43 protein-coding genes (1 of these 43 running past the window's edge) are annotated in these 57,671 nt (G+C 45.5%); 24 read left to right on the top strand and 19 right to left on the bottom strand.

From position 1 onward, the window contains the following. The 7 genes in view from R2S67_RS10250 to R2S67_RS10220 are tightly spaced (at most 20 nt apart) and all read left to right on the top strand, a layout consistent with a single transcriptional unit that may run on beyond the window. Nucleotides 1-325 carry the 3' portion of a TadE/TadG family type IV pilus assembly protein gene (locus tag R2S67_RS10250; RefSeq protein WP_012841464.1) on the top strand. 140 nt of this gene lie to the left of the window's left edge, so 325 of the gene's 465 nt are visible here — the last part of the coding sequence; its start codon lies beyond the left edge, outside the window; the stop codon is at nucleotides 323-325. After that, the gene (locus tag R2S67_RS10245; protein ID WP_041852895.1) at nucleotides 322-840 is read left to right on the top strand and encodes a TadE/TadG family type IV pilus assembly protein; all 519 of its coding nucleotides are present in this window, start codon (nucleotides 322-324) and stop codon (nucleotides 838-840) included. The genes R2S67_RS10250 and R2S67_RS10245 overlap by 4 nt, the downstream gene beginning before the upstream one ends. Before the next feature lie 12 nt (nucleotides 841-852). Then, the gene (locus tag R2S67_RS10240; protein WP_006742392.1) at nucleotides 853-2,061 is read left to right on the top strand and encodes an AAA family ATPase; all 1,209 of its coding nucleotides are present in this window, start codon (nucleotides 853-855) and stop codon (nucleotides 2,059-2,061) included. A gap of 12 nt (nucleotides 2,062-2,073) precedes the next feature. Next, complete coding sequence (locus R2S67_RS10235; protein ID WP_006742393.1) at nucleotides 2,074-3,519, top strand: CpaF family protein; 1,446 nt, start codon at nucleotides 2,074-2,076, stop codon at nucleotides 3,517-3,519. A 9-nt stretch (nucleotides 3,520-3,528) separates the two neighbouring features. Next, nucleotides 3,529-4,497: a type II secretion system F family protein gene (locus R2S67_RS10230; RefSeq protein ID WP_006742394.1), complete on the top strand. Its 969-nt coding sequence runs from the start codon at nucleotides 3,529-3,531 to the stop codon at nucleotides 4,495-4,497. A 2-nt stretch (nucleotides 4,498-4,499) separates the two neighbouring features. Next, nucleotides 4,500-5,441 (top strand): type II secretion system F family protein, encoded by a 942-nt coding sequence (locus tag R2S67_RS10225; protein WP_047008928.1) that lies wholly within the window; start codon nucleotides 4,500-4,502, stop codon nucleotides 5,439-5,441. 20 nt (nucleotides 5,442-5,461) lie between these two features. Further along, nucleotides 5,462-6,475 (top strand): tetratricopeptide repeat protein, encoded by a 1,014-nt coding sequence (locus R2S67_RS10220; protein ID WP_006742396.1) that lies wholly within the window; start codon nucleotides 5,462-5,464, stop codon nucleotides 6,473-6,475. Nucleotides 6,476-6,594: 119 nt separating this feature from the next. Here the strand turns inward: R2S67_RS10220 and R2S67_RS10215 are convergent, their stop codons facing one another. Both R2S67_RS10215 and chrA read right to left on the bottom strand, forming a co-directional pair. Further along, the gene (locus R2S67_RS10215) at nucleotides 6,595-7,710 is read right to left on the bottom strand and encodes a phosphatase PAP2 family protein (protein WP_317343670.1); all 1,116 of its coding nucleotides are present in this window, start codon (nucleotides 7,708-7,710) and stop codon (nucleotides 6,595-6,597) included. Nucleotides 7,711-7,810: 100 nt separating this feature from the next. Then, on the bottom strand, nucleotides 7,811-8,950 hold the full coding sequence (chrA, locus tag R2S67_RS10210; protein WP_317343668.1) for a chromate efflux transporter: 1,140 nt from the start codon (nucleotides 8,948-8,950) through the stop codon (nucleotides 7,811-7,813). 112 nt (nucleotides 8,951-9,062) lie between these two features. Here chrA and R2S67_RS10205 point away from each other — a divergent pair, with 112 nt between their 5' ends. Next, nucleotides 9,063-9,983, top strand: a complete 921-nt coding sequence (locus R2S67_RS10205) for a LysR family transcriptional regulator (protein WP_411057400.1) — start codon at nucleotides 9,063-9,065, stop codon at nucleotides 9,981-9,983. Between the two features lie 48 nt (nucleotides 9,984-10,031). Here the strand turns inward: R2S67_RS10205 and R2S67_RS10200 are convergent, their stop codons facing one another. From R2S67_RS10200 to ebgR, 4 genes are all read right to left on the bottom strand, one after another. Beyond that, on the bottom strand, nucleotides 10,032-11,465 hold the full coding sequence (locus R2S67_RS10200) for an amino acid permease (RefSeq protein ID WP_006742400.1): 1,434 nt from the start codon (nucleotides 11,463-11,465) through the stop codon (nucleotides 10,032-10,034). 78 nt (nucleotides 11,466-11,543) lie between these two features. Beyond that, nucleotides 11,544-11,996, bottom strand: coding sequence for a beta-galactosidase subunit beta (locus R2S67_RS10195; protein ID WP_317343661.1), 453 nt, complete (start codon nucleotides 11,994-11,996; stop codon nucleotides 11,544-11,546). A 3-nt stretch (nucleotides 11,997-11,999) separates the two neighbouring features. Next, nucleotides 12,000-15,098, bottom strand: a complete 3,099-nt coding sequence (gene ebgA, locus R2S67_RS10190; protein WP_317343659.1) for a beta-galactosidase subunit alpha — start codon at nucleotides 15,096-15,098, stop codon at nucleotides 12,000-12,002. 347 nt (nucleotides 15,099-15,445) lie between these two features. Beyond that, nucleotides 15,446-16,432 (bottom strand): transcriptional regulator EbgR, encoded by a 987-nt coding sequence (gene ebgR / locus R2S67_RS10185; protein WP_020835436.1) that lies wholly within the window; start codon nucleotides 16,430-16,432, stop codon nucleotides 15,446-15,448. Between the two features lie 379 nt (nucleotides 16,433-16,811). On the opposite strand from ebgR, the gene galE reads away from it, so the two are divergent. The 7 genes from galE (at nucleotide 16,812) to R2S67_RS10150 (ending at nucleotide 25,954) form a co-directional block, all read left to right on the top strand. Next, nucleotides 16,812-17,831, top strand: a complete 1,020-nt coding sequence (gene galE / locus R2S67_RS10180) for a UDP-glucose 4-epimerase GalE (RefSeq protein ID WP_317343655.1) — start codon at nucleotides 16,812-16,814, stop codon at nucleotides 17,829-17,831. A gap of 84 nt (nucleotides 17,832-17,915) precedes the next feature. Beyond that, nucleotides 17,916-18,968: a UDP-glucose--hexose-1-phosphate uridylyltransferase gene (locus R2S67_RS10175; protein ID WP_317343653.1), complete on the top strand. Its 1,053-nt coding sequence runs from the start codon at nucleotides 17,916-17,918 to the stop codon at nucleotides 18,966-18,968. Nucleotides 18,969-19,077: 109 nt separating this feature from the next. Next, the gene (gene galK, locus R2S67_RS10170; RefSeq protein ID WP_317343650.1) at nucleotides 19,078-20,238 is read left to right on the top strand and encodes a galactokinase; all 1,161 of its coding nucleotides are present in this window, start codon (nucleotides 19,078-19,080) and stop codon (nucleotides 20,236-20,238) included. Between the two features lie 9 nt (nucleotides 20,239-20,247). Beyond that, nucleotides 20,248-21,312 (top strand): galactose-1-epimerase, encoded by a 1,065-nt coding sequence (galM, locus tag R2S67_RS10165; RefSeq protein ID WP_317343648.1) that lies wholly within the window; start codon nucleotides 20,248-20,250, stop codon nucleotides 21,310-21,312. A 399-nt stretch (nucleotides 21,313-21,711) separates the two neighbouring features. Next, entirely contained in the window at nucleotides 21,712-23,343 is a 1,632-nt protein-coding gene (locus tag R2S67_RS10160; protein ID WP_074191734.1) for a sodium/sugar symporter, read from the top strand. Nucleotides 23,344-23,406: 63 nt separating this feature from the next. Further along, complete coding sequence (locus R2S67_RS10155; protein WP_225491528.1) at nucleotides 23,407-25,248, top strand: DUF294 nucleotidyltransferase-like domain-containing protein; 1,842 nt, start codon at nucleotides 23,407-23,409, stop codon at nucleotides 25,246-25,248. Nucleotide 25,249: 1 nt separating this feature from the next. Continuing rightward, on the top strand, nucleotides 25,250-25,954 hold the full coding sequence (locus R2S67_RS10150; protein WP_104969734.1) for a 3'-5' exonuclease: 705 nt from the start codon (nucleotides 25,250-25,252) through the stop codon (nucleotides 25,952-25,954). Between the two features lie 15 nt (nucleotides 25,955-25,969). Here R2S67_RS10150 and R2S67_RS10145 read toward each other — a convergent pair whose 3' ends face one another. Continuing rightward, the gene (locus R2S67_RS10145; protein ID WP_104969733.1) at nucleotides 25,970-26,968 is read right to left on the bottom strand and encodes a substrate-binding domain-containing protein; all 999 of its coding nucleotides are present in this window, start codon (nucleotides 26,966-26,968) and stop codon (nucleotides 25,970-25,972) included. A 176-nt stretch (nucleotides 26,969-27,144) separates the two neighbouring features. Between R2S67_RS10145 and R2S67_RS10140 the strand changes: the two genes are divergently transcribed. Next, nucleotides 27,145-27,477 carry a tRNA-binding protein gene (locus R2S67_RS10140; RefSeq protein ID WP_005494151.1) on the top strand — a complete coding sequence of 111 codons (333 nt, stop codon included), beginning with the start codon at nucleotides 27,145-27,147 and terminating at the stop codon, nucleotides 27,475-27,477. 146 nt (nucleotides 27,478-27,623) lie between these two features. Then, nucleotides 27,624-28,220, top strand: a complete 597-nt coding sequence (locus R2S67_RS10135) for an outer membrane beta-barrel protein (RefSeq protein ID WP_012841470.1) — start codon at nucleotides 27,624-27,626, stop codon at nucleotides 28,218-28,220. 38 nt (nucleotides 28,221-28,258) lie between these two features. Here the strand turns inward: R2S67_RS10135 and R2S67_RS10130 are convergent, their stop codons facing one another. Next, nucleotides 28,259-28,810 carry a gamma-glutamylcyclotransferase family protein gene (locus tag R2S67_RS10130; RefSeq protein ID WP_317343622.1) on the bottom strand — a complete coding sequence of 184 codons (552 nt, stop codon included), beginning with the start codon at nucleotides 28,808-28,810 and terminating at the stop codon, nucleotides 28,259-28,261. A 184-nt stretch (nucleotides 28,811-28,994) separates the two neighbouring features. Between R2S67_RS10130 and R2S67_RS10125 the strand changes: the two genes are divergently transcribed. Then, on the top strand, nucleotides 28,995-30,179 hold the full coding sequence (locus R2S67_RS10125; RefSeq protein ID WP_170903242.1) for an NnrS family protein: 1,185 nt from the start codon (nucleotides 28,995-28,997) through the stop codon (nucleotides 30,177-30,179). Nucleotides 30,180-30,251: 72 nt separating this feature from the next. Here R2S67_RS10125 and R2S67_RS10120 read toward each other — a convergent pair whose 3' ends face one another. From R2S67_RS10120 to R2S67_RS10100, 5 genes are all read right to left on the bottom strand, one after another. Then, nucleotides 30,252-31,205 (bottom strand): CorA family divalent cation transporter, encoded by a 954-nt coding sequence (locus R2S67_RS10120; RefSeq protein WP_012841472.1) that lies wholly within the window; start codon nucleotides 31,203-31,205, stop codon nucleotides 30,252-30,254. 284 nt (nucleotides 31,206-31,489) lie between these two features. Next, on the bottom strand, nucleotides 31,490-33,049 hold the full coding sequence (glpD, locus tag R2S67_RS10115) for a glycerol-3-phosphate dehydrogenase (protein ID WP_317343619.1): 1,560 nt from the start codon (nucleotides 33,047-33,049) through the stop codon (nucleotides 31,490-31,492). Nucleotides 33,050-33,225: 176 nt separating this feature from the next. Beyond that, nucleotides 33,226-34,017 carry a DeoR/GlpR family transcriptional regulator gene (locus R2S67_RS10110; RefSeq protein WP_006742414.1) on the bottom strand — a complete coding sequence of 264 codons (792 nt, stop codon included), beginning with the start codon at nucleotides 34,015-34,017 and terminating at the stop codon, nucleotides 33,226-33,228. A 159-nt stretch (nucleotides 34,018-34,176) separates the two neighbouring features. After that, nucleotides 34,177-35,694 (bottom strand): glycerol kinase GlpK, encoded by a 1,518-nt coding sequence (glpK, locus tag R2S67_RS10105; RefSeq protein WP_317343616.1) that lies wholly within the window; start codon nucleotides 35,692-35,694, stop codon nucleotides 34,177-34,179. Nucleotides 35,695-35,753: 59 nt separating this feature from the next. Beyond that, a complete protein-coding gene (locus R2S67_RS10100; RefSeq protein ID WP_046875005.1) occupies nucleotides 35,754-36,608 on the bottom strand; it encodes an MIP/aquaporin family protein in 855 nt (284 codons plus the stop codon). Between the two features lie 897 nt (nucleotides 36,609-37,505). Here R2S67_RS10100 and glpT point away from each other — a divergent pair. Beyond that, nucleotides 37,506-38,870, top strand: a complete 1,365-nt coding sequence (glpT, locus tag R2S67_RS10095) for a glycerol-3-phosphate transporter (RefSeq protein ID WP_006742417.1) — start codon at nucleotides 37,506-37,508, stop codon at nucleotides 38,868-38,870. 56 nt (nucleotides 38,871-38,926) lie between these two features. Beyond that, the gene (gene glpQ / locus R2S67_RS10090; protein WP_317343613.1) at nucleotides 38,927-39,982 is read left to right on the top strand and encodes a glycerophosphodiester phosphodiesterase; all 1,056 of its coding nucleotides are present in this window, start codon (nucleotides 38,927-38,929) and stop codon (nucleotides 39,980-39,982) included. A 70-nt stretch (nucleotides 39,983-40,052) separates the two neighbouring features. Here glpQ and dapD read toward each other — a convergent pair whose 3' ends face one another. The 3 genes from dapD to R2S67_RS10075 form a co-directional block, all read right to left on the bottom strand. Further along, complete coding sequence (gene dapD / locus R2S67_RS10085; RefSeq protein ID WP_023584102.1) at nucleotides 40,053-41,084, bottom strand: 2,3,4,5-tetrahydropyridine-2,6-dicarboxylate N-succinyltransferase; 1,032 nt, start codon at nucleotides 41,082-41,084, stop codon at nucleotides 40,053-40,055. Between the two features lie 329 nt (nucleotides 41,085-41,413). Next, nucleotides 41,414-41,710, bottom strand: a complete 297-nt coding sequence (locus R2S67_RS10080) for a YebG family protein (protein WP_041852896.1) — start codon at nucleotides 41,708-41,710, stop codon at nucleotides 41,414-41,416. A 128-nt stretch (nucleotides 41,711-41,838) separates the two neighbouring features. Further along, a complete protein-coding gene (locus R2S67_RS10075; protein ID WP_134647125.1) occupies nucleotides 41,839-42,765 on the bottom strand; it encodes a LysR substrate-binding domain-containing protein in 927 nt (308 codons plus the stop codon). A gap of 109 nt (nucleotides 42,766-42,874) precedes the next feature. Here R2S67_RS10075 and R2S67_RS10070 point away from each other — a divergent pair, with 109 nt between their 5' ends. Beyond that, on the top strand, nucleotides 42,875-43,849 hold the full coding sequence (locus R2S67_RS10070) for a TDT family transporter (protein WP_317343609.1): 975 nt from the start codon (nucleotides 42,875-42,877) through the stop codon (nucleotides 43,847-43,849). Between the two features lie 75 nt (nucleotides 43,850-43,924). Here the strand turns inward: R2S67_RS10070 and R2S67_RS10065 are convergent, their stop codons facing one another. Then, a complete protein-coding gene (locus R2S67_RS10065; RefSeq protein WP_029796374.1) occupies nucleotides 43,925-45,748 on the bottom strand; it encodes a DUF3413 domain-containing protein in 1,824 nt (607 codons plus the stop codon). Between the two features lie 253 nt (nucleotides 45,749-46,001). Between R2S67_RS10065 and recC the strand changes: the two genes are divergently transcribed. From recC to recD, 3 genes are all read left to right on the top strand, one after another. Next, on the top strand, nucleotides 46,002-49,493 hold the full coding sequence (gene recC / locus R2S67_RS10060) for an exodeoxyribonuclease V subunit gamma (RefSeq protein ID WP_317343605.1): 3,492 nt from the start codon (nucleotides 46,002-46,004) through the stop codon (nucleotides 49,491-49,493). Nucleotides 49,494-49,820: 327 nt separating this feature from the next. After that, nucleotides 49,821-53,495: an exodeoxyribonuclease V subunit beta gene (gene recB, locus R2S67_RS10055; protein WP_317344166.1), complete on the top strand. Its 3,675-nt coding sequence runs from the start codon at nucleotides 49,821-49,823 to the stop codon at nucleotides 53,493-53,495. Next, the gene (recD, locus tag R2S67_RS10050) at nucleotides 53,495-55,642 is read left to right on the top strand and encodes an exodeoxyribonuclease V subunit alpha (RefSeq protein ID WP_317343604.1); all 2,148 of its coding nucleotides are present in this window, start codon (nucleotides 53,495-53,497) and stop codon (nucleotides 55,640-55,642) included. Before recB ends, recD begins: the two co-directional genes overlap by 1 nt. 34 nt (nucleotides 55,643-55,676) lie before the next feature. Here the strand turns inward: recD and R2S67_RS10045 are convergent, their stop codons facing one another. Further along, nucleotides 55,677-55,865 carry a hypothetical protein gene (locus R2S67_RS10045; RefSeq protein ID WP_005380230.1) on the bottom strand — a complete coding sequence of 63 codons (189 nt, stop codon included), beginning with the start codon at nucleotides 55,863-55,865 and terminating at the stop codon, nucleotides 55,677-55,679. A 400-nt stretch (nucleotides 55,866-56,265) separates the two neighbouring features. Then, nucleotides 56,266-57,603 carry an amino-acid N-acetyltransferase gene (gene argA, locus R2S67_RS10040; RefSeq protein ID WP_012841478.1) on the bottom strand — a complete coding sequence of 446 codons (1,338 nt, stop codon included), beginning with the start codon at nucleotides 57,601-57,603 and terminating at the stop codon, nucleotides 56,266-56,268. Between the last annotated feature and the right edge of the window lie 68 nt (nucleotides 57,604-57,671).

Here is a 57,671-nt window from a genome sequence, read left to right as displayed (position 1 = left end):
GTATACCGAGGTCAATAAAGCGCTGCAGAATGGGGCAAGGTATGCCGTCGTTGATACGTACGGCACGTTGAACTTTGAGTCAATTGCTGACGAAACCAGTATCAAGAATGTCGTTGTGTATGGAAGCCCAATTGCCTCTACTACACCTGTGATAGACCATATCAGTGTGGATGATATTGTCATTACCCAACCAACGAGTACCAATAAGGTGGTCACTCTATCGGCGACTTACAATTACGTGCCGATATTCTCGACTTTACCTTTTTCGAGCACTTCTTTGCAATTTAGCATTGGGGCGACCACGTCTATGAGGACAGGCCCATGAAACGATTGATAACGAAACAAAAAGGAGTGACTCAGCTTGAGTTCTCGGTAATCGCTTTGGCCGTTATATTAGTCCTGTTTTTGATCATCGAGTTTGCGATCTATTTCTTTTCGGTGCAAATGGTCAATGAAGTAACACGAAGAGCTGCGAGGCTTGCCACCGTGTGCTATATCGCTGATAGGGATGACATTCCTAACTTACCAGCTGTATCAGATCTCTACCCATCAGGCTTTTCTGCGAGTAATTTACAGATAGATTATCTTGATGAAGCTGGTGCAAGTGTTGATGTATCAGGCTTTCTTTCTACCCCTCCTGCGTCTAATGACGTATTAAATGCGCAGTTTTCTCAAATTAAATATGTTCGAGCAAGAGCGGTGAATTATACTTTTCAGTTTTTTGTTTTAGCTGCTTTAATTAATGCAGTAGGGAGTACTCCAGCTTTTGAAACTATATTGCCTGCAGAGAGTTTAGGAATACTTAGACCCGAAGGGACCAATGTCATTACGGATTGCTAATGGAGTAGCTTTATGTTGAAACCAGTTAAAATAAATGAAGAAACATATAAAAGTTTAAAAACTAACTTGATTGTTTGGATAGTTTATTCTACGTCAAACTTTAAAATTCATATTGCTGATGAATTATCCGAATGTGTCAATCTAAATATTGATTGGATAGAGCTAGAGTCTTTTAATTTAGACTTTGTTAAAAATAAGCAAATTCCCGATCTTATTTATATTGAAACCGGTGAAAGTTGGGCGCAGAAAGTGGCTCATGTGTACTCTAGTGACAGTAGCTTACAGCATAATCACACCGCTTTGATTGTCTTTGGTGATGAAAACGATACTGCATCTCTCAAAATGGCATTGAGGCTTGGCGCAACAGACTATTTGTCGCGTTCTGTTGATCTTGGTGAGCTTTATCCGCTATTAAAATCGACCGCGGATGAAAAGATTGCCAATAAACAAATGGGCGATTTAACTTTATTTATCAATACAAAAGGTGGTTCGGGTGCAACAACACTGGCGATCAACACCGCGATAGAACTGTCAAGTTACGCGAAGAGTAAAGTATTGCTCATTGACTTAGATATGCAGTTTAGTGATGCGGCCGATTATTTAAACTGTAAGCCAAAATACAATATTAATGATGTGATTGATTCTGTTAATGATTTGGATGAGTTATCACTAGAAGGTCTCGTATATCAACATCCTTCAGGTTTGAATTATTTATGTTTTAACCAAAATGATACCAAGGATAATCATAAACACGCAGTTCAAGTCAGTAAGTTATTACCTATTCTGAGACAGTTTTACTCACATATTATTGTGGATTTGTCTCATGGTGTTGAGCATGTTTATCAACAAATTGTTTCTCCGGCTACGCATATCTTTTTAATTATGCAGCAGAATGTTACTTCGGTTAAGCATGCTGTCAGCTACATACGTTCTTTAGAATTAGACTATGGTTTAAGTAGTCATCAGGTTGAACTGATTGTTAATCGTTTTGAAAAGAAATCAACAATATCTTTGAAAGACATTGAAAATGCAGTTAGTGGACATGCGATACATTTAGTACCTAATAATTTTGCTATTGCTATCGAGAGCGCTAATTTGGGTAACCCAATTGTTCAATCTAAGAAAAATAGTGCGCTGAAAGCTTCTTTGGCTGAAATATCGCACTTATTAGAAAGTCCGACCAAAGAGAATCAAAGTTGGATCAAAAAACTATTTTCTTAGTAAGGGGGAGTTATGTTTTTCAAACGGAAAGGCGTCGGGAGTTCTTTCAATTCCGTAGATGAAACAAAAGAATCCAAAGTTGTGAATGTCGAGTTGGCAAAATCTGACGAAGATACGTCAGATGAGCAAAGGGCTTTATCGCCTGTTGAAGCCAAGATGAAAGCGATCGAGGAGCAGAAAAAACAGCTAGAACAAGATCTCTCGATCAAACACTACTATCACAAAAAGCTACTGGATACCTTGGATCTCGGGCTTCTATCGCACTTGCAAGAAGATCGCGCGAAAGAGGAGTTACGCGAAGCGGTCGTTCAGCTCATTGCTGAAGATCAAACACACCCGTTGAGCTCTGAAGCTCGCAATCGCGTAATCCATCAAATTGAAGATGAAGTGTTTGGCCTAGGGCCGCTGGAACCGCTGCTTGAAGACCCAACGATCTCAGATATCTTGGTCAATGGTCCGAAAAATATCTTTGTCGAACGTTTTGGTAAGCTCGAGAAAACGCCACATACCTTCTTAGATGAGCGCCATCTGCGCAACATCATTGACCGCATTGTTAGCCAGGTTGGACGAAGAATCGATGAAGCATCACCAATGGTGGATGCTCGACTCAAAGACGGTTCGCGTTTCAATGCGATTATTCCTCCTCTTGCCATTGATGGCCCTTCCGTTTCTATTCGACGTTTTGCAGTTGAACGTTTGAATATGGATAACCTATTAGAGCTTGGTTCGTTATCTCCAGAGATGGCGAAGTTTCTCAATGCTGCGGTTGTGGGGGAAATGAATATCCTGATATCTGGTGGTACAGGCTCTGGTAAAACAACCACGCTGAATATTTTGTCGGGCTTCATTCCAAGTGATCAACGTATTGTGACCATTGAGGATTCGGCAGAGTTACAACTCCAACAACCACATATTATCCGCTTAGAAACACGTCCTTCTAATATCGAGGGTAAAGGTGAAATATCTCAGCGCGATTTAGTGAAAAACTCGCTACGTATGCGTCCTGACCGGATAGTTGTTGGTGAGGTTCGTGGCTCAGAAGCGGTGGATATGTTATCGGCAATGAACACGGGTCATGATGGGTCGCTGGCCACCATTCACGCTAACACACCAAGGGATGCGTTGAGCCGTATTGAGAATATGTTCTCGATGGCGGGTTGGAATGTGTCGACCAAAAACTTGAGAGCGCAGATTGCCTCCGCCATCAATATTGTCGTGCAAATGGATCGCCAAGAAGACGGTAAACGCCGCATGGTCAGCGTACAAGAAATCAATGGCATGGAAGGCGACGTTATCACCATGTCGGAGATCTTCACCTTCCAAAGAAGAGGGGTCGATCAAGAAGGTAATGTGTTAGGTGATTACATGGCAACAGGGATTGTACCAAGCTGTCATGACCAATTAGTAAAACGAGGCTTAGACGTACCATTTGAAATATTCAATGAAAAAGCCCGTTAGGAGATTGCTATGGATAGTCAATTCCCCCTTTTTCTTGTGCTGCTTTTTTTGTCCGTATTCTTTATTAGCCAGGCGTTAATTCTGCCTTCTGCGGGTAAAAAGGTTAAGCATAAGCAGTTAATTAAGCGGATACACGAAAGTCATAAACACATCGATCAAGAGAGTATTTCCCTACTAAGGGAAAACTCGCTCAAAAACCTTTCTCCATTAGAGCGATGGCTTGTGAGGTTCAGCCTATTCGATAACTTTAAGAAGAAGTTGGAATTGGCTGGGATACACATGGGGTTCAGTCGGTTTATTTTTCTCACCTTCCTCGGTGGGGTTGCGGTTGGGCTATTTCTGTTCTTATTCGGGCAAGTTTGGTACCTCTGTGCCGGTGTTGCTGTCGCTTGTTGGGTGTCGGTTTACTTCTACCTACAGAAAAGAATTGCAGATCGTTTAATGAAGTTCGAAGAGCAACTGCCAGAGGCGCTCGATATCATTAAGCGTGTACTACAGGCCGGTCAGCCAATTACACAGGCGTTTGGGGAAGTAGGCAGAGAGGTCAGTGCGCCGCTTGGCCCTGAGTTCATGAATACCTTTAACTTACTCAACTATGGTTATGACCTCCGCTTGGCGATTATGCAAATGTCGGAAAGAACCCCTACGGTATCCATGCTTGCTTTCTCGAGTGCGGTGTTACTGCAAAAAGAAACGGGTGGTAATTTAGTCGAAAACATTGAAAAGCTCTCTCATATCCTACGTGCTCGTTTCAAACTCGCTCGAAAAATCAAAACCATTTCTGCGGAATCTCGAATGTCGGCATGGGTATTAGTATTAGCGCCTTTTGGGTTGTACGTCATCATTTCACTCGTTCGGCCTGAGTATATTGAGCTGCTTCATACGCACCCAATGGGGATCAAAATGGTGATTGGTGGGATGGTGGCCTTATTTATCGGGACGCTGTGGATTCGTAAAATCGTCAATATTGAGGTGTAGCTATGGAAAGCATTCAAGGATGGTTAAACGGTTTTGCTGTCGGCCAAGAGACGTTACTCATGGGGTTGATCCTCATCACCACCGTGTTGGTGGTGATGACGCTAGGCTCGATAATTATTGGGGTTAATTCGCCAATTAAAAGAAAGTTAGCCGAACTGTCTGGCGACAAAAAAGAAGTCTCTCACCACAACAAAAAAATGGCTGACACATTGGAGTCGTTAGCGCCTTTAACTTCGCCAACCAGTGAAAAAGAGCGCCAAACGACACGCAATAAACTGATGCATGCTGGGTTTCATGAAAGCAATGCATTGTCGATGTTTTATGCCATTAAATCGGTCACAACAATACTAGGTGTGATGGTGGCGGCACTGGTGTATTTCTCTATTCCGGAATCTAAATATCTGTACACCTACATGGCGTTATCCGTATTTATTGGGCTTCTGATTCCTGATTTTATTTTGCGCCGAATGGTCAACAAGCGTCAGCAAGCGATTCGTGCAGGTGTGCCCGACATGCTCGATTTGCTGGTGGTTTGTACCGAGTCAGGGCTTGGCTTTAATGCAGCTTTGCGTCGCGTTGCAGACGAGCTGGTTATATCTCACCCAGAGCTTGCCGATGAAATCGACACGGTGTGCAACAAAATTAAAGCGGGTAAACCAATGCCTGAAGCCTTAAGAGAGCTAGTATTAAGGACAGGGTTAGAAGAATTGATGGGGCTGGTGAGCATGCTTAGCCACGCCTCTCGAATAGGTGGGAGCTTAGTCAACTCCTTGCGTGAGTATACCGAAGACTATAGGGATAAGCGTCAACAAGCTGCAGAAGAAATTGCTGCAAAAATCCCAGTCAAAATGATGTTTCCAATGGTGCTGTTTATTTGGCCATGTTTTTTCATCGTGGCTATTGGACCTGCGTTAATTTCATTGGCTGAGGCATTTTCTAATTAAAAAGCAAAATAGGGATCGTTATGTGGATTAAGAAATACGTCATCATCTCGTTGTTGGTGCTTACCGCATGTTCAACAACTGAACAGTCATCAGACTTCGATTCAACGCTGTACTCAGGTAAGCCCGTTGAGTCACTCACCAATGATGAACCTCCAAAAACAGAGGAGGAGGCAATCTCTCGAGGGGATATTGCATTAAGCAATAAAAATGTCGACTTAGCGTTGTATGAATACATTCGCTCGCTCTCTTTTCCTAACGCGGTCCATAAAGACAAAACGTTATACACCGTGGGGCGTATCCATTTGGCAAGAGAGAATTCAGAACTTGCGGATAAATCATTTCGAGCATCTTTAGCAGAGAACCCTGATCACATTGGTTCCCTCACAGAACTTGGCACTCTATATACGAAACGTGGCGAAAAGGACGTCGGGAAGAGTTACTACATCCGCGCTTTGAACGCTGACCAAATTCGTATGGATGGCGATCCTATTATCACCAAAGACAACATTACAGCTGAGAGCGTTGCAACGTATCGCTATGATGATAAATCACCGGTTTCTGCTTACTCTGGTCTAGGTGTACTTTACGACATTCGTGGCGACCACGATATTGCGCAGGCATTAATTAGAAAAGCGTTGGATATTGATTCAAGAAACGTCAATGCTTTAGTCAGCCTAGGCTATTCCTACTACATGGAAAAAGCTTATTCAAAAGCGGCGCACTTTACTCAAGCTGCGCTGAGCATTAAGCCGGGGGATGAAAAGGGAATCAATAACCTGGGTCTCATTGCACTCGCAAAAGATCAACCACGACAAGCGCTGAGTATTTTTAGTCGACACATGACAGAGCCGGAAGCACTCAACAATGTTGGTTACTTCTTGATCCTTCAAGGCAAACCAGGTGAGGCGATTCCTTATCTACAACAGGCTATTGATAAGAACCCTGCCTACTATGAACTGGCAAATAAAAACTTAGAGCGAGCATTAGCAATGGTCAGAGAGCGAGGGGATACCTCTACCGCGCTTCTCCAATAACTTCACAGCCTCTTTAAAAAGAAAGCCACTCAGCAAGATGGAGTGGCTTTTTCATTTTTGGGGACTTTTTCATTTCGGGGGAGTAGTGCCGTTGTAAAATTGTTTGTTCAATTAGCCGTTCATTCGCTTCTTTCAGGGTAAGAAGCATAGCGCCGCAAAGCCCAACCAACTATCTTCCATAACATCACCGTCAAGAGTGTTGCGAGGTAGCCATCAATCGCATAATGCCACGCTAAATGTACCGAACCGATTTGAATGATGACGGCGAAAGCGTAAGCAAAGTAGCCGATGGTTTTGTTGAGTCTATAAATTGATAGCGCCATCAAAACAGCAATGGAGACGTGCAAACTCGGCATTGCCGAAATACCAGAACCAATACCATTGGCATTCGCGATGTACTCATCCCAAAGATATTGCTGTGTAGGCAATGCCCACAATTGCCCAGCGTCCACATTGGTAAGATAGTGGTTTTGGGTTTCGAGCGTTTTCATCAGAGGAACAAACTGTTCATCTCCAGTGATAAGCTCCACGTAGCAAGGACCTGCTGAAGAGAGTAACGTGGCGAAGAAGACACCAAGAATCATCCAAGACAATGCGAACGTGAGTAAAAATTGTTGCCTTACCAACGGGTATTTTTTGTAGATAAGGAAAAAGATGAGTATACCCCACATACAAAAAAACCATGCGTTGTAGGCAACGTTTAGCACCAGTGAGGCCCAAGCATTGGAGAATAATGCATGGGTCAATTCCCAAGGTGCAACGCCGAAGTGCAACAGCGTATCAATATTCGCAAAGGTTAGATCCCATTTAAAAGGATTGATGATTGGAATAAGCGATTTCAAAAACGTGTGGTTAGAGAAAATCAGGTTAAGTGCCATCATCGAAACAAATACTGATACAGGGCGGTGCAGTGGAAAAATAAGATGCTTCAGTTTTCGTATGAAGCGCTTTGCTGGCTGTTTTTCTTTGCGCAGTATGAGATAGAAATAATAATAGATACACCAGCTTAAACCTGTGACATACAAAGCTTGCATGAGCGTTTCAAGGTAAGTGGTAAAAGAGTAATCAATAGGGAAATCGAGATATAAAGAACAAAGATAAATGACAGTAGTCGAGATAAAGCAATAGGTGTAGAAAATCTTATCGATCAATAACTCGTTCTTCATAGACTGGAGCCAAGTCGCTGCTTTTTGCTGCCAACTTACGTTGATCTGGTAATTGTTGTCTTGTTCCATCGACGATCCATCATCTCTATCCTTCCAATGTCATTAAGCTTAGTTGAGAAAACGGGCACTTGTATTTAAGTGCCCGCTAAGAGTTTGTCGCTTAAGATTTTTACATCATGCCCGTGACAAGGCCTGCTGCCACAAAAAACACGATCATCCATAGCACCGATAGGTTGACCTTTTTGTGTAGATAGAAACCCGCAATCACTAACGCCATGTCGATGGGAGCAACAACTGCGCTGCTAAATACTGGCTGGTAAAGTGCCGCGAGTAGCAACCCTACAACTGAGGCATTTACACCGTTGATGGCGCCGGAGACCAGCGGTTTGCCTGCCAGTGCTTGCCAGTTTTTAAGAACGCCAAGCAGTAAAAGAAACCCTGGGAGGAATACGCCAAGCGTTGCGATCAGCGCACCTAAAATTGGCGTATCCGAAAGCTCATAACCGATAAAAGTCGCAAAGGTGAACATTGGCCCCGGTACAGCTTGTGCAGCGGCGTAGCCTGTTAAAAATGCATCTTGGCTGAGCTGGTCGCCAACAATGTTTTGCAGAAGCGGCAGCACCACATGACCGCCACCAAACACTAAGCTACCAGCTTGGAAAAAATCACTAAACAGCCCAAGCAAAGGCAACGTATGAGCTACTAACGGTAAGCCGAGTAAAAGCACAGCAAATAGAGTCAATGGCGCGATAGACGGTTTAAACTGCTCGGCTGATGGCGCGGAGTCTTTCTTCAGATATCGCATGCCGACAAAACCTGCTGCGAGCAACACGAACATTTGCGTCATGATGCTTGGTGCCACCAGCAACGCAATCGCAGTCGCGACGCACAAACCCGCGGTTAGTTTGCTTTGGCAGAAGTTTTTGTACATGCCCCAAGTCGCATCCGCCACGACCACGACTGCGAGCAGTTTTAGGCCGTGGACTATGTTTTGAAACACAGCGGTGTCGGTGATTTGGCTGCTCACCATCGCCAGTGCCAACATGATGATTACCGAAGGAAGCGTGAATCCGACAAATGCTGCGCATGCGCCACTTAAACCGCCGCGTTTATAGCCTAAAGCAAAGCCGACTTGGCTTGAGCCGGGTCCCGGCAAAAACTGACTGAGCGCGACGATTTGTGCGTACTCGCTGTCATCAAGCCATTTCAGTTTCTCAACAAAGGTTTGGCGAAAATAACCAATATGAGCCGCAGGGCCGCCGAAGCTGAACCAACCCAGCCAGAAAAAAGTTTTGAAGATGGTGAACATGTCGAGCCTGTTTATCTAAAAAGCATTGTTGCTAATTTATCGGATGCTCTAAAATGACTCAAATTGATAAATTTAATTTCATTTATGAATGAAATGGGATAAGGGGGCTGAGGTGAAAGAGGACATTCAGTGGCGCAACATTGACTTGAACTTATTGGTGACGTTTTCTTACTTGTATCGCCATCGAAGCGTTAGCATCGCGGCAGAGAAAAGTTACGTTAGCCAGTCGGCGATGAGCCATAGTTTGTCTCGTTTAAGGTTGTTGTTTGATGACCCGCTTTTTGAGCGAAAAGGGCACAAGATGGAGCCCACCGAGCACGCTCACCACATCGCGCCAACCGTGCATCATTTGCTGGACTCTATCGCCAAAGACTTGCTCACTAAGTCTGCCTTCCAGCCTGAAAATTACGCGGGTGTATGTCGCATTGGGTTAACGGATTATGCCGAGTTTATTTTTGCTCCTCTGCTTTATGACGAAATACGCCAGCGCGCACCAGAGGCCCAGATCAGTTTTATTAACGTCAATCGTAGCAACTACGTGGCATTAACTGAGCACGAAAAGCTCGATGTCATTATTGGCAGCATGCCGGTGTTGGATGACAACTTTGAGAGCTTGTACTTGTACACGGAAAAACACGTGTGTATGTGTGATAAACAGGTATTGAAAGGGGAAACACAGCTGTCTCTGGAAGCGTTCGCGAACATAGAGCAAGCTCTGGTAAGTCCCGATGGGAGCTTAAAGACACAAGTAGACCAAAAGCTCGCAGAACATGGCTTGAGCCGTAAAGTCACCGTGGCGTCGCGCAACTTTCTCACGATTCGGCATCTATTGAAAAAGCGCGATCTCATTGCCATCGTGCCAGAAAAAATGGCGTTGGCGGAGGGCTTTTCGGACGATCTCATTACTGTTAAGCCGCCGATCGCCGTTGCGGATTTTGATATTGCCATGCTGTGGCATTCCAGCCGAAACAATGAAGACAAAGGCATTTGGCTACGCGAGCTGGTTTCTTCGACCATCACCTCTCACATATAAAAAAGGGCACCAAAGGGTGCCCAGAATGTTTGTCATTGAGAGTCTGTATTATACCGCTTGCGAAGCTGGCGCAGCTTCTTTTATACGCTCTTCTTGATTCAATGATTTTTCGTATTGGCTGTACTTCCACCAAGCAAAGCCAAGGAAAATCACGATACCGCCAACGTTGTAGAAAATGATGGTCATGATGTCGGCCCCAGTAGGGAAGGTCGATGCTAAGAAACCAACCGTAAAGATAGCGATCAGTACCGATACGGTAGCGATGCCCATTTTGCGTGAGCCCATTTTGAAATCACGCTCGACGTGATCCAGTTTCAAGCGCAGATTCAGGTACGCCAGCATGATGAACAGTGGTGGCAGCATCGAGGCGGCAGCGGTCATGTTGATCACGGTATTCATCAAATCTTGAGCGGTGTTAGAACCTAATGTTGGGATGATCATCAATGGAATGACGATAAGGAACTGATACCAAGCTGCGCGAGCTGGTACGCCGTTTTCGTTCAGCTCTACGGTTTTCTTACCAAAAATGCCTTCTGGAATCTCAGAGAAGAAGATTTTCACTGGCGTTGCTGTCCACATCAGTAGAGAGCCAAACATAGCGGTAAAGGATACCAAGCCTACGAAGCGGTTCATCAATACTTCTGGCAAACCAAAGTACGCAGCCAAACCTTCAAATACTTGTACCGAGCCACCCGTGTATTTTAGGGTTTCGCTAGGAACAAACACGTTAATCAAAACAGACGCGACTGAGTAAAGCACACCGATAAAGATACCTGCGATGATGATGACTTTAACAAACGATTTCGAGCCGCCTTTCACATCGTTTACGTAAACCGCGACCGATTCCGCACCGCCTGCCGCCATAAAGATCCATGTAGTAATGCCTAAAAATGCCCAGCTGAAATCAGGGATCATCGCTTCTACAGTAATTGGGTCAGCCGGTTCTACGCCGCCGATCAACGCTGCGCCAGCCAGTAAAATGTACGACATTGTCAGTAGCAGCATGAGGGAGGAGGTCACCGACGTAATTGGCCCCAACATTTTCGCGCCGTTTGTCGATACGTAGGTCGCAAACGCAAACAAAATCATACTGAGCACGGTAGTGGTGAATGGCGTCAGAATGTATTCATAGCCTAAGAACGCGTAAGACGCATAAGCGATAACGCGCGGTAGCAAAGACGTGAAGAAGAATAGGTTAACGAACCAATAAGTGTAGGCAGAGATAAACGCCCAGCGACCGCCGAGTGAGCTTTTTACCCATGCGTAGACACCCGCTTCAGAATCTTTATTCAGAGATACGAATTCTGCGATGATCAAACAGAAAGGGATGAAATAAAAAATGGTCGCCAGAAAGAACATTGGCGCAGACGCTAGACCGATCTCGATGTTGTTATTGATTACGTTATTAAAGCTAAATACTGCAGCAAAGGTGAGGGACAACAACCCGAATTTGCCTATCGTATTACGTTTGGATTCAGACATGTTCTATCTCCGGTGAATCACGTTGGAATTGTAGGGAGGAAGGGCTTGTAATGCTGTGACCACAGCCCTTCTCTTGTTTTATTTATTTAGGAAGTAGCCATCTTCGATGGTCATTTTGAGCACCACTTTTCTTACGCGGTTGTCTCCATGGAAGCGGTACGCTTCACTGTTTTCAAAAATCGCCACTTGGCCTTCGCAAAGCTCACGTGTTTCACCCTGACCAGAAAAAAATTCGCGGTCAGTTTCATCACGATAAGCTTGTTCTAGGGTTAACGCGGTTTTATCCGCGAACTCAATGGTTTCTCGGCCTTCGAGGTAGTAATGCACATCGAAGTAACGACGGTTACCGATGAACGTTTCGGTTTGTTTCGCGATGCCATCTTCAACCATGTAAACCAGTGAATCGCCAATCGAGTGCATCACGCCATCTTTGATGTTGCCGATGTTGCCAATGGCTTCCACACAACGGTTCCATTTACGACCGTTGCGATATACCTGTTTGAATTGCTCTAAGCTGTCTAACACGATCATGGGTTACGCCTCGTTGACTGGTTGAGTATTGGTTTGAGTGAAAAACGCGTTGTCGAAATCATGGTTTGCCATCACGTGTGCGTTGCAATCGCCTGCTTGCAGTGGCATCAGCGTCAAACCGTAACGGAACTCGTCCATGTACACGCGGTAAGAGTCGAGCACTTCGCTGCCCCATGAGTTCGAGCCTAACCCCATCACTTGATGGTCAAGGTTGAGGGTGATGTAGCCACTCTTTTCTAGCTCGATCGTATGTTGCGCTTGATGCAGGTTTTGGTTGGTGTAGAACCACGCGCTGAAGTTGATTTCTTGCTGAGGTTTCACCAATAACCCTGTGCCATGACGGTTGGTGAGCGATGCCCAGCGCACGTGTTGGCGGTTGCCGTTGTTTTGCGGGAACGGGTAGTTCTCGAACATGTCCTCGACGGTGCTGTGGTAAACATCAATGAGGTTAGCTTGGCGGCTGTCTTGATAGTTTTCTTCAGGGCCGCGACCGTAGTAACTCACTTGGTCAAAGCTGCCGTTGATGCCCAAATCCAAGCCGATGACCGGAATCACGTGAGGGTAGTCGCCGTAGCGCTCGCCACTCAGTTCCACGTTCAAATGGCCTTGAGCATTGATTTGATAGCGATAGGTACAAAGCATGCCAAAATCAAAGACCGGCGGCGCAATGATGCTGGTGGTTGTAATCAAGACGGAATCATCAGTTGCTTCCACAGCAAGTGTGCGGAAGTGCTCCTGCATGATTTGCAGATGCGCTGGGTGCCACAAACCTTCATACTCTTGTTTGTGGTTATCAATCATCGGTTTGAAGAAGTTCAGTCTCGGCTCAGATTGAATGATCTCTTCGCCATTTACGCGCCAAGAAGTCAGCTTGCCGTTTACTTTCGAGAAAGTAAGCGTGAAGTTATGGCCTTCAATTACGTGTTCCAAACGGCTTTCGTTAATCACCAAAGGTTGTGCGTTGCGATTGATGAACGCAGGTGCAGACGCGGTCTTTTCTTTCAGTTGGAACTGATACACCGCAATTTCATGGTTGGCTTCGCTGTAAAGTGTGCGACTGTCTTTGCGTACGGTGAAGTTAACAAAGGCTTCGCGCTCATCCAATTCTGGCAAGTCGATGGTCACTTCACGTTCGCTGTTGGCGACCAAAGCTTCGACTTTGAATTGCACGCTGCGCAGGGTTTCACCTTCGGCACGCACGTCAGCAGTAATGGTGTAATCATCGAGGTTGGAGAACCACAATTTGTTTTCAACGATGAAGCGATCATGGCAACCTTCGACGGCGCGGATTTTCACCGGTGCAATGACTTGTTTGTACTCTTTGAGACCTGGGCCCGGGGTTTGATCTGGGTAAATCAGACCATCCATGCAGAAGTTGTAGTTGTTTGGATAGTCGCCGTAATCGCCGCCGTATTTGTAGAACTCTTGACCGTGTTCATCACGCGCTAGAATGCCGTGATCACACCATTCCCAAACGTAGTGACCTTGAATGTGGTCGTGCGCATAGAACACGTTTTGGTATTCCGTCAGACCACCCGGTCCGTTACCCATCGCGTGTGCGTATTCGCAGATAATGCGTGGCTTCTCGTGTGGGTGTTCGCCAAAGTAATTCATCAGTTGAGCACGTGAGTACATCGTCGAAATCACATCGACCACTTCAGCATCGCGGTCTTCTTCGTAGTGAACCAAACGGGTGTCATCAATTGCTTTGGTCGCGGTATACATCGCACGGATGTTACAGCCATAACCTGATTCGTTACCGAGTGACCACATGATGATAGAAGGGTGGTTCTTTTGCGCATGAACATGGCGCACTGCGCGATCAACAAACACCGCTTCCCAAGCAGGATCATTGGTGATACGGCTCAGGTCGCCAACGTTGGCAAAGCCGTGGGTTTCCACATCGGTTTCTGCCATCACAAACAGGCCGTAAATATCACACAGATCGTAGAAGCGTGGGTCGTTCGGGTAGTGCGCGGTGCGAACTGAGTTGATGTTGTGTTGCTTCATCAAAATCAGATCTTTTTCCACGCGGTCCATGCCCACTGCGCGACCTTTTAGGTGGTCGTTGTCATGACGGTTTACACCATGCAGCATCACGTATTGATTGTTGATGTAAAACAGGCCATCGCGCACTTTGATGTCACGGAAACCCACGCGTTGTGGGATCACTTCCACTACGTTGCCTTGGTGATCTTTTAAGGTGATGAACAAGTGGTAAAGGTAAGGATTTTCAGCTGTCCAATGCGTTGGATTCACCATATCAATCGCAAGGCTTGTTGAGTGGTGTTTTTGGATAGTCAGTGAATCGCATTGACCTCTGGCTACGACAGTGCCTTTGTCATGCAGCGCGTATTCCAGCGTGTAGCCAGACGTGATAGCGGTGGAAAGGTTTTCCAATTCGATTTGAGCACTGAGCGTCGCACTTTGGTAATCGTCGGCGAAATCGGTGCGAATTGTTAGGTCTTGGACGTGAATGTTCTCTTTTCCGATTAGGTAAACATCACGGAAGATCCCCGCCGTCCACCACATGTCTTGGTCTTCAATGTAAGTGGAATCGGCCCACTGCATTACGCGTACAGAGAGTAAGTTTTCGCCTTGTTGGACGAACTTGGAAATGTCGAATTCCGCTGTGAGTCGGCTGCCTTTACTAAAGCCGACGTACTCGCCGTTTACGTACACTTCAAAGTAGGTTTCCACGCCATCGAACTTGATGATGGTTTGTTGGTTATCCCACTGTGGACCAAGTGTAAATGTGCGTTGATAAGCGCCCGTTGGGTTGTCGGTTGGTACAAACGGGACGTCGATCGGGAATGGGAAGCCTTCATCGGTGTATTGCAGATCGCCGTGGCCTTCCATTTGCCACATGTTTGGGACGGTAATGTGTCCCCAGTCGTTCATTGTTTGTGAATAAAACTCATCAGGTACCAACATTGGGTTGGTGAAATAACGGAATGTCCATTGGCCGCTGAGCAACATAAAGCGGCGACTCAGTTCACGTTGAAAGGTTTGTGCGCTCTGAACAGAGTCGTAGGAGAAAAAGTACGCACGCGGTGCCATACGATTCTCGTGTAAGTGTTGGAAGTTTTCCCAATTGTTCACGTTTTGATCTCCCCTCGGCTTGGTGCGCTTATGTTGGAGTGCGGATTGGTTTCATCGCGGCTCAACATCAGTGCAAAAATAACGGCCGATGTATTGTGAAAAATGCTTATGAATAATCTGAGAAAGATATTAGTAAAAGTTTTACTAAAATAAATCAATGAAAACGTTTTACTTTAACTTGGTCACGTTTTAAATGACCAATGTTGAGCAAGATGTGATCAGCGTAAAGGAATGAGATCTAGATTGTTTTGGAAAGTAAAAACAGTAAAAATTCGGTAGAAAATAAAAGAAGAAATAAAAAAGCACTGAAAATTCAGTGCTTTATTTGAACAGTTTTGAGGGTGTTTTTATCGAGTTGTGCCGCGTAGCTTGAGCTTGCTTGGAACGTACACTTGAAGGGGCAGTGCGCGTCCGTCACGGTATTTTTCTACTAACAAGTTCACGCCTTGAATCCCCATCATTTCAGAATGAATACGAACGGTAGATAGAGGTGGGAAGGTAAAGCGCGCGGTAGGGATGTCGTTCACGCTGATCAGCGCAATATCATCAGGAATGTTTAAACCAAACTCATGAACTGCACGTAACACACCAATCGCAATGGAGTCCGAAGCAATGAACATCGCTTTTGGGAAATCGCCTTTGGCCAGCATCTCTTTCGCTAAGTCATAACCGGACAAGCTAGAGAAATCGCCACGATAAATGTCGTCTTCAGAAACCACACCTTTTAGACTGCCGTAGTCCACAAACGCATTTTCACGAATGTCTGCGGTGTTGGGCTCGTCTTGTCCACCAATAAAACCGATGCGCTCGTAGCCTTGTTGCACAAAGAAATCAACCACTTGCTTGCTGATTCTTACAAGGTCGATATCAACGCAATCGTAAGGACTAGTTGGATCTGAAAAGTCAATGTAACAGATGCTATCGGCCAGGCGTTTAGGTAACTTATTGACCACCTTTTGGTCGACTTTCCCGACTAAAAGGACACCCGTAATCTTTTGCGTTTCAACATCAATTTCGCTGTTGTAGCAATTGGTTAGCGTAATGCCGAGTTTGTCGCACTGAGTTTCAATCCCATGACGAATCGACAAGTAGTACGGGTCATTCACTTCTGCTTCTTGTTTGTAATTGTACAAGGCCAAAAAGTGATGTTTTTGCTTGGCTTCTTTGGTGGTTTTCTTCGAGCTGCTGGTGCGGTACTCCAGCTTTTCTGCGATTTCTAAAATGCGGCGTTTGGTTTCTTCTTTAACGCTCAACGTCGGATCGTCATTCAAAACTCGCGATACGGTTGCAAGTGAGACGCCCGCTTCAGTGGCGATATCTTTTAGTGTTGCCATGTACATTTCCCGTTGGCATTGCTCACAGTCCAAGTGAGAACTCAATAATCTGGCTATTGTAAACAGCTACTTAGGGATGCACAAACTTTTAGTAAAATCGTGCGATCCACGAAAGAGAGCGGTATCTGCTCGACTCATCTTCACTGCTCATCATCCTCCTGGTTTAATTTAACTAAAGTCAGCATCTAAAATAAGGATTTTTTGTAATTTTGTGGAAACGTTTACACAATTTGAATTCGATCACGGATCTGGATCGAGATTGGTTGCTAGACTTTTAGCCAGTTAAGAAATGGGCGTACCGATTTGATGCAATGGTGATTGGCTTTTAGCGCATCAGAGTGAGGTATGAACAGAAAGCAGCAAACGTGGAGAAGCAAAAGTGAAAGTTCTTGTCACAGGCGGTATGGGATACATCGGTAGTCACACTTGCGTTCAGATGATTGAAGCGGGAATGGAACCTATCATCGTTGATAACTTGTGTAACGCCAAACTGGAAGTGTTAAACCGTATTGAAGCGCTGACAGGCAAACAGCCTGCGTTCCACCAAGGTGACATCCGTGACGAAGCATTTTTGGATACGGTGTTCGCGCAGCACGACATCCAAGCCGTGATCCACTTTGCTGGCCTCAAAGCGGTTGGCGAATCGGTGGCAAAACCACTTGAGTACTACGACAACAACGTCAATGGCTCATTGGTGTTGGCGCGCAGCATGCGTAAAGCGGGCGTGAAAAGCATCGTATTCAGCTCATCGGCAACGGTTTACGGTGACCCAGAAATAGTGCCGATTACGGAAGATTCGCCAACAGGCGCAACGACCAACCCATACGGACGCAGCAAATATATGGTGGAGCAATGCTTAAGCGATCTGTTCCATGCTGAAAACGATTGGAGCATCACCTTACTGCGTTACTTCAACCCAGTTGGCGCGCACCCATCGGGCAGCATGGGGGAAGACCCACAAGGAATTCCCAATAACCTGATGCCATTTATCGCCCAAGTCGCTGTTGGCCGCCGAGAAAAACTCGCGGTATTCGGTAGCGACTATCCAACCCCTGACGGCACTGGCGTACGTGATTACATCCATGTGATGGATCTGGCCGACGGCCATATTGCGGCTTTGAAATCGGTGGGTGAGAAATCGGGTTTGCACATTTACAACTTAGGTACAGGTAAAGGCTCGAGCGTACTTGAGATGGTGGATGCGTTCGCGACCGCTTGCGGTAAACCAGTGCCTTACGAGTTATGCCCGCGTCGTCCTGGGGATATTGCTGAATGTTGGGCAAGCACGGAAAAAGCCGAGCGTGAACTAGGCTGGAAAGCAATACGCACGGTAGCTGAAATGACCGCCGATACGTGGCACTGGCAGTCAAATAACCCTAGTGGCTATTCCCCTGCGTAGTTTACGTCACCGCATTGTTGTCTGCACTTTCCAATTCCATTGAGAAATGCAGATGAAAGAGTTCTTAAAAGTTGAGTAAGTAACATGTCGAATATCGAATTTAACCCAGTGGATCATCCACACCGCCGTTACAACCCTCTGACTGGGCAATGGATTTTGGTTTCACCTCACCGTGCAAAACGCCCTTGGAGCGGCGCAGATGAAAAGCCCGCATTGGATGAGCTACCAGGCTATGACGGTAAATGTTTCCTTTGTCCAACCAACGAACGTATCTCTGGCGATGTTAATCCAGATTACCAAGGCACCTATGTGTTCAATAACGATTTTGCTGCGCTGATGGTGGATTCACCAGATGCACCGGAGTCAAACAACCCGCTATTCAAAACGCAAGGCGTGCGTGGTTTGAGCCGAGTGATTTGCTTCTCGCCAGATCACAGCGAAACCTTACCGGAGCTGCCAGTGGATAAAATTCGTGGCGTGATAGATACATGGAATGAGCAAATTGAAGAGCTCGGCAAAGAGTACGTTTGGGTTCAGGCGTTCGAAAACAAAGGCGAAACCATGGGCTGTTCTCAGCCTCATCCGCACGGTCAAATCTGGGCGAACAGCTTCTTACCAAATGAAATCGAGCGTAAAGAGCACAACCTAAAAGCCTACTACCAAGAACACGGCAGCAACTTGCTGGTGGATTACGTGCAAGCGGAACTCAAAGACGGCTCACGCATCGTGGTGGAAACCGAACACTGGTTGGCGGTGGTGCCTTACTGGGCTGCTTGGCCGTTCGAAACCATGTTGCTGCCGAAAACGCACATTCGTCGCATGAGCGAACTCAGCGATGAGCAACGAGACGATTTAGCGCGAGCGATCAAGAAGCTGACCAGCCGTTACGACAATTTATTCCAATGCTCATTCCCATATTCAATGGGCTGGCACTACGCGCCGTTTTTTGACCAAGGCACAGACATCGACCATTGGCAGCTTCATGCACTTTTTTATCCGCCACTGCTGCGCAGTGCCACGGTTCGTAAGTTCATGGTGGGCTACGAAATGCTGGCAGAAAGCCAACGTGACCTTACCGCAGAGCAAGCGGCGCAGCGTCTGCGTGATGTGAGTGATGTCCATTACAAAGAATGCTAAGTCTTTAAATTGGACTGATTACGAATAACGGGATAGCGCGACTTTACAGATAGAAAGTTAGGCTCAACGCGCTATCCCACACAAATTACTATTTTAAGAGAACGTCCCTATGTCTGAACTTATCCAAAATGTGAAAGCGTCATTTGAGCAAGTGTTGGGCTACGCACCTAGCCATATTATCCAAGCACCTGGTCGTGTGAACTTGATTGGTGAGCACACTGATTACAACGACGGTTTTGTACTGCCATGTGCGATCAACTACCAAACCGTTGTGGCGGCAGCGAAGCGTGAAGACAACCTAGTGCGCGTAGTTTCTGTGGATTACGGCAACGCCGTTGATGAGTTCGATATCACGCAAGAAATCACATTCCAGCAAGACAAAATGTGGGCGAACTACATTCGCGGTGTAGTGAAGTGTCTTCTTGTTCGTGGTTACCAATTCACTGGTGCGGATATTTCTGTTAGCGGTAACGTGCCTCAAGGTGCGGGTTTAAGCTCGTCGGCAGCGTTGGAAGTGGTGATTGGTCAAACGTTCAAAGTGCTGTTCAATCTAGAAATCAGCCAAGCGGAAATTGCGCTAAACGGCCAGCAAGCTGAGAACGAATTCGTCGGTTGTAACTGCGGCATCATGGACCAAATGATTTCAGCGGAAGGGCGTGAAAATCACGCGATGCTATTGGACTGCCGTAGCCTAGAAACGGAATCGGTTTCCATGCCAGAAGAGATGGCAGTCGTGATCATCAACTCGAATAAAAAACGTGGTTTGGTCGACAGTGAATACAACACTCGTCGTCAGCAATGTGAAGAAGCGGCGCGCATTTTCGGTGTGAAAGCTTTGCGTGATGTGACGATTGAGCAGTTCAACGAGAAAGTCGCTGAGCTGGATGAAATGGTGGCCAAGCGTGCTCGTCACGTCATCACAGAAAATGATCGTACTGTGGAAGCGGCGCAAGCGCTACGAGCACACGACATGAAGCGCATGGGTGAGTTGATGGCCGAGTCTCATGCATCGATGCGCGATGATTTCGAAATCACGGTAAAAGAAATCGATACGCTGGTGGAGATAGTCAAAGAGGTGATCGGCGATCAAGGCGGCGTGCGCATGACTGGCGGTGGCTTTGGTGGTTGCATCGTGGCACTTGTACCGCCAGCACTGGTTGATGACGTGAAAGCGGCAGTTGAAGCGAAGTACCAAGCGGCTACGTGCTTAAAAGAGTCGATTTATGTTTGCCAAGCCAAAAATGGTGCGGGTTTGGTTGAAGTGCTGTAAGGAATGATGATGAAAGCCTATTTTCAACAACTAGAACAAGCGATGGCGCAAACGCCGTCGTTTGATGGCCAAACTGCGAATCTGATTCATTTGACCAACGCGAATGGTATGACAGCGTCGTTTATGGATATCGGTGCGACGTGGTTGAGTTGCACATTACCGGTAAATGGTGAAAACCGTGAAGTGTTGTTGCGCTCACCAAATATGGCTGAACACATGAAGCAAGACGCTTACTTCGGTTCCATTGTTGGCCGCTTTGCTAACCGAATTGCGAAGGGGAAGTTTGAGATAGACGGAGAGAAGTATCAACTTGGTATCAATAACGGTGAAAACTCACTGCACGGTGGCCTAGAAGGGTTTGATAAACGCCGCTGGAAGGTTGAAGAGCAAAATGATCAACAGGTCACTTTTTCACTTCGCTCCCCGGACGGTGACCAAGGCTATCCGGGAAACCTCGAAGTGAAGGTGATGTACACGCTCACTGACGAGAATGAACTAGCTATCGCCTATGATGCTAAGACCGACAAAACATCTCCAGTGAATTTAACCAATCACGCTTACTTTAACTTGGCTGGTGAGGCGAGCCGCGCGAAAAGTTTGGATCATACGTTACAGCTCAATGCTGGGCATTACTTGCCAACGGATGCGGGGTTAATTCCTACCGGTGAACAAAAGCCAGTTTCGGGCACCAGTTTCGACTTCACCGAGCCAAAATTGATTGGCCAAGAATTTCTTGCAGAGCAAGATCAGAAAACTGCTGGTGGCTACGATCACGCCTTTGTATTCATGCCTGAAGTGACTGATGGCGTTTCTGTCGCTGCGGTTTTAATTGCACCAAAAGAAGATGTGGTGATGAAGGTGAAAACCACCAAACCTGCCATCCAGTTCTATTCAGGGAATTTCTTAGCCGGTACGCCAGGTGCAAGTAAAACTTACGAACGCTATGACGGCCTAGCATTGGAAACGCAATACTTTCCAGACGGGCCAAACAAACCAGAATGGGGACTCAACAATGGGGTGTTGAGCTCTGGGGATTGCTATCAGCATCAAACTACTTATCAGTTTGAATTTTAGATAGCACTTCTGCCCTTTGAACTTGCAGCGGCAGCGATGCTGCAACTCCAACGACTTTGGGTGTTATGGTGGGCTACATGCCCACCTTTTTTGTTTTTGATATGTATTTTTACTAGGAAGTTTAAATCACTTACCTCACTTTCGACACAATACTGTACGGTGGATGATCCCCGTAATTTCCTACTTATTACTCTTCGTTTTACCTTCATTGTTATCGTTTACATTTTTGTTAATTTTAGAGAGTTTTAATTAAATGACATTTCTCTTAATATTTGTGATCTTTAGCTCGTTATAAGGTTTTTAGCGTAATATGTATCAATATGTGTGATTTGAGTTGCATTTCATTTGAGTGGTAACGTTTACACTTTGCGGCGTAAACAAAACTACAGGATGAAACTGATGTCGAATATAGAACATGGTCTAAGCTTTATCGACATAATGGTCTTCGCCATTTATGTCGCAATTATCATTGGGGTCGGACTTTGGGTATCTCGTGATAAAAAAGGCACTCAGAAAAGTACGGAAGATTATTTCTTGGCGGGAAAATCTTTGCCTTGGTGGGCTGTCGGTGCTTCGCTAATTGCTGCAAATATTTCTGCGGAACAATTTATAGGAATGTCTGGTTCAGGCTATTCAATCGGCTTGGCTATCGCATCTTATGAATGGATGTCGGCAATAACATTGATTATTGTTGGTAAGTACTTTCTACCTATTTTCATTGAAAAAGGAATCTATACCATTCCTGAATTTGTTGAAAAACGCTTCAATAAAAAACTAAAAACAATTTTGGCCGTTTTTTGGATTTCCTTGTACATTTTTGTAAACCTAACTTCAGTACTGTATTTAGGTGGTTTGGCTCTCGAAACCATTTTGGGTATTCCGTTGATGTACTCAATTCTAGGTCTTGCTCTGTTTGCGTTGGTGTACTCAATTTACGGTGGTTTATCGGCAGTAGTATGGACCGATGTCATCCAAGTGTTCTTCTTAGTTTTGGGTGGTTTTATGACTACCTACATGGCAGTGAGTTTTATTGGTGGTACGGACGGTTGGTTCGCTGGGTTGTCTAAAATGGTCGATGCCGCTCCAGGCCACTTTGAGATGATCTTGGATCAAAGTAATCCACAATACATGAACCTTCCTGGTATTGCCGTATTAATTGGTGGTCTTTGGGTAGCAAACTTATATTACTGGGGCTTTAACCAGTACATTATTCAAAGAACGCTTGCTGCAAAATCAGTATCGGAAGCTCAGAAAGGTATTGTTTTTGCAGCATTTTTGAAACTTATCGTTCCGTTTCTCGTGGTATTGCCAGGTATTGCCGCTTACGTTATTACTTCGGACCCACAACTAATGGCAAGCCTTGGTGATATTGCAGCAACAAACCTTCCAAGTGCTGCTCATGCGGATAAAGCATACCCTTGGCTAACTCAGTTCTTGCCTGTTGGTGTTAAAGGTGTTGTTTTTGCGGCTCTTGCTGCTGCAATTGTTTCTTCACTAGCATCAATGCTTAACTCAACAGCCACTATCTTCACTATGGATATTTACAAAGAGTATATCTCTCCTGACTCAGGTGACCACAAGTTGGTGAATGTTGGGCGTACTGCTGCTGTGGTGGCACTAATTATTGCCTGCCTAATTGCTCCAATGTTAGGTGGTATTGGCCAAGCATTCCAATACATCCAAGAATATACAGGTTTAGTTAGCCCTGGAATTTTGGCTGTATTCTTACTTGGCTTATTCTGGAAGAAAACAACCAGTAAAGGGGCTATTATTGGTGTAGTAGCATCAATACCATTTGCCTTGTTCTTGAAATTTATGCCACTTTCCATGCCATTTATGGATCAAATGCTATACACATTATTGTTTACAATGGTTGTTATCGCATTTACAAGTTTGAGCACATCAATTAATGATGATGATCCTAAAGGTATTAGTGTTACATCATCGATGTTTGTAACAGATCGAAGCTTTAATATCGCTTCTTACGGCATAATGATTGTTTTGGCAGTGTTATATACATTGTTCTGGTAAAACCATTCTTTATTATACTCCGCTCTTTTTTGAGCGGAGTTTTTCTAATTAAAAGAGTGTCATATGGATTCAACCTTGCTGCCAAATGTCGTTTCTTTTTTTAAAACGATAGAGCCATTTCATTTACTTCCTGACCATGTTCTTGATGCTATCGCTACGAACACAGATATTGTTTATTGGGGAAAGGGAGAGAGCGTCTCCTTAGTTATGCCTGAAGGAAAAAATTTATATATTATTCGATCTGGCGTTATCGAACAGAGATTTCCTAATGGTGAATTAAGAGCTAGATTAGGCGAAAATGATGTATTTGGATTTAATTTAGAACAGGATAAATATAAAGTAAAAACCATTGAAAATTGTTTAATATATAAAATTAATTATGCGTTCTTACTAAAAGAAGTTTCGAATTTTAAAAATGTTGTTAACCAGCTTGCAATCCGTGCAAGTCAACGTCTCACTTCAAGTATTAATGCACAGTATTCACAAGCAGAAAAAAGCCTGTTTTTTAAAAGGGCTAGAGATTTAGCCAATCATAATGTTGTGGTGGTGCATACAAACCAAAGTATCCAGCAAGTGGCACAAATCATGAGTAAAAAAGGCTGCACTTGTGCCTTGGTTACCAATGACAATGCCTTGGTTGGAGTGGTTACCGAGACTGACATGACAAGTAGAGTGGTTGCTGAGGCGTTTAATATCTATAGACCTGTTGAGGATATTATGAACGCTCATCCTCAGAGTGTTGACCAAAATGAGCCCGTGATTTCTGTGCTCAATCTGATGATGAAACACAATATTCGTAATATCCCTGTTCTTGACAAAAATAAACAGGTTTTAGGTTTGATTAGCCCTCAAGAGTTAGTTCAGAGGCATGGCATCCAGGCTGTTTTTTTGATTGAAAAAATCAGTAAGTGTAATAGCCTAGAGTCGCTTTCATTGTTAGTAAACGAACGTCAGGCAGTGTTTGAGGCTATGATAGAATCGCATTTGCCAGCCAATGTAATTGGGCAAGTTTTAATGATGATTTATGATGCCTTTACCTGTCGATTGATTAAATTAGCAGAAAGAAACGTGGGTTTACCTCCTTGTAATTATGCTTGGTTAGCGGCGGGTTCGCATGCGAGAGGAGAGGTTCACTTAGGTTCTGATCAAGATAACGCTTTAGTACTTGATGACTCAGCAACAGAAAGTGACCGAATTTATTTTCGACATTTTGCTATGTATATATGTAAAGGATTAGCGGAATGCGGGTATCCTTTGTGTAATGGGCGTTTTATGGCGGCTACACCAAAGTGGAATCAGCCATTATTCATCTGGAAGCAGCTCTACAGAAAATGGGCAAACAATCCAGAATACAATATGTTACTAAATCTTAATGTCTTTCTTGAAGTGCGCTTTGTTTCCGGGGATAGGTCACTATTTGATGAACTAAATAGTGAACGCGAGCGGTGTACCAAAAATAACCCTCATTTAATCGCAGCCTTAGTTAGAAATTTAATATCACACCGTCCACCACTAGGGATATTCAATAACTTAGTGTTAGAAAACAATGGTCACAACGAAAAATCGCTGAATATTAAAAAGTCTGCGATTGGTCTGGTGGTCGATATCGCTAGAATTTATGCTCTTCATAAAGGCGGAGGTATGTTGTCTACGGAAGAAAGATTCGATTTTGCGTATGATACAGGATTGATTAATAGCACTTCACATCAAGACTTGATAGGGACTTATCGTTATGTAACGCAATTACGTTACTCACATCAGCTGCAATGCTTACAAGGTGGAAAGCCAGTAACGAATGCTATATTTCCTGAGCATTTTGGCAGCTTTGAAAGACAACACCTCAAAGATGCTTTTCGCATAATACGCGGTTATCAAGACACGTTAAAAATGAAATTTGGCTCTTAGTATGTTTGGCTACTCATTCCAGTCAATTGAACATCTAGAACACGTGCGCAGAGAGCTAGAAAAATCTAGCTTGCCAGATGTATTTAACTCTATAGGAAATACGCCTCTACCTGGAGCTTTATCGGACGCTAGAGAGTTAGACACGTTAGTCTTGGACTTTGAAACGACAGGATTTAATCCTGAAGTAGATAGAGTAATCAGTATTGGATGGGTCGAAATTCGAAACAGCAATATTCGTCTAAATAGTGCACGTCATATCTTCATTAATCATGCAATTGATATTTGTCATGAGTCAGTCAAAGTTCACCATATCAGGCCTGAAACGTTGCATGTATCGGGGATTTCAGAACAAGTTGCTTTCACTCAGTTGCTGGATGTAATTGCTGGTAAAATTCTTGTTGCACATGGCTGCATTATGGAGCAGAGGTTTTTAGAGCAATACATCAAGATGAAGTACCAGAATTTAAAGTTGCCATTAATATGGTTAGATACATTAAAAATCGAGCAATATCGCACCCAACTGAGACCTACTCGGTCTGACTGGCGGTTAAGTTCAATTCGAAAGGAACTCAACCTACCAACATATCAAGCCCATAACGCACTAAATGATGCGATAGCGACTGCCGAACTATATCTAGCACAGATTAATTGCTTGTTTGGCCTTTCATCTGCGCCATTACATGTTTTAGTTAATGCTTCGCGCTAACATTTAACGCATATATCAACAACGCTCAACAGAATTTCTTCGTACCAAAGTTGGGCTAAAAATAATGGTTTCGTCTTCAATTTTTTCGTCACGAGATAGCGCCAAAGCCAAACGGGCGGCGCGTTCTGCCATCATCTCGATTGGGTAGCGAATAGTGGTCAGGCTAGGGTGAACAAAGCGGGCGATCAAGCCATCATCGAACCCGACCATAGATACCTTATTTGGTACGTCAATGCCATTTTGATCTAACGCTGCCAGTGCGCCAGCGGCCATGTAGTCGTTGTAGGCCACCACTCCAGTAATCTCCAAAGATTTGGTTAACAGGTTGGTCATCGCAACTTCGCCACCATCACTGTTGGGCTCACCGTATTCGATGTAGCTTTTGGAGAGTTCAATACCATGTTCTTTCAATGCGGCTTGGTAACCTTGCAAGCGTTCATCGGTATCTTCGATATCGTGGGATGAGGCAATGCAAGCGATTTTGCGATGCCCGTGACGAATCAAATATTCTGTCGCGAGGAATGCCCCCTTGCGGTTATCAAGGGAAATACAACGTTCGGCCAGTTCTGGGATATGACGATTGATAAGCACCATACCTTTCACTTCTTGGGCATAGCCAATTAGCTCCTCATCAGATAAGCCTTTCGAGTGGATGACTATTGCATCGCAACGGCTGTTGATCAGCAATTCTAGGGCTTGACGTTCATCTTCTGGATTATGGTAACCGTTGCCAATCAAGATATGTTTGCCATTTTCGCGCGCGATATTATCGACGGATTTGACCAGCGTGCCGAAGAAAGGATCGGACACATCACTCACCAACACACCCATGGTATTTGTGCTTTGGCTCACCAGTGCACGAGCTGCGGCATTGGGTCTGTAACCCAATTTGCTCATTGCTTTGGTGACCGACTCTACCGATGATTGACTGGCTTTTGGGGACTTGTTGATCACGCGAGAAACCGTTGCGACCGAAACACCGGCTTCTTTCGCGACATCCTTGATCGTTGCCATATAGAACCTTTAGTGGCTAAAAATTTTGACTGGAAGTATTAAACACCCATTGTGTAATAAGTGCAATTTAATAGGGGATTTGCTTTCGGAAATGAGAACTTTACCACTTGTATTTATTAAGCTTACTGATAGTGTAAACGTTATCTTTTTAGTAAAACTTTACTGAGGTTTTAATTATGGAAACTATCGCTTACTCAGATTTTGCCAAACTGGAAATTCGTACCGGAAAAATCATTGAAGTGGCTCGTCATCAAAATGCAGACAAGCTGTACATTGTGCAAATTGATATTGGTGAAAAAACACTGCAAACCGTAACCAGCTTAGTACCTTATTACACCGAGGAAGAGTTGATGGGCAAACAAGTGGTCGTGTTGTGTAATCTTGCCAAAGCCAAAATGCGCGGCGAAACCTCAGAATGTATGTTGTTGTGCGCAGAAACGGATGATGAATCCGAAAGTGTGTTGCTAACGCCAGAAAGAGCGATGCCGACTGGGGTGAGAATTGTTTAGAGTTTAATCAAGCAAACGTTTTATTGTTCGTGTTTATGTTTTGTGTCTCATTTTATAAATAAATCAATAGGAATATATTCAACTCTATTTATAATCTCCGCGCTTTTAAAAACTGTTTAACAGTATGAAAAACATAGGAAATTATAATGAAAAAAGTATTGCCATTATTGGCTTTAGGTGCAGTGGTTGCTTCAGCGTCAGTTCAAGCAAAAGGTAACTGGTATGTTGGCGCAGATATTCTTAACTCTGATCTTGAAGTTGAAGGTCACTCTTACAGCTCTTCAGCTACAGGTTTGGGCATTGCGGTAGGTAAAGAGCTGCAATATTCAGAAAACTTCAAATTGGCTTTAGAAGGTGAGTACATTTACTACGGTAGCTTCGAAGAAAAAGCATCGGGCGCGGGTAATTGGTTAGAAGCTACTGTTGAAGGTTATTCATTCAACCTTAATGCTAAACCTAAGTACCAATTCTCTGGCACTGGTTTTTATGTTGGTGCTGTTGTTGGTCTAGGTGTAACTGGGGTTGATTTAGAGGCAAAATCAAACCTTTCTGGTTTCACTGGTAAGACTGATGGTAGCGATGCTGGCTTTAACTATGGTGCTGAAGTGGGTTATGAATTTGCTTCAGGTTTGGTTGTTTCTGGTGGCTACCGTGCTTCTACAGTAACCATCGATGTTGAAGGTGGTGGCGATCTTGAATTTGATTTTGACAGCCTGTACGTTGGCGTTGATTACAAGTTTTAAGCTCGCATAAGCAAAACATAGATACTAAAAAGGAGCCGTTAGGCTCCTTTTTTGATTAGATTGTCAATCAACTCGTAATGATGCTTTTGCACGCCTGCAAGGTTGCCATATTTAGGTTGGTGGCGGTCATTTTCTCTTGCGTGTTGCCAGCCAATGGTGTGACGCACAAAATGCTCTGCAAACGCATGAGATACTTCTAAGCAACCTGCTAGCACGGTATCGACATAGCTTTGCATGATTGGGCTTTTTACGCACGGTGATAATGGCTCGTCTTTTACGTAAACCCAGATGCTATGTTCTTGGTTAAAGTTCGCTTCCGTTTCGATTTGATCTGGCTGAATTTGAATACGATGATAACCACGCTCACGGCGATCGAATTCTGCGAGAGCTTCTTCATTCACTTCGAGTAAAACGCCGTTGACCTGCCCATCGCCTTGGTTCACAACCAGAGGAGACAGAGTATAGCTGTCATCAATCTTTCCCCAGTAGCGCACCAGTCCATGAGCAATGACGGGAATGGCTTCTCCCGTTTGTCCGGTTAACTTACGTGACGCAGAATTAATCAAACTGCCATAGCCAAATATGTACATTGTCTTTGCATCCCTTAACTGATGGTTGTGTCTCTCACCGTTTATACCTAACCCGCCTCTGAAGCACAACTTTACCTCTTAAGTATAATCTTAACTATTAACATGTATTTTTTATGCATGTTTATGGTAGCATCAATATTGTAGTTGAGTTAACCAGCATCGAGAGACGCTTGAGGGCAAGATAATGCTGAATATCACCGATAAAAAAGTGGAAGAAAAAATCCCCGCATGGCTGCGATTAGGCTTTCGGCCGTTTTTTCTGTTTGGGTCGATTTACGCCATTGTTGCGATCGCGTTGTGGGTGTGGATGTTCCAGAGCGGACAGCCAAACGCATTAACTGTACCGGCATTATGGTGGCACGTTCATGAAATGTTGTTCGGCTTTTCGATGGCGATTGTGGTTGGTTTTGTACTGACCGCGGTACAAAACTGGACTGGCATTAATGGCACCAAGCATTACACGCTTTTGGTCTTATTTGGCTTATGGCTCGCGCCCCGAATATTGCTTTGGACGTCAGCGCCGTTATGGTTAACCAGCAGCATTGAAGCGGTATTTTTGTTGTTTGTTGCCTATGAGGTAGGCATTCGTGTTTATCGAGCCAAAGGTTGGCGTAATCTGTTTTTTGTGCCGCTGTTTCTTTTGGCAATTTTTGCGAACTTTGCAAGCTACGCAACAATAAAAGGCATGCCGCCGTTTAGCTCTTCTGCTGTATGGCAGGCGATGTTGTGGTGGTTTACGTTGTTACTGTCGGTCATGGGCGGACGTGTGATTCCATTCTTTACTGCGCGTCGATTTAATTTCGAAAAAGCGCAACCACTGGCTTGGTTAGAATGGTTCGCGAACTTGCCGTTGGTAATGCTATTTGTGCTGAGCTTTTTCCCTGTGACGTTTGCAGAATTAGGCAATCCGTTGATGCTGTTTGCAGGAGTTGCTCAGTTGGTGCGTTTTGTTCGCTGGAAACCTTGGTTAACCCTGAGCGAGCCTTTAGTGTGGTCGCTGCATGCTGCGTATTTGTGTTTGCCACTAAGCTTAATTTTGCGAGGCACTTGGGGAGATGCATTTGCCAGCCATAACCTGATTCACCTGTTTGCGATAGGTGCATTAGGCGGCTTGATTTTAGCGATGATTGCACGCGTGACGATGGGACATACTGGTCGCATGATCTACAAAGGTCCGAACATGAGCCTCGCGTTTGCGGCGATTACCGCGGCAGCTTTGGTTCGCAGTTTTGCCGTGATATTTGATCCTGCCAATATGATGCTGTGGATTAATATCAGTGGCGGATTGTGGATTGTCGCATTTGGCCTGTTTGTTTGGCGCTTTGGCGTGATGCTTATTACCCCTCGCGTTGATGGTCATCCCGGATAGGGCTCTAATGTGAGTAGAGAAAGAGGAGCCGCGCGCTCCTCTTTTGATTTTTGTTCTTTATAGGATTAGCGCTTATTCGTCTTCGTCGTCCGTTTTATTCGTAAACCCCAAACGTTTGAATAGCCACCACTCTAGAGCAAAGATGACAATTAAAGCGATACAGAACCAGGTGAACGCCATGGCGGATTCCACGCCTGGCATACCGCCAATGTTGATGCCAAGCAAACCTGTAAGGAAGCTGGTTGGCAAGAAAATAGTCGCCACCAAGGTAAATAGATAACTGTTTTTATTAGTTTTCTCGTCACGATGATGTTTGATTTCTTCTTGAAAGAGAGCGACTTCTCCAAGATAAAACTCAAGTGTTTCATTTATGCGCGTAATATTATTGTGGGCGAAGCGATATTGATGGGGCCTTAAAGCCACCAACTCGGACTCTGATTCAACGAGATCACGAATAGCATATTGCTGAGGGCGAATAAAACGTTTGATGGAGATAAGCGCTTTTTGAGTCGCCATATGCTTGTACGTCGATTCATCATTCACATCAAACTGGTTTAACGTCTCTTCAATCGTATCGAGGTAAACGTCTATTTTGCTATTTAATCCTTCAATAATCTGATGAAGTAAACCAGCAAGGCTTTTCGGGCCTTTATGTTCCGCCAATGCTTGACGAATTTCCATGATGGCACGCGATGGGATCTTACGTGTTGAAATCAGTGCCCCTTGAAAATAGAGAATTCGAATACTGAGCATGTCTTCTGGTGAAGCATCGCCATTCATATTGACGCCTCGTAAAATCAACATGAAGTTCTCGTCATCCAAAGGGTGGAAAGACGGTCGGCTTTCGTCGGCTAACAGGTGATCAACAGTGGCACGTGGTACTTGGTTTTGCTCTAGCCAGCCACGAATATCGGGATGCAGCCGTTCACAATGGTACCAATGTTTGGCTTGAATCTGCTCCGCCGTTGTGGATTGCTGAGTTGCTTCTGGGGTTGAAAAATCCCAATGTTCAATCATAAAACCCATTTTCTTTTCCTTGTCTGAGCCTTTCCCCAAATAACTCGGAAAGAGCCTGTTCTTCCGCTGCATTATTTTCCGGGAAGTGCATCAGTGATAACGTTCTGAACCTAGCGCCATAAAGTTATTCAGGGGTAATTATTTAAATGAGTATGATTGCATTTAACGCTAAATGTCTATGAATAGTTGCTCTTATTTGTAATCAAGTGAAGCAAGCCAAAGTGTGGTGTAAAAACAGCAAAATAAAAAAGCCTGCAGCGAGGCAGGCTTTCTAGTGGGGAGGGGAGGAGCAGTTAGCCAACTTGAGAAAGATTAACCACTTTTTGCTGTAGCTTTTCTTTTAAATAGTCCGATAAAGCCAGCTTTTCTTCGTCGTTCATGTACAGACCAAGCTTGGTACGACGCCACAAAATGTCTTCATCGGTCATTGCCATTTCATGGTTCATTAAGTAGTCGATCTCACGTTGGTAAACACCGCCGGCTTGTGATGAGAACGCGTGTCCAAGGTCAGCTTCGCTTGCTGTGCTCTCCATTAAGTTCCACGTTTGGGTACCAAACTGTGTAACGTAACGAAGAATCAATGCTTCTGGCGCCCAAGCGTATTTAGCATGAATTTGTTTAGCTAATTGTTCACGACTACAGCTGAAGTTACCACCAGGTAGGGTTTGATTTGCCGTCCAGTCGCTTCCCATCTCTGGTAGGAAAGGAGCCAGCTTTTTCATTGCCGCTTCACCCAGCTTACGGTAGGTCGTCAGCTTACCACCAAAGACAGAAAGCAGAGGTGCATGGTCGTATTCCGCATCGAGTTCTAGCGTGTAGTCTCGTGTGATCGCTTGCGGAGAGTCAGATTCATCGTCACATAAAGGACGAACACCGCTGTATGTCCAAACCACATCTTCGCGAGTCAGCTGGTGGACAAAGTGTTGGTTTACGATATCGATGAGGTAATCGACTTCGTCATCTGAGATCGCCACTTCACGTGGATCACCTTTGTATTCCACATCTGTTGTACCAATGATTGAGAACTTATCTAAGTAAGGAATCATAAATACGATGCGGTTGTCTTTGTTTTGAAGAATGTAGGCTTGCGGTTCGTTGTGGATACGAGGAACAACGATGTGCGAGCCTTTGATTAAGCGAATGTTACGAGGAGAGGCTTGCTCTAATCCATCATCAAAGAACTGTTTTACCCAAGGGCCAGCTGCGTTTACTAGTGCTTTTGCTTTGCGTTCGAAACGTTGGTCTGTCATCACGTCATGAATCGTGACATGCCAGATACCACCTTCACGGTGTGCTTTTTCTACGCGGCAGTAGTTACGTACTTCTGCATGGTTTTCACGAGCAGCCAGAACGTTAAGTAATACTAAACGCGCGTCATCAACCCAACAGTCAGAGTATTCGAAACCGGTTTTCATTTCTGGTTTTAGCAAGCCCGATTTCGCTAAGTTGACAGTTTTGCTGCCTGGCAGAGTCGTACGTTTACCCAAGTTATCGTAAAGGAACAGACCACAGCGAATCATCCAAGCTGGACGTAGGAATGGGCGATGAGGCAAACGGAAACGCATTGGTAGTGCAACGTGAGGCGCTTTGCGAAGAATAACTTCACGTTCTGCGAGCGCTTCCGAAACCAAACGAAACTCATAGTGTTCAAGGTAGCGTAAACCGCCGTGGATCAGTTTAGAACTTGCCGAAGAAGTAGCGGACGCGAAGTCATTTGCTTCGTATAAGCCAACACTCAAACCGCGGCCAGCTGCGTCTGCCGCAATACCAGCCCCGTTGATGCCGCCACCAATTACGATCAAGTCTAAGGTAGTGGATGAGCTAGTAGTGGAAGCATTTTTTTGTATACTCATAAATTTGACCTCTTGGTGAGCGAACGAGCATTTTAGAACATGATCTAATCCTAGCTTAGGTTTCGTTTGTGATCATCTATTATTTTCGTTTGTGAGCGTTTTGTGTGATTTAGGCACAAAAAAACCTCTGCCTAATTAAGACAGAGGTCATTTGAGAGGCAAATTAATGATTGAAACTACTCGTTTTCGAAGTTTGTCTCGTTCGCTTCAACGACTTCAAGTGGAATTGAAGCTTCTTTTAAAATCGACAAGATTTCTTCTGGTGGCTGCTTGTTGGTAAAGATCATGTTGAGCTGAGCGATATTGCCTAGCTTCACCATGGCATTGCGCCCGAACTTGGTATGGTCGACGGCAAGAAATACACTGCGGCTGTTGTCGATGATCGCTTGTTTGACTCTTACTTCGTGATAATCAAAATCCAGCAGTGAACCATCAAAGTCGATACCACTGATGCCAAGAATGCCAAAGTCGAGACGGAACTGTTTAACGAAGTCGAGAGTGGCTTCTCCAACAATGCCGCCATCGCGACTTCGAACTTCACCGCCAGCTAAGATGACTTTGATCTCTGGGTTGGGGAAGAGAATGGTTGCCACGTTGATATTGTTGGTAACCACGCGTAGCTGTTTATGGTTTTTATTGAGCGCTCGCGCAACCGCTTCTGGTGTGGTGCCGATATCAATAAATAGAGTCGCGCCATCAGGAATGTGCTTGACCACCTCGTCTGCAATGACATCTTTTTCATTGAAGTTGAGCGCTTTACGCGTGTTGTAAGATGTGTTTTCAGAACTGAGAGGGATGGTTGCACCACCGTGATAACGACGAATTTTGTTGTCGTCGGCGAGTTCATTAAGATCGCGTCGGATGGTTTGTGGGCTGACATTGAATCTTTCTACCAACTCATCCGTGCTGACATAGCCTTGTTTTTTCACCAACTCAACAATCTGTTGGTGTCGAGGTATTTGCTTCACTTACCACTCCCTTGTGCATTGGTAACGGCCAATGCTTCAAATTCGAAGCTCTATTGTGCTCGAATTTGCGCGTTGTGAGAAGTAAGCGAGTTCAGGAATCAGGGGCAAAGCGCAAAAAAGAGCGCACAAATGGCGCTCTTTTTTCGTATGGAGGTGAGATTAACCTTCTTCGTCGTGAAGTTCAGACCAGGTTTGCGCACATTTCACTGCGCGTTTCCAACCCTTGTAACGACGATTGCGCTTTTCTTCATCATCGTGCGGCTCAAACGTGCGATCAAGCACCGCTTTATTCTGCAACTCGTCAATGCTGTCCCAGTAACCCACGGCAAGGCCTGCAAGGTAGGCTGCACCAAGAGCCGTCACTTCTGTTACTTGAGGGCGGTGTACTTCTGTATTCAATACATCGGATTGGAACTGCATTAGGAAGTTGTTCGCTACCGCACCGCCATCGACGCGAAGATTCGCCAACTTAATACCTGAATCGGCTTGCATCGCATCCAGTACGTCACGAGTTTGGTAAGCGATGCCTTCCAAAGTCGCACGGATAATGTGGTTTGAGTTCACGCCGCGAGTAAGGCCGACAATCGTGCCACGTGCGTAGGCATCCCAGTATGGTGCGCCTAAACCAGTAAAGGCAGGCACGACATAAACGCCGTTTGAGGTATCCACTTTGGTTGCGAAATATTCAGAGTCTTCTGCACCGTTCAGGATTTTTAATTCATCACGTAGCCATTGGATAGAAGCACCACCCATGAATACGGCACCTTCAAGCGCATAAGCAGGCTCACCTTTCGGACCACAAGCCAAAGTTGTCAGTAGGCCGTGCGTCGAAGTGACTTTTTCTTGGCCCGTATTCATTAGCAAGAAACAACCCGTGCCGTAAGTGTTTTTCGCCTGACCCGCTTCAACACACATTTGGCCGTAAAGCGCAGCTTGTTGGTCACCAGCAATACCAGAAATAGGAATACGAGTACCGCCTTTACCACCAATGTTGGTCTTACCGTAAACTTCCGATGAGCGTTTCACTTCTGGCATCATAGATGCTGGGATACCAAGCTCGTCTAACATTTTCTGATCCCAACATAGATCGTTGATGTTAAATAGCATGGTACGCGATGCGTTAGTGTAGTCGGTCACGTGAACGCGGCCTTGAGTCATCTTCCAAACTAACCAAGTATCGACGGTACCGAACAACAGCTTGCCTGCTTCTGCGTCTTCGCGCGCGCCTTCAACATTGTCCAGAATCCATTTCACTTTGGTACCTGAGAAGTAAGGGTCAAGTACCAAACCTGTGTTGTCACGTACGTAGTTTTCTAGACCACGCGCTTTTAAATCTTCACAGATGTCAGCAGTACGGCGACATTGCCATACGATCGCATTGTAAACGGGTTTGCCTGTTTCTTTATTCCAGACGATGGTGGTTTCACGCTGGTTAGTAATACCGATAGCCGCCAATTGGTCGCTACGGATGCCAGACTTAGCTAGAGCTTCTACCAACGTAGAGCTTTGTGTTGCCCAGATTTCCATTGGGTCATGTTCTACCCAACCTGCCTCTGGATAAATCTGAGTAAATTCGCGCTGTGCGACGCTTACGATGTTCGCGTCATGATCAAGAATTACTGCGCGAGAGCTTGTCGTACCTTGGTCTAGGGCAACAATGTATTTTTGCTCAGTCATGGTAAGAATCCTTTTGTTTCGTTATTTATATTTTAGTAAATGTTCGAGTTGCGTCAGTTTTAAGCTCTAGCTTCTTCTGTTTCTTCTTCCGTCTCACATTGGTTTGGAATTGTACAGCCGTGGCCTTGTTGTGGAAGGTAAGCCGCAATCGCTTTTGGATACAACCAACCACCAAAACATGCGCCTGCAATCGGAGCAAGTAAAGGCACGATAAAGTAAGGAATGTCTTTAGCACCTGTCAGAGCGTAATCCCAGCCTGCGAAGTAAGCGAACAGTTTCGGTCCAAAGTCGCGCGCAGGGTTCATCGCGAAGCCAGTTAGTGGACCAAGAGAACCACCGATCACGGCAATCAAAATACCGATTAACAGCGGGTTCATTGCACCTCGTGCAGCGCCGTTATTTTCATCGCCCAAAGCCAAAATCGCAAACATCAGCACGGCAGTGATAACGAATTCCACAGCAAAAGCGCCAAAGAAAGAGAGGGAAGCATGTGGATAGGTTGAGAAGATACCAGCGGTTGCTAGTGCATCTTGGCTACTGCGGACGAAGTTATGTGCGATTTCGTAGTCGGTGAAAAGGTTGCTGTATAAGCTGTAAACCAACGCAGCAGAGCAGAATGCGCCAAGCATTTGGGCGATGATGTATGGCACCACTTTCGCCTTATCAAAACCATGGAACATAGCGAGTGCGATGGTTACCGCTGGGTTGATGTGCGCGCCTGAAACGCCGGCAGTACAGTAAATAGCGATGGCGACACCTAGGCCCCATACAATACTGATTTCCCATTGTCCAAATGATGCGCCTGTTAGAACTAAGGCTGCGACACAGCCTACGCCGAAGAAGATAAGTAGTCCTGTACCGATAAACTCGGCCAAACATTCTCCGAGCAGAGAGGGGTGTTTGTTCGTTGTCATGTTAAAAGTCCTTTGATCATTTTTGCCTGTCTAGCACGATACTATTGTGCACATATAAACGTTTGCGAAAACAAACGCGCGTTAAAAATGAGCGTTTGAGCATAAAATTGTTAATCAAAGTCTTCGTTTTTGTTAAATGGCGCATCTTTTAATCGAAAAAGAAAACAACGAAAAGAACTTCTTTGCTACGAAGTGTGTTTTGGAAGCGCTCAAATTACCGATGTGAAAAAGAATGCACAACTGGTAAGAGGAGTTTTGTGAAGCTGCTACGTGCTTGGGGATTTATTACTCAGATTTTGCGTAGTAATTAACCCTAAAGAGGTAAGGCGAGGTCAAGTACATCAAGGACTAGCGGTGATATAAGAAAATGCGTTGCTATGTTTATATCTCGAGAGGAACTTGTTATCCAAATTAGTGTTAATTATGAAAATGGAGAGGAAAATAAATATGGTTTATGTCTTGTGTTCGTGAATCACTGTCTAGGTTTGAGTTCAGATAACATTAGCTTTGTTATTTCGTTTGATACTAAGCGCGAACATTTTTCATCTTTTTAGTTATTTAGTGGTTTCGCGTAACAAGGATGGATGTGAAACACCCTTTTTACGGTTAATTTGTGTTCTTATTCGAGCCTTTGTTTCATTGGTTTCGAATTGGAATGCTCAAATGAGAGGTTGAAACATCAGTTTCATATTAACTAATTATGAGTAAAGTTGAACGATGGTCTAATTAATGCGCTCTAATTTACTGTATTTACTTATATTTAATTCATGTGCAACATTTGTCACAGAAATAAAATCCTAACTCAATACAATTCATGAACTTTCGAACGAAGATTTTATTTGTTTCGTTCGCTCCTTTTGTGTTTTTTACCATCGCATACAAAATAATGAGGTTCCTATGTTTGGAATATTCAAACCTAAGGCGCACATTGATCGTCTGTCCCCAGGCAGTATCGATAGCACCTACTCTCGCCTCCGTTGGCAACTCTTTATCGGTATATTTGTTGGTTACGCCGGTTACTATTTGGTTCGTAAAAACTTCAGTTTGGCGATGCCTTATCTTATCGAGCAAGGCTTTAGCCGCGGTGACTTAGGTGTCGCGCTGGCAGCTGTTTCCATTGCATATGGTCTCTCTAAATTTCTAATGGGCAGCGTTTCTGACCGCTCCAACCCTCGCTATTTCCTTAGTGGCGGCCTACTGATGTCTGCATTAGTGATGTTTTGCTTTGGCTTTATGCCATGGGCGACTGGCAGCGTCACTGCGATGTTCATTTTGCTTTTCTTGAACGGTTGGTTCCAAGGCATGGGGTGGCCCGCATGTGGACGAACCATGGTGCACTGGTGGTCACGTAAAGAGCGTGGTGAGATCGTTTCGGTTTGGAACGTGGCACACAACGTGGGTGGCGGTTTGATTGGTCCACTATTTATTCTTGGCCTGTGGGCATTTAACGATGATTGGCGCACTGCATTTTATGTTCCTGCATTTTTCGCCACGTTGGTTGCTGTGTTTGTTTGGATGACGGTTCGCGATACGCCTCAATCTTGTGGTTTGCCACCGATCGAAGAGTATAAAGACGATTATCCTGATGACTATGACAAGTCGCACGAACAAGAAATGACAGCCAAGGAAATCTTCTTTAAGTATGTATTCAACAACAAGCTGCTTTGGTCGATTGCAATTGCAAACGCATTTGTTTACCTAATTCGCTACGGCGTACTGGACTGGGCACCTGTTTACCTAAAAGAAGCGAAGGATTTCTCGGTAGATAAATCGTCATGGGCTTACTTCTTATACGAATGGGCCGGCATTCCAGGCACATTATTGTGTGGTTGGATTTCAGACAAATTGTTCAAAGGTCGTCGTGCACCTGCTGGCATCTTATTTATGGTGTTAGTGACCGTTGCAGTGATGGTTTACTGGTTTAACCCTGCTGGTAACCCAATGGTGGACATGATGGCGCTGATTGCAATTGGCTTCCTAATCTATGGTCCGGTTATGCTGATTGGCTTGTACGCACTTGAACTCGCTCCGAAGAAAGCCGCTGGTACTGCTGCTGGTCTTACTGGTTTATTTGGATACTTAGGTGGGGCAGTTGCCGCAAACGCGATTCTGGGCTACACAGTAGACCACTTTGGCTGGGATGGTGGCTTTATCATCTTAGTGGGTTCTTGTATTACTTCTATTGTGTGTTTGATGTACGCCTTCTTAGGTGAGCGTGCGCACCACGAGCAAAAAGAGCGCGAAAAGGAAGCGCTAGCGTAATATTTATTTAAAGAGGCAGTGGAATACTGCCTCTTCGCTTTATCAAGGAAATAACAATGAAAACAAAGTCAGTATGTCTTACTTTTTTAGCACTTAGCCTCTCAGCTGGTGCGATTGCGAAACCGCTTGTAATTGCACACCGTGGCGCATCGGGTTACTTGCCTGAGCACACGCTAGAAGCCAAAGCGCTTGCTTACGCAATGAAACCTGACTACATAGAGCAAGATGTGGTAATGACGAAAGACGACCAGTTGGTCGTATTGCATGACCATTATCTCGATCGTGTAACGGATGTTGCGGAGCGTTTTCCTGATCGTGCACGCAAAGACGGCCGTTATTACGCGATTGATTTCACACTGGCGGAAATCAAATCCTTGCGAGTAACTGAAGGCTTTAATATCGATGACAAAGGTAATAAGGTCGCTGGTTATCCGACACGATTCCCAATGTGGAAATCGGATTTTACCGTGCCGACGTTTGCTGAAGAGATTGAGCTGATCCAAGGACTTAACAAGACGTTGGGTTACGACATCGGTATTTACCCAGAAATTAAAGCGCCTTGGTTCCATCGTCATGAAGGTAAGGACATTTCTAAAGCGGTACTTAAAGTATTAAAGCATTACGGTTACGACTCGCAAGACGACAAAGTTTACCTGCAGTGTTTTGATGCGAACGAACTGCAACGCATCAACAGTGAGCTCATGCCCGCAATGGACATGGATTTAAAGCTCGTTCAGCTCATGGCTTACACCGATTGGAACGAAACTATGGTGTACAAAGGCGATACAGCAACGCCATACAGCTATGATTGGATGTTCGAAGCCGACGGCATGAAGAAAGTGGCGAGTTACGCCGAAGGTATTGGACCTTGGAAGCCGATGCTGGTGGATGATAAGTCAACCAAAGACAACATCATCATTAAGCCGTTGATGAAGGCTGCAAAAGACGCTGGCTTGCAAGTGCATCCATACACGTTCCGCGCCGAACCAGGACGCATTCCAGCGTACACGGACAGCTTTGAAGGCATGATGGATGTGTACTACAACCAAGTGAAAGTGGATGGTTTGTTTACTGATTTCCCAGATAAAGCAGTCAGCTTTTTAAATCAGTAATCACGCATTTTGCTGTAAGCTAAAAAATCCCCCAACAGTTTCCTGCTGGGGGATTTTTCTTAACTATTTATTAGTTGTTTTTATGCAATTCGCTGTTCAGTTCAACTGCGCTCTTGTTTGCAAGACACTCGATTTGACCTGTTACAGAGTTACGACGGAACAGTAGGTCAGAAACACCGGCAAGATCGCGTGCTTTCACTACTTCTACTTCTTGGCCAGCAGAATCAAGCATGCGCACTTTTGAACCAGCAGTTACGTATAGACCTGATTCGATAGTACAACGGTCACCCATTGGGAAGCCAAGACCTGCGTTCGCGCCTAGTAGAGAGTTTTCACCGATAGAAACCACAACTTTGCCGCCGCCAGATAGCGTACCCATGATAGATGCACCGCCACCGATGTCTGAACCGTTACCAACAACCACACCCGCAGAGATACGGCCTTCAACCATGCTCACGCCAGTAGTACCCGCGTTGAAGTTGATGAAGCCTTCGTGCATTACCGTTGTGCCTTCGCCAACGTGTGCGCCAAGACGTACGCGAGAAGTGTCTGCGATACGAACACCAGTTGGTACCACGTAGTCCACCATTTTAGGGAACTTGTCTACGCAATCTACGCTTAGCGTACGGCCAGCTAGGCGAGCTTCGATTTGACGCTCAGCCAGCTCAGGTAGGTCGATTGGGCCTTCGTTAGTCCATGCGATGTTGTGTAGTAGACCGAAGATGCCATCCAGTACTGTGCCGTGTGGCTTAACTAGACGGTTGGAGATAAGTTGAAGTTTTAGGAAGCCTTCAGCAACAGATTGTGGTTGTTCATCCGTAGCTAGGATAACCAGTACAAGCGGCTGTGCTGATTCTGCTGCTTTGGTTGCGAAAGATGCGTTTGCTGCATCGCCGTTTGCTTCGAAAGCCGCCGCAAGTTCTGCGCTTTGTGCAGCAGAGATCTCGATAGCTTGGTTGCCTTGTTCGTAACCTGCTACTGCTGCTAGTGCGTTAACAAGTGCGTCGCTTGGGTTAAGAACTGGGTTTGGAAAAAACGCTTCAATGATTTTGCCATCGCGGTTTTTAGTCGCTGTACCAAAGGCTAGAGAAAAGAAAGCCATAGTTGATCTCCATGTGTTGAGTCTTGTGTCTCGTCTGTTCACTGACAAGAAATAATTAAGTTGTCAGTCATCATAATGAGAGTGCTAGGGAGTTTAAAGAGGGGAAATGGAGAAAGTCCGTAGATGGATACCTTTTGTCTTTTGGGAGATATGTCTGTCTGATGAGAAATGTGGTTGTGAGGTGGTCAATTAGCGGGTGTTTGTTGAAATGAAAGAAGGCGATTTGTCGTATCTGTGCTCGAAAGAAAGGGCGATCTTTCCATGATGATGTGTGCCTTCAGATACAAAAAACGCCACATGATGCGGCGTTTCTTTAACAAATGAGAGGCTTATGCAGCGTCTTCTTGCTTGTCTTCTTCTACAGATTCAAGCTTTTTTGCTTTCTTTGGTGCCGGTTTGCGTTTTGCACCCAGTGCGTAAAGCACTTCTTCTTTGTTTTGAGCGAGGTACATCGCAAGATCTTCTTGCTTACCTTCGTCTTCTAGAAGTTCACTTTTACCTAGCAGCGTGAATAGTTCGTCTGCCATGTCTAGCATTTTATCGTATGCGTCAGCTTCCGCTTTAGAGGTAAAAGTCATTTTCTCTTCTCCATTGCGTTCTACCACGTACTTGACGATTACAGCCATGGTTGGTCCCCTAACTTGGTGTATTGATACTGGCTTTTTATACAGTTTTTGACCAGTTAAGTCTAGCGACAAGCCTAAGAATGAGAGACACGTACAACTAACTGACCAGCATTTAAACTATCTCCGTTTCACTTGGAGGGCGTATTCTCTAGATAAAGATTATTTGGTCGTTCCCAATCTTGGCAAAATTCGATAAACGTTTTGAGCAATGGGCTTTGATATTTCTCTTTATGAACCAGTAACCAGAAGCGACGTTTCATATCTAAAGGCATGTCGAGCAGTTTTACGCGGCCGTCACGAATAGCAGGTTCTGCAGACAAACGTGACAAGCAACCTAAGCCCAGCCCAGCAGATACTGAGTTGATCAATGCTTCGGTGGTATTGAGCTGAAAAGCTTCATGCCAATGTTCCAAGCGCGGCGCGACAACGCGCATAAAGAATTCGCGTGAACCAGACCCCGCCTCTCGCAATATCCATTCGCTGTTTTCTAGCTCGGTTAAGTTTACTGGCCCTTCGTGCGCGGCTGGGGAATCTGGCGCGCAAATCACGCACATTTCATCTTCGCTAAACTGGGTAGACTGCAATTCAGGGTGAAGTGTTTTGCCTTCAATGAGGGCGATGTCTAACTCGTAATCGGTCAGCATGTCGCAGATTTGTGCGGAGTTAGAAATGAACAGACTTTGAGAACGATGGTTCGTTTGCTGACGAAATTCGCTCAGCAAATAGGGCGCGACTTGGTTGCCAATGGTGTCGCTGGCACCAATGCGAAGTTGGCCCGATAGCGCTTGGTCACCATCGAAAATGCTCTCGATGTCTTTGGCTCGGTTGAGTAACTCATCCGCCAGTGGCAGCAGTTTTTGACCTTCTTGGTTCAAAATTAGTCGGTTATTAACACGATCAAACAAGTGATGGCCGATCTGTTTTTCTAATTCTGAGAGTGCCATGCTCACTGCCGCTTTCGATAAAAAGAGACTATCAGAAGCCGCTGTGAGCGTTTTGTGCTGCGTGATCGTCGTAAACACTTTCAGTTGTTTAAGAGAAATGTGACTTGCCATACTCCACCGTTAAGTAATTTTGAACGTTTGTTTTAAATAATTAGATATATCAGAACGAAGTGCAAGCGTATTATACGCTCCATCAAGAGTGAGTCTGGTTGAGGTCATCATGATTCAAAGAACAAAAGCAAAAGTAATGGGAGCACCAACTCCGATGGCGGGTTTGGCTCTTGGTATTGCAAGCTTAGGCTGGAGCTGGGAAAACTTCGCCGAATTACATGGCTACGGACAGTGGATTAGTGCGGGTATCGCGAGCGTATTGTTGGCTATATTAGCAACCAAGTTTTTGCTACATAACCATCTATTGAGACAAGATCTTGCTCATCCGGTTGTGGGCAGCGTGGTTCCGACATTTGCGATGGGCACTATGGTGGTATCGAACTCTCTCGGCCATTTTTACCCATTGGCTGGTGATGTGCTTTGGCTGATTGCAGTGGTTCTGCACATCGTGTTCTTGGTGAGCTTTGTTTACCATCGCGCCAAAGATTTTGAATTGCACCACATGGTTCCTAGTTGGTTTGTACCGCCAGTGGGTATCATCGTTGCGGATGTGTCTTTCTCTGGCAACCCGATGTTAGCGCCAGTGGCACAAGGTGCATTGATGTTTGGTATGGTGGCGTACGCGATCATGTTGCCGATGATGATTTACCGTTTCATGTTTACCCATGAAATTCCGGATGCAGCGAAACCAACAATGGCAATCATGGCAGCGCCAGCAAGTCTATCATTGGCGGGGTACTTAACGGTCACTGCGACACCATCACCAGTGATCATCGCTATGCTATTTGGTATCGCGGTATTGATGACAGCCATCATTTACCTCGCATTCTTTAAATTGCTTAGACTGCCATTTAGCCCAGGCTATGCGGCGTTCACTTTCCCGATGGTGATCGGTGCGACGGCGCTGTTTAAAATGGCGAATTGGATGGAGTTGCAAGGATTGGATGCGCACTATGTTCAACAAGTGCGAGGCTTAGCTGGTCTTGAGTTGATTGTGGCAACATTTGTTGTCTCTTATGTGGCTTTACAATACATCAACAACTTATTGATTCAGCCACGCTTGATGCACGCGCATCATGCTTAAATAGCAGATAGGAAAAAGCCTCTTGGTCTTACAACCAAGAGGCTTTTTTATTTCAATCGGCGTCGATGTTGGACACTAGCCTTTTTTGTAAAATCGCGACATCTCATCCAGAGAATGACGAATGATATCGACAGGAACTTTCTGTTCTTTCTCGACTTTTAATTGGCGATTCAGTTGCTGAGAGTGCCCGCCAGGATTGACCACAAGCATCAGTTCTTTGCCGACCAATGCATAGTTGTAGTAGCTGCCAGCAATATACCAATCGCGAGGGGCGGAGCTATCAAACAAGTTATGACCAACGCTGTATGAACTCGTTGTGCCTTGAACGTCAAACAGCGTATTCATCATGGTTGGCACGACGTCAAAATGGGTCGTGCGGTAATCAATTTGCTCTGGTTGACGATTTGGCATGTACACGTAAAGAGGCACATGTACTTGAACGTCACTGTAGTTACCCGTGTGGCCCCAATAGTTCATCTTATGGTCGTTAAACTCTTCACCATGATCTGATGAAATCACCACAATGGTGTTGTCTAAGTCGACGTTTTTCAGCACATCGCCAATCAAGCTATCGATGTAGTACAACGAGTTCTTGTATCGATTGTGGTAAAGCGAAGCGTCAAAATCGTTGTTGAGCAAAATGTGGTCAACGCGTTCCCAGTATGGTTTGAATTTCGCAAATTCAGGTTCGGGAAATACTGTGCCGTGGGCGGCATCGTAGAACAGAAAACCAAAGTACGGCTTGTCGCTGTCCTGCTTTTGGAACTCGATGAACTTGTCTGTTATCTGCTGATCGCGCTCGACAGCTGTTTCCCCAGTTTGTTTCAAGGTCAAGTCCGACACTTTTTTGAATACCGTGCGAGAAAGTGGCGGGCTGGTGAGCGGTGCCGAGCCAAAAATGCCCATGCGGTAGCCTTCTGCTTGCAGCGTATCCATAAAAACAGGAGAGCGTTGGCTTGCGTAAAAGCTTTCCCAGTAGGTCGCTGGCAAGCTGTAAAACAGGCTGAAAATACCCGCTTGAGTTGAGTTGCCGCCGCTCATATGTTGTGTGAAGTTCACCGTTTTTTCGGCGAACTTGCTGACATTTGGCATGACTTCCGGCGTCGCATCACTGTAGCGCCACGCGTCAACCAAGATAAACAAAACATTGGGTTGCTTCTCTTTGCTTTGCACTTGAATGGGTGCAAGCGGGTAGTTGAGTGAGCTACGTTCAATATTGGTTAACTCTACGCGGTTCTTCGATGCAATGTTCTCATCCACTAGGTCGTGTTTGTAAATAAATTTACGAGCCGTCAGCGGGTAGTAAAGTGGCCAGTTATTCGAAAACTGACTGACTTCATCGTCGTAAAGCGCGTTTTTGTACGCATGAATCATCTGTGTGCTGACCAATACAGCAAACCAGACGCTGATCAAAACGAACTTAGCTCGGCTTTGTGCCAGTTTATTACTTACCCAAACGGTACAGGCGAGCCCGATCACCAGAACGGCAACTTCACTGATGAAGATTAGCCAACTCATCCACGAAATATCGAAGACATCACCACCACCTTCGAAAAACATACGGATTAATAGAGCGTTGATGTGAAGTTTGTATTGCTGAAAAACGAGGATATCGACTTTAAACATGATCAATAGACAGATCGCGATAGCGATCACGATGCCTTTGAATGCTCGAGTCGGTAGAAAAGAGAGCAATAAACTCAACAACATAAATGGAAGAGCGATCAAGCCCAGCCAGCCATATTGAGTCGAAACCAAATAGTAACCCTGCAACAAGGTTAGCGGTTCATTCTGATTGTTAGACAACACAAAAGGATAACAAGCGATCGACAGATACACTGCAAAGCAAGCAAAAAAAGCAATCAGCCAAGCGCTGTTGGAAGACAGTTTGCGAAACATACTTTTTATATATTTATAAATTATAGGTAGCAAGAGTATAAAACAGTGTTTTTTATTATGGAATAGTTGCGAGTAGTGTCACATTTTGTATGGCTGTGTAAGATTTTGCTTACGCCTTGAAAAGGTGATGTTTTCTGTCCATTTTGAGCGATATGTAACCTTTTACTTTTTTCAGAACACGAGATCACTGCGGGTTTAAATAGGGCTGTGCTAAGCTAGCTAACAGTTTCAATCGGCGCTCGGTATTCCCAATTTGTTTACTGTTTATCACTCCAACCAAGTTGACGTTCTTAAATCACTCCTTGTCGAACTGATTCGAATCAGTCCGCTGGAAAACCCGTTCGAAAAAGAACAAATTCTGGTTCAAAGTCCGGGCATGTCCCAGTGGCTAAAAATGGAATTGGCCAAAGAGTTTGGTGTTGCCGCGAACATTGATTTCCCGCTCCCTGCTACTTTCATTTGGGAAATGTTTACGCAGGTGTTGCCAGACGTGCCAAAACGCAGTGCGTTTAACAAAGAAGCGATGACGTGGAAGTTGATGCATCTGCTGCCGGGGCTTCTCAACCAAGAGGTGTTTTCGCCGTTAGCGCAGTACCTCAAAGATGACAGTGACCACTCTAAGCTGTATCAACTGGCTGAGAAAATTGCCGATATTTTCGATGGTTACTTGGTGTATCGTCCGGAATGGATCGCAAGTTGGGAAGCTGGGCAGAGTGTGCTTGAGCTGGAAGATGAGCATCCGTGGCAGCCGATCTTATGGCAAGCGTTGTACGATCACACTGTGTCGTTAGGGCAGTCTCCTTATCACCGTGCCAACCTTTATGAGCACTTTATCGACACGTTAGCGAGTTTTAACGGCAATTTTGACCATTTACCCAAGCGTTTGTTTGTTTTTGGTATTTCTTCGTTGCCGCCTCGCTATATGGATGCGCTAAAAGCAATTGGCGAACACATCGACGTGCATCTGATGTTCACTAACCCTTGTCGTTATTATTGGGGTGAAGTTCGAGATCGCAAATATCTGGCTCGTTTGGCGGCGAAACATCGTCAGCACGTTGTGTGGCAGGACGATCACTCGGAAGTGCAAGGTGAAACTGAGCAACTGAAAGGTTCATTGGAAGATAATGTGATCGATGAGCTGCTAACCGATGTGGTCGGAAACAGTCTGTTGGCGTCCATGGGTAAACTCGGGCGCGACAATATGTATCTGTTGTCTCAGCTGGAATCTCATGAAATTGAAGCGTTTGTTGATGTTGAGCGCGACAGTCTGCTCCATCAATTGCAAGCGGATATTCTCAATCTTGAAGAACATCAAGATGATCAACAGATTGAAAACAGTCATCACAAACAAGTGGTTAGCTTGGGTGATAAATCACTGAGCCTACACGCTTGTCACAGCCCGATGCGTGAAGTGGAAGTGCTGCATGATCAACTATTGGCGATGTTCGATGCTGACCCAACGTTAAAACCGCGCGATATTATCGTGATGGTCGCGGACATCAACGCTTACAGCCCTGCGATTCAGGCGGTCTTTGGTAACGCACCGGGTGAGCGTTTTATTCCATATTCGATTTCTGACCGAACCGCCGATCAAGAGAGCCCAATTCTGGCCGCATTTATGCAGTTGGTGAACTTACCCAATACGCGCTGTTTGGCATCAGAACTACTCGAACTTCTGGAAACTCCGGCGATATTAAAGCGTTTTGAACTCAGCGAAGATGATTTCTTACAAGCCAAACAATGGGTTGAAGAATCGGGAATTCGCTGGGGGTTGGATGCCAATACCGGACGCGAATTTGAACTGCCGGAAACCCGTCAAAACACATGGCAATTTGGTATTCAACGCATGTTGCTTGGCTACGCGATGCCAGAATCCGCAGGTTTGTTTGAAACCGAGCAAGGCAGTTTATCTCCGTACAACGAAGTGCAAGGCATGGGTGCAGAGCTTGCGGGCAAGTTGGCACACTTTATCCAACAAATTAGCACTTATCGAAGCAAACTTTCTCATGTTCAGACTATTGATGGTTGGCGAGAGACTTTGGTTTCACTGCTGGATGACTTCTTCTCGGTTGAGTTAGAGGGCGAAATGGCGCTCAAATCCATTCGCGATACGCTCAGCCAACTCAAAGAGCAATTAGCTGATGCCGCATTTGATGATGCGTTATCGCCGTCGATCATCAGCCAATACCTTCAAAACAAATTATCTGGCACACGAGTCAGCCAGCGCTTCCTGGCTGGTCAAGTGAACTTTTGTACCCTGATGCCTATGCGCTCTATTCCGTTTAGAACCGTATGTCTACTGGGGATGAATGACGGCGTGTACCCGCGTTCCATGCCGCCAGAAGGCTTTGACTTGATGACCGGAAGAACCAAACCGGGCGACCGTTCGCGCCGAGATGATGACCGTTACCTATTCCTCGAAGCGATGTTGTCTGCACAGCAAACGCTCTACATCAGTTATGTTGGCCGTTCAATCCAAGACAATACCGAGCGAGTGCCTTCGGTTCTGGTTTCTGAGCTGATGGAATACTGCCACCAAAACTATTGTTTAAGTGGTGATGAAGCGTTGCCCGTTGATGAGTCTGGCGACAACTTATTAAATGCGTTGGTGAATACCCACGCCATGGTGCCGTTTAGCCCAAGTGCGTTCCAAGGCACGCACGCCAGCTACGCGAAAGAGTGGATTCCAGCGGCATTGACTCAAAGTAGTCAATCGCAAGGCTATGTTCGTCGTGATTTTAATCGGGCATTAGACGACTATCTGTTAGGAGCGACGTTCCCACTTGAGCTCGACTTAGTCGAGTTGCAACGTTTCTGGCGCTTACCTGTGCAGTACTTTTTCAATCGTCGCTTAAAAGTAATCTTTGAACCGCCACTGCCGGTGATGGAAGACGACGAACCCTTTGTTTTAGGTGGTTTGGAAAGTTATCAAATGCGTGATGAGCTGTTAGAAACCTTGCTTGAAACGACATTGATGCAGCCAGATAAAAAAACAGAGGTGCTTAAACACTTTATGAGTCAACAGCGCGCGCAAGGCAAACTGCCGGTGGGGGCGTTTGGTGATATCGAGTTTGAAACCAACCGAGTTCAGGCGGAAGAGCTGGTGGACAAACTGGCGTTTTTATCTGGTGCGCCTCAAGACGATTTGGAAATCGACCTGACGTTTGACTCCTTGTTTGAGCGAAATGAAGGCGAAGAGAAAAACGTTCGCCTGACTGGTTGGCTAACTCAATGCTACCAATCCGGTTTGATTCGCTATCGAAGCGGTAAGATTCGCTCGCAGGATTACCTTGCAGCGTGGATCGATCACCTTGCCATGTCGGCGTCGGGTCATGCTAAGAAAACCCACATCATTGGTTACGATCGTAAAGAAGGCGCGCTGCATTTGATCTACCCAGAAATTGCCGATGTGCAGTATGCCAAACATCTACTGACTGAATTAGTTCGCTTATTCTTCGAAGGCATGACTAAGCCTTTGCCTTATTTCCCGAAAACGGCGTTGGCTTGTGTTGAAGCGGGCTTTAGCCGTGGTCAGTGGGTCGATGACGAAGAGAAATCTTTGAAGAAAATGGCTGACGCATTCAATGATGGCTTCATGAGCCCGGGCGAAGGCAATAATGCGTACATCTCTCGAATTTGGCCTGCTTGGAATGATGAGTTGGCCTCAGAAGTTCGTTTGCTGACAGCATTAGTTTTGCAAGGTGCGCGCTTAGCGGTTCAAGACGCTGATGACGTAAAAGCGTAATAAAGACAGTTGGATAAAGAGAAGGAAGAGTAGGGTGGCCGCCAGAAAATCATTATTTTTTGTAGGGCGTTCGCTGTACGGCCACAAGGTCAGAGGGACCATGATACTTTTGTTTAATTCATTTGAGTTGTGCCGCCAAAAAGGTTTGGCTTATCTCGTGGGGCGCATACTAACGGTACGTCTTATGGATAACCGTGAGAAAGATCTCACAAAGCTCTAAATTATCCAACTTGTTAAACATATTAATAGAATTTTTAACTATAGATCACATTTATTAGGTGATACGTCCTAGTAAATAATCCGGAGAGATTCAGCGTTATGGATCAAATGTCAGGTGCAGAGTGTCCTCTACATACGTTAGACCGCACAGAGCAACCTCAACCAACGCCACTAGAACTAATGACGTTTCCTCTGCATGGTGCGAGGTTAATCGAGGCATCAGCAGGCACAGGTAAAACCTTCACTATTGCAGGTTTATATCTGCGCCTTTTGCTTGGTCACGGCTGCGAGGAAACTCGACATCGCGTACCGCTTACGGTCGACCAAATTCTGGTCGTAACCTTTACCGAAGCGGCAACTGCGGAATTGCGCGATCGTATCAGGGCAAGGATCCATGACGCGCGAATCGCGTTTGCGCGTGGACAGAGTTCCGATCCGGTGATCCAACCTTTGCTTAATGAGTTTGACGATCACAAGCAAGCCGCAGAAATTTTATTGCAGGCAGAGCGTCAGATGGACGAGGCGGCGGTCTACACCATTCACGGTTTTTGCCAACGTATGCTAACGCAAAATGCGTTTGAATCTAGCAGCCGATTTAATAACGAGTTTGTGACCGATGAAAGTCACCTAAAAGCGCAAGTTGTAGCCGATTACTGGCGCCGCAACTTTTACCCGTTGCCATTTACCTTGGCTGGAGAAATTCGCCAGCTATGGGGCTCTCCATCTGCGTTGTTGTCTGACATCAGCAATTACTTAACCGGTGCGCCGTTAAGCCTTTCTGTTCCTGCAATGAAAGGCAGTTTGGCTGATCTTCATACTGAAAATTTGAAAAAAATTGATGAATTAAAAGCACAGTGGCGAGAAAGCCAAGATGACTTCTTAACGCTGATTTCAGATTCAGATATTAACAAGCGCAGCTACACCAAAAAGTCTCTGCCGACGTGGTTGGAGGCGGTAAACGCTTGGGCGGCAACGGAAACCACAGGTTACGATTATCCAGACAAGCTGGAGAAATTCGCGCAAAACGTCTTGTTGGAAAAAACACCGAAAGGCAGTGCGCCGCAGCACGCGGTATTTGAAGCCATTGAAACATTTCTTGCCAATCCAATCAGCTTAAAAGCGCCACTGCTTGCGCATGCGATTGAGCATTGTCGTGTGATGCTGGCCAATGCGAAAAATCAAAAACAGTGGCTCTCTTTCGATGATTTGCTGACGCAACTTTCTGCTTCTATCGATACGGACGAAAGCGAGCTTTTAGCGGCGCGTATTCGTACTTTGTACCCTGTCGCAATGATTGACGAGTTCCAAGATACTGACCCGCTTCAATACAGTATTTTCAGCCGTATTTATCTGAACAACCCGGAATGTGGTTTGTTTATGATCGGTGACCCCAAGCAGGCGATTTATGGCTTTCGTGGCGCAGACATTTTCACTTACATCAAAGCGCGTAACCAAGTAAGTGCCCACTACACGTTAGGAACCAACTGGCGTTCAAGTGCCGATATGGTGCAGGCGGTAAACCAAGTATTTGCTTTGCCAGACAGTCCATTTATCTATGATTCGGATATTCCGTTCTTACCCGTTAAGTACAGTCCCAATGCCGAAAAACGCATTTGGACTATGGGTGGCCAAAAGCAACCCGCGCTGACTTATTGGTTGCAAGAAGCGGACGATAAACCGCTACCAAAAGGCGAGTATTTGACTCGAATGGCAGAGGCGACCGCAAGCCAAATCCAAACTATTTTGACGCAGGCTCAACAGGGGCAAGCGTGTCTGGTGAATGGCGAAAAACAGAAAGCGGTTCAAGCGGGCGATATCGCGGTGTTGGTTCGAACAGGTAGTGAAGGTCGAATGATCAAACAAGCGCTAGCAGACCAAGGCATTGCCAGTGTGTACCTGTCTAACCGAGACAGTGTGTTTACCAGTTCGGTGGCGCAGGATCTACAGCGTTTGCTGCAAGCGGTGCTGACTCCAGAAAATGACCGTGCGCTGCGTGCAAGTCTTGCCTCTGAGCTGTTTGCCCTCGATGCAGCAAGTTTGGATGCGCTTAATAACGATGAAGTGGTGTGGGAAAATGCCGTAAACGAATTCAAAGAATATCGCAAACTTTGGGTTCAGCGTGGTGTGCTGCCGATGTTACGCGCGGTGATCAGCAAACGCCATATTGCCGAGCGATTACTAGAAGAAGGTGCGAGTTCACAGGGTGAGAATGGTGAGCGAGTACTTACCGATTTAATGCACATCGGTGAACTGCTTCAACAAGCCAGTAATGAACTGGATAGCGACCACGGTCTGCTGCGTTGGCTCGCTCAGTCTATCAGTGATGCGGAAAACGGTTTGGGTGGCAGTGATGACCAAATCCAACGTTTAGAATCGGAACGTAACTTAGTGCAGATCGTAACTATTCACAAATCAAAAGGCTTGGAGTATGACCTCGTATTTCTGCCGTTTGTGTTCAGCTATCGAGAAGCCAGTGAAGCCAAATATTACGATGCAGCCAATGACCGCACGGTACTGGATATCACTGGCAACGATGCGTCCATGAAGCAAGCGGATAAAGAGCGTTTGGCGGAAGACTTACGCTTGATATACGTGGCACTAACGCGTGCTGTGTATGCGTGTTTTATCGGTGCCTCACCTTTGCGCAATGGCCGTTCGACCAAAGAGCCAACTGGTGTACACCGCAGTGCGATTGGCTATTTGATTCAAAATGGTCAAGAAGGTGGCATCAACGATTTGCACCAAGGTTTAACAAAGCAACAAGACGAGCTTGATTGTGTCGTTGTGGCCGAACCGCCGCAGCAACTCGAAGAGAAGTACGTAGCGCCACAAGAAGAAATACACGATCTTAGCGCGAAAGAACTGCAAAACCCTATCGACAGAAACTGGCGCATCACCAGTTATTCTGGCTTGGGCAAGCAAGGCTCTCATCACGCCGAGCATGATGCCACGATTGAGATTACGGGTTTTGATATCGACTCATCTGAAGAGCAAGACGAAGCGGATTTGGTGGAGCCAGAGCGCTCTATTTTTACCTTCCCTCGTGGTGCGCGTCCGGGTACGTTCCTGCACAGCTTGTTTGAGGAAATTGAATTTACTCAGCCAGCCACTACTGAAGAGAATACACAAATCATCCTTGGTTTGATGGAAAGCGAACAGCTCGATGAAGAGTGGTTGCCCATTTTACAACAATTGATTGATACCGTACTCGCAACGCCGTTGGATGGTAAGTCTTTGCTGCTGAATCAAAAAGCACCGTCGCAACGTTTGGTGGAGATGGAATTTTTGTTGCCGATTGAAGTGTTGTCTGCACCGGCGTTAAACCGAGTCATTCAACGTCACGATCCGTTGTCGGCGAAAGCGGGGGATTTAGGTTTCCAAACCGTGCAAGGCATGCTCAAAGGTTTTATCGACTTGGTGTTTGAACATCAAGGTAAATACTACGTGCTTGACTGGAAATCGAATCATCTTGGCGACGATGTAGCGAGCTACCATGGTGAGGCTCTGAAATCGGCCATGGCGGATCACCGCTACGATTTGCAGTATCAGATTTATGCGTTAGCACTGCATCGTTTCCTACGCAGCCGATTGGCGAATTATCAATATGAGCAGCACTTCGGTGGCGTGTATTACTTGTTCTTGCGCGGCATGGATGGGCAGAGTGACCACGGCATTTTTGCCGCGAAACCAACCTTAGAGTTCTTACAAGAGATGGATCGTTTGATTGATGGTCAAGTACTTGAAACGCGCTCAACTCAAGCCGGGCAGATGGAGCTACTTTAATGACGACAAATCACAATCTTCATTCTGACCAAGATAGCCTATTGGTAGTGTTGGAACGCTTGGCGCACAAAGGCGCGCTTCGTCAGCTCGACTACCAATTCGCCTGCTTTATTGATTCTCAAACTAATGATGAACAGCCTGACAACCAAGCATTGGCGTTTATCGCGGGTGTTGTCAGTAGTGAGCTTGGCAAAGGACATATCTGTCTGTCTCTGTTCGATGCACAAGGGCAATCTACGGATTTAGCCAGTAAGCTAGGGCTGTTTGGTGAGTCGGCATTGGCGCTCAACACACAGTTGCAAGGCATAGACTGGATTGAAGTATTACAAAATTCCAGCGTGGTTGGCGCGCAAGGAGAAGCCTTGCCGCTGATGTTCGATGGTGAGCGTCTGTATCTGCACCGCTATTGGCATTATGAAGTGACACTGGCGGAAAAGCTCAATCAGTTGGGCGCTGTAGTGAACTTGCAGTCGCAAGAGTTAGCGCGATTATCGGACTTGCTCAACCATCTGTTTGCACGCCAATACCATTTTCTGTTTAACGCGTTAGGCAAAGCAGTAGAAGCGGGAAGCAGCAACCAAGTGTTGCGTCAGCAATTGGTGTGTGACCACCTTGACGTAGTTGCAGGCGAATCGTTGGATTGGCACGCCATTGATTCCGTGCTTAGCAATGCGCGCAAGGTTCAAGATTTGCAAATACTGGATGAACTCGTACCACTCTCGGCTTGCGTGAACTGGCAAAAAGTCGCGGCGGCAGTTGCGTTAACCCGTCGATTTGCTGTGATTTCTGGTGGTCCAGGCACGGGTAAAACGACGACAGTAACCAAATTGCTTGCCGCTTTGATTGAACAGGCGACGCACGAGAAAAACCTAACCATCAAGCTGGTGGCCCCGACGGGGAAAGCGGCGGCGCGATTAACCGAGTCCATTGGTAAAGCGGTGCAAGAGCTGCCAGTTTCTCCGGAGCTAAAAGCCAAAATTCCGACTGAATCGAGCACCTTGCATCGGTTGCTGGGCGCGATTCCAAATAGCGCAGAATTTCGTCACAACAAGCAAAATCCACTGCATTTGGATATTTTAGTTATCGACGAAGCGTCGATGGTCGATTTACCAATGATGTACAAAGTGGTTGATGCCTTACCGAAACATGCGCGGCTGATTTTGCTAGGTGATAAAGATCAACTTGCTTCAGTTGAAGCAGGGGCCGTGTTGGGTGATATCTGTTCGTTCCATGCATTGGGTTATGGAAAAGAGCAGGCGTCAGCCATTGCAAAACTGACGGGTTTCGATACTTTAGCCCATACGGGTAACAGTGCATCTAGCATTGCCGATAGTTTATGTATGCTGCAAAAGAGTTACCGATTTGACGCTCGCTCAGGCATTGGTCAGTTGGCAAAAGCGGTTAACTCCGGTTCTGCTGCGAGCGTAGATAACGTCTGGTCGCGTGACTTTTCTGATATCGAACATTTCGCGCTAAGTAGTCAGCACTACAACCAAATGATGCAGACGTTGGTGCAGGAATACGGTCGTTACCTCAAACGCATTGGACAACAGGAAACCGATCCTGAAACCGGAGAGCCAGAGTCGCTAACGCGTAAAGCCAAAGCGGTATTAGATACCTTCAACCAATGCCGACTGCTTTGCGCGATTCGTGAAGGTGACTTTGGTGTTGCTGGGCTAAACCAGCGCATCGAGAAAGCGCTCGCGGCGCGCAAGTTCATTCAGGTTCAGGATGAAATTTGGTATCACGGTAGACCTGTCATGGTTACGCGTAATGATCATGGTCTAGGTTTGTATAACGGTGATATTGGTATTTGCATGCGAGATGACAGTGAAGAAGAACCGCGTTTGAAAGTCTTTTTCGAGTTACCTGACGGCAGTGTGAAATCGGTCTTGCCAAGCCGAGTACCTGAACATGAAACGGCTTACGCCATGACCATCCACAAATCGCAAGGCAGTGAATTTGATTACACCCTGATGATTTTGCCACCAGACTTTAGCCCGATATTAACTCGTGAGTTGATTTACACAGGCATTACCCGCGCGAAAAAGCGTTTAGCTCTTTACGCCGAACTCAATGTTCTGAAGCGAGGCATTAAAGTGAAAACCACTCGTGCGAGTGGTTTAGTACAGCGGCTTACTAACTAAAACAAGAAGACCGAGCTTATGGCTCGGTCTTCTTTTATGCATGTTTTGCAAACGCGTTGGTAAAAGACACGCTGCGTATTTTGTATTGCTGTTGATAAGCAAGAATAAAATCTCGGATAGCGTCATTTACGGGGAAAACACAGTGGACGTCTAGGCCTTCTAAAAACTGATTGTCAGCCATATCCCAGAAGCTTTGAAGCGAATTACAAATGATTGTTCTCATAACAGTGCTCGTCTCGGCTTATTTAAAGTCAGATTAACAACTGTCCTTGGTGTGCAATACGGAGCTAACTAGTTTTTCAATTGCCCAGTATTTTAGGGTGAAGGCTACATTACATCACCTAGATCCATTCGTATTGGTTAAAAACCAATCACTAGCGAGCAGAGTATAGCCAACCAAATGTATATTTAAAAGATAAAATTGGAACGAAAATTAAGCAATGGTTTGCGCATTTCTAAGTTGGTGTTTACATGATGACTCACTAGCTCGAAGCAGGATTTATGTGAGGCTTTACTCCAAAACAAACTTGATGTGTGGGATTGAGCGTCAATGAGCTGAATCCCGCACCTTGAGGTGTTGGTATAGCGGAACCTTAAATTTCTCTTCCTGATTTAAGGTTAAGCTACAAATCTAGCGCTAAGATTTTTGACTTACGCTGGAAGTTATATAGCCCTTGTTTGGCTCCGGGCAAATAGTCGACACTGACTTCGTAAAAACCTTGCTCTCTGAACCAATGCAGACTGTGTGTCGTGAGGACAAAAATCTGATCAATGGTTTCGGATTTAGAACGATGTTTCATGTAGTTGAGCAGTAACAAACCTCGGTTTCCATCACGATAGTCAGGGTGAATCGCTACGCAAGCCATCTCAGCTTTGCGCTCTTCTGGATACGGATAAAGAGCAGCGCAGCCAATAATCAAGCCGTCTTTCTCGATGATGGTAAATTTTCCAATCTCTTGCTCAAGCTGCTCTCGAGAGCGCCTAACGAGTACACCTTGTTCTTCTAAAGGACGAATGAGGTCTAAGATACCGCCAATATCGTCAATATTAGCTTGCCTCACTTGTTCAGCGCTCGCCATAACGACTTGGGTTCCGATACCGTCGAAAGAGAACAACTCCTGAATTAAGGCGCCATCTACTTTATAACTGATCAAGTGGCTACGAGGTACTCCGGCACGGCAAGCTGCAATAGACCCTTTAAGAAAGCGCAGTGTCCCAGTGTTGTAATCTAGGTCAGGAGACGTATTTTCAGAGAGCGTTTTGATGACATGCTCCGCCTCAATTGGCAGCAACTCGGCGACAGCATTACCGTTGTCATCAATGACACCTTGTTCTGAACAGAAACCAATCAGTTTGTCTGCGCCTAATTTGATCGCCAGTTGTGTCGCGACTTCTTCAGAAAGTAAGTTAAAACACTCGCCAGTCACAGAGCTCGCAATGGGGCCAAGTAGCACAATAGAGCCTTGGTCGAGCGTGCGATTAATCGCGTCGGTGTCAATGCGGCGAATGCGTCCACTATGGCAATAGTCCACACCATCATCAACGCCGAGTGGCTGAGCAATGATGTAGTTTCCGCTAACGACATTGAGCTGGGTGCCTGCCATCGGAGTGTTGTTGAGGCTCATTGATAGGCGCGCAGTAATCGCAAGTTGAAGTTGTCCGGCAGCTTGCATAACAACAGATAAAGCCGATTCATCCGTAATGCGGATATTTTTGTGGTAAGGCGTAGTGAGGTCTTGTTTTTCTAGCAGCTGATTAATTTGAGGACGTGCACCATACACCACCACGACTTTAATTCCGAGGCTGTGCATGAGTGCGATATCATTAATAATATTGCCAAAATTTTTGTGTGCGACGGCTTCTCCGCCCAGCATGATCACCATGGTTTTTCCGCGGTGAGCATTGACATAAGGTGTTGATTGACGGAATCCTTTTACGAGAGCAGTACTACGAATTTTCACTACAGCCATTCCTTTGTTTAATTATGTCAAAATAATGCCTTTTTATTCACTTGGTGGCAAGGTGAAAT

The organism is Vibrio sp. T13N (assembly GCF_032970445.1).
In the GTDB taxonomy this organism is placed as follows: Bacteria; Pseudomonadota; Gammaproteobacteria; order Enterobacterales; family Vibrionaceae; genus Vibrio; species Vibrio diabolicus.
The sequence above is the reverse complement of the archived record's forward strand: the minus strand, read 5'-3'. Positions and strand labels throughout refer to the sequence as shown.

Excerpts from the sequence above, each read along its gene's own strand:
- R2S67_RS10075 (WP_134647125.1), bottom strand. The coding sequence starts at position 42,765 with ATGGCAAGTCACATTTCTCTTAAACAACTGAAAGTGTTTACGACGATC.
- R2S67_RS10135 (WP_012841470.1), top strand. The coding sequence starts at position 27,624 with ATGAAAAAAGTATTGCCATTATTGGCTTTAGGTGCAGTGGTTGCTTCA.
- R2S67_RS10140 (WP_005494151.1), top strand. The coding sequence starts at position 27,145 with ATGGAAACTATCGCTTACTCAGATTTTGCCAAACTGGAAATTCGTACC.
- R2S67_RS10215 (WP_317343670.1), bottom strand. The coding sequence starts at position 7,710 with ATGGAACAAGACAACAATTACCAGATCAACGTAAGTTGGCAGCAAAAA.
- R2S67_RS10065 (WP_029796374.1), bottom strand. The coding sequence starts at position 45,748 with ATGTTTCGCAAACTGTCTTCCAACAGCGCTTGGCTGATTGCTTTTTTT.
- R2S67_RS10245 (WP_041852895.1), top strand. The coding sequence starts at position 322 with ATGAAACGATTGATAACGAAACAAAAAGGAGTGACTCAGCTTGAGTTC.
- R2S67_RS10080 (WP_041852896.1), bottom strand. The coding sequence starts at position 41,710 with ATGGCTGTAATCGTCAAGTACGTGGTAGAACGCAATGGAGAAGAGAAA.
- glpK (WP_317343616.1), bottom strand. The coding sequence starts at position 35,694 with ATGACTGAGCAAAAATACATTGTTGCCCTAGACCAAGGTACGACAAGC.
- R2S67_RS10230 (WP_006742394.1), top strand. The coding sequence starts at position 3,529 with ATGGATAGTCAATTCCCCCTTTTTCTTGTGCTGCTTTTTTTGTCCGTA.
- R2S67_RS10200 (WP_006742400.1), bottom strand. The coding sequence starts at position 11,465 with ATGTCTGAATCCAAACGTAATACGATAGGCAAATTCGGGTTGTTGTCC.
- galM (WP_317343648.1), top strand. The coding sequence starts at position 20,248 with ATGAAAGCCTATTTTCAACAACTAGAACAAGCGATGGCGCAAACGCCG.
- ebgR (WP_020835436.1), bottom strand. The coding sequence starts at position 16,432 with ATGGCAACACTAAAAGATATCGCCACTGAAGCGGGCGTCTCACTTGCA.
- chrA (WP_317343668.1), bottom strand. The coding sequence starts at position 8,950 with ATGTTCACCATCTTCAAAACTTTTTTCTGGCTGGGTTGGTTCAGCTTC.
- dapD (WP_023584102.1), bottom strand. The coding sequence starts at position 41,084 with ATGGCTTTCTTTTCTCTAGCCTTTGGTACAGCGACTAAAAACCGCGAT.
- R2S67_RS10220 (WP_006742396.1), top strand. The coding sequence starts at position 5,462 with ATGTGGATTAAGAAATACGTCATCATCTCGTTGTTGGTGCTTACCGCA.
- glpT (WP_006742417.1), top strand. The coding sequence starts at position 37,506 with ATGTTTGGAATATTCAAACCTAAGGCGCACATTGATCGTCTGTCCCCA.
- R2S67_RS10100 (WP_046875005.1), bottom strand. The coding sequence starts at position 36,608 with ATGACAACGAACAAACACCCCTCTCTGCTCGGAGAATGTTTGGCCGAG.
- R2S67_RS10125 (WP_170903242.1), top strand. The coding sequence starts at position 28,995 with ATGCTGAATATCACCGATAAAAAAGTGGAAGAAAAAATCCCCGCATGG.
- R2S67_RS10045 (WP_005380230.1), bottom strand. The coding sequence starts at position 55,865 with ATGAGAACAATCATTTGTAATTCGCTTCAAAGCTTCTGGGATATGGCT.
- R2S67_RS10150 (WP_104969734.1), top strand. The coding sequence starts at position 25,250 with ATGTTTGGCTACTCATTCCAGTCAATTGAACATCTAGAACACGTGCGC.
- R2S67_RS10145 (WP_104969733.1), bottom strand. The coding sequence starts at position 26,968 with ATGGCAACGATCAAGGATGTCGCGAAAGAAGCCGGTGTTTCGGTCGCA.
- R2S67_RS10240 (WP_006742392.1), top strand. The coding sequence starts at position 853 with ATGTTGAAACCAGTTAAAATAAATGAAGAAACATATAAAAGTTTAAAA.
- galK (WP_317343650.1), top strand. The coding sequence starts at position 19,078 with ATGTCTGAACTTATCCAAAATGTGAAAGCGTCATTTGAGCAAGTGTTG.
- R2S67_RS10195 (WP_317343661.1), bottom strand. The coding sequence starts at position 11,996 with ATGATCGTGTTAGACAGCTTAGAGCAATTCAAACAGGTATATCGCAAC.
- recB (WP_317344166.1), top strand. The coding sequence starts at position 49,821 with ATGTCAGGTGCAGAGTGTCCTCTACATACGTTAGACCGCACAGAGCAA.
- R2S67_RS10225 (WP_047008928.1), top strand. The coding sequence starts at position 4,500 with ATGGAAAGCATTCAAGGATGGTTAAACGGTTTTGCTGTCGGCCAAGAG.
- R2S67_RS10235 (WP_006742393.1), top strand. The coding sequence starts at position 2,074 with ATGTTTTTCAAACGGAAAGGCGTCGGGAGTTCTTTCAATTCCGTAGAT.
- R2S67_RS10130 (WP_317343622.1), bottom strand. The coding sequence starts at position 28,810 with ATGTACATATTTGGCTATGGCAGTTTGATTAATTCTGCGTCACGTAAG.
- R2S67_RS10175 (WP_317343653.1), top strand. The coding sequence starts at position 17,916 with ATGTCGAATATCGAATTTAACCCAGTGGATCATCCACACCGCCGTTAC.
- R2S67_RS10070 (WP_317343609.1), top strand. The coding sequence starts at position 42,875 with ATGATTCAAAGAACAAAAGCAAAAGTAATGGGAGCACCAACTCCGATG.
- glpD (WP_317343619.1), bottom strand. The coding sequence starts at position 33,049 with ATGAGTATACAAAAAAATGCTTCCACTACTAGCTCATCCACTACCTTA.
- recD (WP_317343604.1), top strand. The coding sequence starts at position 53,495 with ATGACGACAAATCACAATCTTCATTCTGACCAAGATAGCCTATTGGTA.
- R2S67_RS10155 (WP_225491528.1), top strand. The coding sequence starts at position 23,407 with ATGGATTCAACCTTGCTGCCAAATGTCGTTTCTTTTTTTAAAACGATA.
- glpQ (WP_317343613.1), top strand. The coding sequence starts at position 38,927 with ATGAAAACAAAGTCAGTATGTCTTACTTTTTTAGCACTTAGCCTCTCA.
- R2S67_RS10160 (WP_074191734.1), top strand. The coding sequence starts at position 21,712 with ATGTCGAATATAGAACATGGTCTAAGCTTTATCGACATAATGGTCTTC.
- R2S67_RS10120 (WP_012841472.1), bottom strand. The coding sequence starts at position 31,205 with ATGGGTTTTATGATTGAACATTGGGATTTTTCAACCCCAGAAGCAACT.